Origin of the sequence: Rhodococcus sp. OK611 (assembly GCF_003050885.1) — a bacterium.
GTDB lineage: Bacteria > Actinomycetota > Actinomycetes > Mycobacteriales > Mycobacteriaceae > Rhodococcus_G > Rhodococcus_G oryzae.
This window is the reverse complement of the sequence record NZ_QAOZ01000008.1, coordinates 223,049-263,613: the sequence shown is the minus strand read 5'-3', so window position 1 is coordinate 263,613 and position 40,565 is coordinate 223,049. Positions and strand designations below refer to the sequence as shown.

General features: G+C 68.7%; 43 protein-coding genes and 1 pseudogene (1 of these 44 cut by a window edge). 24 read left to right on the top strand and 20 right to left on the bottom strand.

Annotated features, from left to right (window positions below; genetic code table 11):
• The 5 genes from C8K38_RS12635 to C8K38_RS12615 all read right to left on the bottom strand — a co-directional run.
• The coding region (locus tag C8K38_RS12635) for a (Fe-S)-binding protein (protein WP_143548453.1) at positions 1-1,295 on the bottom strand (1,295 nt) is incomplete at its 3' end.
• A gap of 168 nt (positions 1,296-1,463) precedes the next feature.
• Positions 1,464-1,823, bottom strand: a complete 360-nt coding sequence (locus C8K38_RS12630; protein WP_097211785.1) for a Rieske 2Fe-2S domain-containing protein — start codon at positions 1,821-1,823, stop codon at positions 1,464-1,466.
• Positions 1,824-1,938: 115 nt separating this feature from the next.
• Complete coding sequence (locus C8K38_RS12625) at positions 1,939-2,394, bottom strand: group II truncated hemoglobin (protein WP_097211784.1); 456 nt, start codon at positions 2,392-2,394, stop codon at positions 1,939-1,941.
• An 80-nt stretch (positions 2,395-2,474) separates the two neighbouring features.
• Positions 2,475-2,999, bottom strand: a complete 525-nt coding sequence (locus tag C8K38_RS12620; RefSeq protein WP_097211783.1) for a hypothetical protein — start codon at positions 2,997-2,999, stop codon at positions 2,475-2,477.
• A gap of 26 nt (positions 3,000-3,025) precedes the next feature.
• Positions 3,026-4,456, bottom strand: a complete 1,431-nt coding sequence (locus C8K38_RS12615) for an amidase (protein ID WP_097211824.1) — start codon at positions 4,454-4,456, stop codon at positions 3,026-3,028.
• Between the two features lie 47 nt (positions 4,457-4,503).
• Between C8K38_RS12615 and C8K38_RS12610 the strand changes: the two genes are divergently transcribed.
• Positions 4,504-5,136, top strand: coding sequence for a TetR/AcrR family transcriptional regulator (locus tag C8K38_RS12610; RefSeq protein WP_097211782.1), 633 nt, complete (start codon positions 4,504-4,506; stop codon positions 5,134-5,136).
• A 109-nt stretch (positions 5,137-5,245) separates the two neighbouring features.
• Here C8K38_RS12610 and C8K38_RS12605 read toward each other — a convergent pair whose 3' ends face one another.
• The 3 genes from C8K38_RS12605 to C8K38_RS12595 all read right to left on the bottom strand — a co-directional run bounded on the left by C8K38_RS12605 (position 5,246) and on the right by C8K38_RS12595 (position 8,611).
• Positions 5,246-6,193, bottom strand: a complete 948-nt coding sequence (locus C8K38_RS12605) for a tyrosine-protein phosphatase (RefSeq protein ID WP_097211781.1) — start codon at positions 6,191-6,193, stop codon at positions 5,246-5,248.
• Positions 6,194-6,278: 85 nt separating this feature from the next.
• The gene (locus C8K38_RS12600) at positions 6,279-7,433 is read right to left on the bottom strand and encodes a hypothetical protein (RefSeq protein ID WP_097211780.1); all 1,155 of its coding nucleotides are present in this window, start codon (positions 7,431-7,433) and stop codon (positions 6,279-6,281) included.
• Positions 7,430-8,611, bottom strand: a complete 1,182-nt coding sequence (locus tag C8K38_RS12595) for a phosphotransferase family protein (RefSeq protein WP_097211779.1) — start codon at positions 8,609-8,611, stop codon at positions 7,430-7,432. Before C8K38_RS12595 ends, C8K38_RS12600 begins: the two co-directional genes overlap by 4 nt.
• 125 nt (positions 8,612-8,736) lie before the next feature.
• Here C8K38_RS12595 and C8K38_RS12590 point away from each other — a divergent pair, with 125 nt between their 5' ends.
• Together C8K38_RS12590 and C8K38_RS12585 are read left to right on the top strand one after the other, a co-directional pair.
• Positions 8,737-9,357 (top strand): TetR/AcrR family transcriptional regulator, encoded by a 621-nt coding sequence (locus tag C8K38_RS12590; protein WP_097211778.1) that lies wholly within the window; start codon positions 8,737-8,739, stop codon positions 9,355-9,357.
• A gap of 367 nt (positions 9,358-9,724) precedes the next feature.
• The gene (locus C8K38_RS12585) at positions 9,725-10,534 is read left to right on the top strand and encodes an alpha/beta fold hydrolase (RefSeq protein WP_097211777.1); all 810 of its coding nucleotides are present in this window, start codon (positions 9,725-9,727) and stop codon (positions 10,532-10,534) included.
• A 61-nt stretch (positions 10,535-10,595) separates the two neighbouring features.
• On the opposite strand, the gene rsgA is transcribed toward C8K38_RS12585, so the two are convergent.
• Positions 10,596-11,618, bottom strand: coding sequence for a ribosome small subunit-dependent GTPase A (gene rsgA, locus C8K38_RS12580; RefSeq protein ID WP_097211776.1), 1,023 nt, complete (start codon positions 11,616-11,618; stop codon positions 10,596-10,598).
• A gap of 354 nt (positions 11,619-11,972) precedes the next feature.
• On the opposite strand from rsgA, the gene C8K38_RS12575 reads away from it, so the two are divergent.
• Both C8K38_RS12575 and C8K38_RS12570 read left to right on the top strand, forming a co-directional pair.
• A complete protein-coding gene (locus C8K38_RS12575; protein WP_097211775.1) occupies positions 11,973-13,688 on the top strand; it encodes a hypothetical protein in 1,716 nt (571 codons plus the stop codon).
• A gap of 107 nt (positions 13,689-13,795) precedes the next feature.
• Positions 13,796-14,431, top strand: a complete 636-nt coding sequence (locus tag C8K38_RS12570) for a TetR/AcrR family transcriptional regulator (protein ID WP_097211774.1) — start codon at positions 13,796-13,798, stop codon at positions 14,429-14,431.
• Between the two features lie 15 nt (positions 14,432-14,446).
• On the opposite strand, the gene C8K38_RS12565 is transcribed toward C8K38_RS12570, so the two are convergent.
• Together C8K38_RS12565 and C8K38_RS12560 are read right to left on the bottom strand one after the other, a co-directional pair.
• Positions 14,447-15,121, bottom strand: a complete 675-nt coding sequence (locus tag C8K38_RS12565; RefSeq protein ID WP_097211773.1) for a DUF305 domain-containing protein — start codon at positions 15,119-15,121, stop codon at positions 14,447-14,449.
• Positions 15,118-16,617, bottom strand: coding sequence for an LVIVD repeat-containing protein (locus C8K38_RS12560; RefSeq protein WP_245222156.1), 1,500 nt, complete (start codon positions 16,615-16,617; stop codon positions 15,118-15,120). The genes C8K38_RS12565 and C8K38_RS12560 overlap by 4 nt, the downstream gene beginning before the upstream one ends.
• 221 nt (positions 16,618-16,838) lie before the next feature.
• Between C8K38_RS12560 and C8K38_RS12555 the strand changes: the two genes are divergently transcribed.
• Positions 16,839-17,408, top strand: a complete 570-nt coding sequence (locus C8K38_RS12555; protein ID WP_097211823.1) for a TetR/AcrR family transcriptional regulator — start codon at positions 16,839-16,841, stop codon at positions 17,406-17,408.
• A 4-nt stretch (positions 17,409-17,412) separates the two neighbouring features.
• Here the strand turns inward: C8K38_RS12555 and C8K38_RS12550 are convergent, their stop codons facing one another.
• Positions 17,413-18,012: a helix-turn-helix domain-containing protein gene (locus C8K38_RS12550; protein WP_097211822.1), complete on the bottom strand. Its 600-nt coding sequence runs from the start codon at positions 18,010-18,012 to the stop codon at positions 17,413-17,415.
• Between the two features lie 136 nt (positions 18,013-18,148).
• On the opposite strand from C8K38_RS12550, the gene C8K38_RS12545 reads away from it, so the two are divergent.
• From C8K38_RS12545 to C8K38_RS12515, 7 genes are all read left to right on the top strand, one after another.
• Complete coding sequence (locus tag C8K38_RS12545) at positions 18,149-19,597, top strand: MFS transporter (RefSeq protein WP_257017473.1); 1,449 nt, start codon at positions 18,149-18,151, stop codon at positions 19,595-19,597.
• A 131-nt stretch (positions 19,598-19,728) separates the two neighbouring features.
• Positions 19,729-20,148 (top strand): YciI family protein, encoded by a 420-nt coding sequence (locus C8K38_RS12540; RefSeq protein WP_097211770.1) that lies wholly within the window; start codon positions 19,729-19,731, stop codon positions 20,146-20,148.
• An 18-nt stretch (positions 20,149-20,166) separates the two neighbouring features.
• On the top strand, positions 20,167-21,450 hold the full coding sequence (locus tag C8K38_RS12535; RefSeq protein ID WP_097211769.1) for an RNA polymerase sigma factor: 1,284 nt from the start codon (positions 20,167-20,169) through the stop codon (positions 21,448-21,450).
• A 180-nt stretch (positions 21,451-21,630) separates the two neighbouring features.
• The gene (locus C8K38_RS12530; RefSeq protein WP_097211768.1) at positions 21,631-22,404 is read left to right on the top strand and encodes an IclR family transcriptional regulator; all 774 of its coding nucleotides are present in this window, start codon (positions 21,631-21,633) and stop codon (positions 22,402-22,404) included.
• Positions 22,401-23,651: a CaiB/BaiF CoA transferase family protein gene (locus C8K38_RS12525; RefSeq protein ID WP_257017472.1), complete on the top strand. Its 1,251-nt coding sequence runs from the start codon at positions 22,401-22,403 to the stop codon at positions 23,649-23,651. The genes C8K38_RS12530 and C8K38_RS12525 overlap by 4 nt, the downstream gene beginning before the upstream one ends.
• Positions 23,648-24,517, top strand: coding sequence for a citryl-CoA lyase (locus C8K38_RS12520; RefSeq protein ID WP_097211767.1), 870 nt, complete (start codon positions 23,648-23,650; stop codon positions 24,515-24,517). The genes C8K38_RS12525 and C8K38_RS12520 overlap by 4 nt, the downstream gene beginning before the upstream one ends.
• 51 nt (positions 24,518-24,568) lie before the next feature.
• A complete protein-coding gene (locus C8K38_RS12515) occupies positions 24,569-25,081 on the top strand; it encodes a hypothetical protein (protein ID WP_245221123.1) in 513 nt (170 codons plus the stop codon).
• 43 nt (positions 25,082-25,124) lie between these two features.
• Here the strand turns inward: C8K38_RS12515 and C8K38_RS12510 are convergent, their stop codons facing one another.
• Positions 25,125-25,817: a TetR/AcrR family transcriptional regulator gene (locus C8K38_RS12510; RefSeq protein ID WP_097211820.1), complete on the bottom strand. Its 693-nt coding sequence runs from the start codon at positions 25,815-25,817 to the stop codon at positions 25,125-25,127.
• 116 nt (positions 25,818-25,933) lie between these two features.
• On the opposite strand from C8K38_RS12510, the gene C8K38_RS12505 reads away from it, so the two are divergent.
• Both C8K38_RS12505 and C8K38_RS12500 read left to right on the top strand, forming a co-directional pair.
• A complete protein-coding gene (locus C8K38_RS12505) occupies positions 25,934-26,653 on the top strand; it encodes a DUF4386 domain-containing protein (RefSeq protein WP_097211765.1) in 720 nt (239 codons plus the stop codon).
• Positions 26,654-26,843: 190 nt separating this feature from the next.
• Positions 26,844-27,755 (top strand): VOC family protein, encoded by a 912-nt coding sequence (locus C8K38_RS12500; protein ID WP_097211764.1) that lies wholly within the window; start codon positions 26,844-26,846, stop codon positions 27,753-27,755.
• A gap of 72 nt (positions 27,756-27,827) precedes the next feature.
• Here C8K38_RS12500 and C8K38_RS12495 read toward each other — a convergent pair whose 3' ends face one another.
• Together C8K38_RS12495 and C8K38_RS28085 are read right to left on the bottom strand one after the other, a co-directional pair.
• Positions 27,828-28,292 carry a MarR family winged helix-turn-helix transcriptional regulator gene (locus tag C8K38_RS12495; protein WP_097211763.1) on the bottom strand — a complete coding sequence of 155 codons (465 nt, stop codon included), beginning with the start codon at positions 28,290-28,292 and terminating at the stop codon, positions 27,828-27,830.
• A 217-nt stretch (positions 28,293-28,509) separates the two neighbouring features.
• Positions 28,510-29,315: pseudogene (locus tag C8K38_RS28085) on the bottom strand (helix-turn-helix domain-containing protein).
• A 146-nt stretch (positions 29,316-29,461) separates the two neighbouring features.
• Between C8K38_RS28085 and C8K38_RS12485 the strand changes: the two are divergent.
• Entirely contained in the window at positions 29,462-29,686 is a 225-nt protein-coding gene (locus C8K38_RS12485; protein ID WP_143548452.1) for a hypothetical protein, read from the top strand.
• Between the two features lie 146 nt (positions 29,687-29,832).
• Positions 29,833-30,465 carry an NAD(P)-dependent oxidoreductase gene (locus C8K38_RS12480; RefSeq protein ID WP_097211760.1) on the top strand — a complete coding sequence of 211 codons (633 nt, stop codon included), beginning with the start codon at positions 29,833-29,835 and terminating at the stop codon, positions 30,463-30,465.
• Positions 30,466-30,538: 73 nt separating this feature from the next.
• Here C8K38_RS12480 and C8K38_RS12475 read toward each other — a convergent pair whose 3' ends face one another.
• Positions 30,539-31,027 (bottom strand): MarR family winged helix-turn-helix transcriptional regulator, encoded by a 489-nt coding sequence (locus C8K38_RS12475; protein ID WP_097211759.1) that lies wholly within the window; start codon positions 31,025-31,027, stop codon positions 30,539-30,541.
• A 50-nt stretch (positions 31,028-31,077) separates the two neighbouring features.
• Between C8K38_RS12475 and C8K38_RS12470 the strand changes: the two genes are divergently transcribed.
• Genes C8K38_RS12470 through C8K38_RS12455 form a run of 4 tightly spaced genes read left to right on the top strand, consistent with a single transcriptional unit; the run spans position 31,078 to position 34,360 of the window.
• Complete coding sequence (locus tag C8K38_RS12470; protein WP_097211758.1) at positions 31,078-31,851, top strand: SDR family NAD(P)-dependent oxidoreductase; 774 nt, start codon at positions 31,078-31,080, stop codon at positions 31,849-31,851.
• Entirely contained in the window at positions 31,848-32,648 is an 801-nt protein-coding gene (locus C8K38_RS27645; RefSeq protein ID WP_245221124.1) for a hypothetical protein, read from the top strand. The genes C8K38_RS12470 and C8K38_RS27645 overlap by 4 nt, the downstream gene beginning before the upstream one ends.
• Entirely contained in the window at positions 32,645-33,454 is an 810-nt protein-coding gene (locus C8K38_RS12460; RefSeq protein ID WP_097211757.1) for an SGNH/GDSL hydrolase family protein, read from the top strand. The genes C8K38_RS27645 and C8K38_RS12460 overlap by 4 nt, the downstream gene beginning before the upstream one ends.
• 30 nt (positions 33,455-33,484) lie before the next feature.
• Positions 33,485-34,360, top strand: coding sequence for an alpha/beta fold hydrolase (locus tag C8K38_RS12455; RefSeq protein WP_097211818.1), 876 nt, complete (start codon positions 33,485-33,487; stop codon positions 34,358-34,360).
• A 6-nt stretch (positions 34,361-34,366) separates the two neighbouring features.
• On the opposite strand, the gene C8K38_RS12450 is transcribed toward C8K38_RS12455, so the two are convergent.
• Positions 34,367-35,224, bottom strand: coding sequence for a helix-turn-helix domain-containing protein (locus tag C8K38_RS12450; RefSeq protein ID WP_097211756.1), 858 nt, complete (start codon positions 35,222-35,224; stop codon positions 34,367-34,369).
• 145 nt (positions 35,225-35,369) lie between these two features.
• Here C8K38_RS12450 and C8K38_RS12445 point away from each other — a divergent pair, with 145 nt between their 5' ends.
• On the top strand, positions 35,370-35,963 hold the full coding sequence (locus C8K38_RS12445) for an NADPH-dependent FMN reductase (RefSeq protein ID WP_097211755.1): 594 nt from the start codon (positions 35,370-35,372) through the stop codon (positions 35,961-35,963).
• Between the two features lies 1 nt (position 35,964).
• Here C8K38_RS12445 and C8K38_RS12440 read toward each other — a convergent pair whose 3' ends face one another.
• Positions 35,965-36,711 (bottom strand): thioesterase family protein, encoded by a 747-nt coding sequence (locus tag C8K38_RS12440; protein WP_257017471.1) that lies wholly within the window; start codon positions 36,709-36,711, stop codon positions 35,965-35,967.
• An 84-nt stretch (positions 36,712-36,795) separates the two neighbouring features.
• Complete coding sequence (locus C8K38_RS12435) at positions 36,796-37,416, bottom strand: TetR/AcrR family transcriptional regulator (RefSeq protein WP_097211817.1); 621 nt, start codon at positions 37,414-37,416, stop codon at positions 36,796-36,798.
• Between the two features lie 163 nt (positions 37,417-37,579).
• On the opposite strand from C8K38_RS12435, the gene C8K38_RS12430 reads away from it, so the two are divergent.
• Positions 37,580-38,530, top strand: a complete 951-nt coding sequence (locus C8K38_RS12430) for a metal-dependent hydrolase (protein ID WP_097211753.1) — start codon at positions 37,580-37,582, stop codon at positions 38,528-38,530.
• Complete coding sequence (locus tag C8K38_RS12425) at positions 38,530-39,690, top strand: hypothetical protein (RefSeq protein WP_097211752.1); 1,161 nt, start codon at positions 38,530-38,532, stop codon at positions 39,688-39,690. Before C8K38_RS12430 ends, C8K38_RS12425 begins: the two co-directional genes overlap by 1 nt.
• A 77-nt stretch (positions 39,691-39,767) precedes the next feature.
• On the opposite strand, the gene C8K38_RS12420 is transcribed toward C8K38_RS12425, so the two are convergent.
• On the bottom strand, positions 39,768-40,565 hold the 3' portion of the coding sequence (locus tag C8K38_RS12420; RefSeq protein WP_097211751.1) for a serine hydrolase domain-containing protein. Its footprint extends 372 nt past the window's final position; the window shows 798 of its 1,170 coding nt (coding positions 373-1,170); the start codon falls outside the window, past its right edge; the stop codon is at positions 39,768-39,770.

Below are 40,565 nucleotides of genomic sequence, written 5' to 3'. Positions count from 1 at the left end.
TGGTAGCGGCGCATGTCGATGATGTGGTCGACGTGTTCGATGTCGACGGGGCACTGCTCGACGCAGGCGCCGCAGTTGGTGCACGACCACAGGGTCTCGAGGTCGATGACCGGAGCCAGTTCACCCTCGACGGTTTCGCCGATCAGCTTGCGGCCGGCCTCGGTGCGGGCGGCCGCCGGGATTGCGGCGAGCGCGGCCTCGTTGACGTTGCCGTCGGCGTCGACCAGGCCGATCTCGTCGCCGGCTGACCCGTTGCCCCCAGGGCCTTTACGGCCACCGGCCAACAGGTAGGGCGCCTTCGCGTAGCCGTGGTCTCGCAGCGACATGATCAGCAGCTTCGGCGACAGCGGCTTGCCGGTGTTCCAGGCGGGGCACTGGCTCTGGCAGCGGCCGCACTCGGTGCAGGTGGTGAAGTCGAGCCAGCCCTTCCAGGAGAAGTCCTCGATCTGGCCGGCGCCGAGGGTGTCGGTGTCGGGGTCGACGTTGTCCATGGTCAGGGCCTTGCCCTTGGACATCATCGGCTTCGCGGCACCGAGGGCGACGCCGCCGTCGTCCTCACGCTTGAAGTAGATGTTCGGGAACGCGGAGAAGCGGTGCCAGGCGACACCCCAGGTGATGTTGCGACCGACCACGTACAGCCAGACCATCGCTGACATCAACTTCACAAAAGCGAACGCGGACACCATGTTCGGACTGGCGGGCAGCAGTTCGGCGACATGCATCGTGAAGAAATCGGTCCACGGGTCCGCGTGACCGGTCATCGCGATGCGACCGGCCTTCACCATGATCATGCCTACGCCCTCGATCAGGACGACGGCCTCGACGAAATAGGCTGCGCGGAAGTTTGATCCGCCGAAACGGGATAGTCGCGCCGGGACGCGGGGATGGTTGAGCTGGCGAATCAGAATCAATGTCAGGACGCCGACAACAGTGATGATCCCGAGAAGCTCGTCGACGAAATGATAGATAGGCCAACTGCTTACGATTGGCCACCCGCTCGCCGGGTCGAACGTCTGGATGTACGCCTCCATCGCGACGAACATTCCCAGTAGGAAGCCGATCATCACGAGCCAATGCGCCCAGCCCACCGTCCGGAATTTCACCATTCGGGTGTGCGCGGCGAACTCGACGATCATCTGCTTGAAGCGCGGGAAGAAGGGGCGCCAACGATCCGGCGCCGGCTGGCCGAGTCGGACCGTCCGGACCATCGTCGACCCGCCGCCGAAGAACGATGCCCAACACGGCAGGCTCAAGAGGACGCCGATCACGCCCAGAGTCACGGTCACAGTGTTCATGTCGCGTCCCTCCCGGTCCGGTGTCGAAACTCGCCACCGGTCCCCACCCCCGGCAAGTTACCCATCGGTAACTTGTGATGCTTCCAATCGATTCTTACCACACAGTGCGAACCGAGACTCCAAACGCCTGGGTCCGCGAGGCCGCTGTCCGTGGGATGAACTTGCGGCTTACCGTGGGTTCGATGGGGCGGGGCCGTCCTCCGGGTCGTGCCATACGAACAACAGGTGGTCCCGCTCGAGGGTCGGCCAGGCGCGGGTGGGCGTCGGGTGGGGGGATCCGCCTGCGGCCTCGCCGTTGCCGTCCCAGCGCCAGCGGTGGATCGGGCAGTCGAGCGTGTCGCCCACGACGGAGCCGTAACTCAGGTCTCCGCCCATGTACGGGCAGCGGGCGTCGAGGATCCGGATCTCGCCCCGGCGGTCGGCGAACGCGACGAGCTTGGTGCCGAACGCCTCGATGGGGTGCGGCCTGCCGTCGCGGTAGTCCTCGGCCGGTCCGAGGCAGTGCCACCCGGTCTCGACAGCGGTCATGGTGCGTCCCTTCGTATTGCTCGGAGGCGCAACCGTGTCAATCCGCAGGCCGGGCGTCAACGGGTCGATCCGCTGGGCGGGAACGCGCGAGGATCGGCGTCGAGTCGACGTCGGCTCACCAGTCCCAGCGGGGCACTTCCTGGCAGGGATGCAGGTCGACGTCGCCGGTCGCATGCGAATTCTGTACGGCCACTTCGGTGCCGAAGCGGAGGTAGTCGAGCAATGCGGTGCGGAATTTCGTGTCGGAGGGCAGCCCGGCGTCGTCCGCGGCGGTGAGGAACAGGTCGACGAACCGTTGGCGCTGCTCCTCGCTGATCTGCTTGCCGCGGTGCGCCTCTAACAGCGCGGGGAATCCGCCCAACTGGTCGGTGTAGACGGTGGGACCGCCGAACACCTCGGCGAGGAAATCTGTCAGGTGGTCGATGTGGCTGGGGCTGCCCGCGCCGAACAGCGGGTGCAGGAGCGGGTCGGCGAGGACTCGCGGATACCAGGTCGCGACGAGGCGGTGCAGTCCTTCCCTGCCGCCGACGTGCTCGAATAGGGATTCGGTGGTGTTCCTGTCCGCTGTCATGGCACTCCTCGGTGAGGGACGAGACGCTTGATTACATGATTACAGAATTGCGAGTGATCCGCTTCGGATAGGTCGCCGCGTCACCAGCGAAACATCGGCAGCGGACTCCACGGCCTGGTGAGTGCCCGCCTGCCGCCCAACTCGAGCAATCGGCGATGGAAGCCGGCGTCCGGGAACTCCCGCAGCAGTTCGCGGTAGTGCCCGCGTGGCAGGCCGAAGTTGCGCAGGCCCAGTGAGACGTCGATCCAGTCGGCCCGGCGGAAGATCTCCACGGCGTCCCGCGCGGCCCCGGCAGCGGTCACCTTGTGATGCTGCTGAATCAGCGCGGTGACCAGATCCGTCTTGTCGGCGTGGCCGTGTTCGCGCAGCCACTCGACGGCGCGCGTCGTCGAGGGGTCCAGGTAGTCGAAGGTCCCGTCGCTCCAGATGCCCAGGTCGTGATGGACCGCCGCGACGCGGAACGCGACCGGATCGGGAAGTTCGCCGCCCGCGAGCGTCGTGCTGAGGCGCAGCACGCGCTCGACGTGATTGCGGTAGGCGGTGCGGTCCTCGCCCAGGGTCCGGTTCCAGGGCTCGAAGAGACTGTCGAGATCGATCGGATCCATGACTGGGGCCTCCTGGCGGCGGCGGACTATGAGACCGAGCTCCTGTCGAAACGGTAGCGGCTGTGCCACGGCATGGCCGCCTCCAGCATCGCCGCGGCCGTCAGCAGGTCCGCGTCGGCGCCCCACTTCGCCGAGATCATCACGCCGAGCGGGACCCCCTCGTCGGTCCAGCCCAGCGGCAGGCTGACGGACGGGAAGCCCGTCGCGTTCGCGACGATGGTGTTGCCGGTGAAGGCCACCATGTCCGCGAGCTCGGTGGCCGGATCGGCGTCGTTGCGCAGTTCGCCGACGGCGACGGGCGGCAGGGTGACGGTCGGCGTGATCACCAGGTCCACGTCCTCGTGGTCGAGGCTCCAGCGCCGCGACCACGCCTGCACCAGCCCGATCGCGGCCGCGAGGTCGCCCGACGACGTCTCCCTGGCCCGAATCCGCAGGTGCCGCACGATGGGCCGCAGCAGGTGCTCGTACTCCTGCGGGATGGGCTTGGTGCCGGCCAGGGACGAGAACATCGTGATGAACGCGTCCGAGAACGCCGTGTCGACGGCCTGCGGACGCTCGACCACGGTGTGCCCCAGCGACTCCAGGACGGCGCCCACCCGCGCGACGGCAGCCGACACCTCCGGGTCCACGGGACCCCGCGACACCGATCCCTGGGCCAGCGCGACGGTCAGCCTCCGCGACGATCCGTCGGCGCCGCGTACGACGGCGTCCTCGAAGGAGTCCGGGCGCGGAGGATGCAGGGTCCCGGCGCCGGGGCGGGTCGCGAGCACGTCCAGCAGCGCGGCGGTATCGCGCACCGTCCGGGCGATCGGGCCCTTGCTGGCGAAGCCGAAACCGTCGTGCCCGGCGTACCCCATGGTGAGCAGTCCCCGGCTCGGCTTCAGTCCGACCACGCCGCACGCGCTGGCCGGTGACCGCAGGGAGCCCGCGGTGTCGCTGCCCTGTGCGATCGGGACGAGGCCCGCGCCGACGGCGGCCGCGGCGCCGCCGCTGCTCCCGGCGGCGCTGCGGGCGGGATCGAACGGGCCGCGCGCGGGCGGGGCCACGTCCGGTTCGGTGTAACAGGCGGCGCCGAACTCCGGGACGGTGGTCTTGCCGATGTCGACGAGCCCGCCGTCGCGGATCGCCTCGACGATCTCGTCGTCGACCTCGGGGACGAAATCGCGGAAGATGGCCGAGCCGAACGTCGTTCGGATCCCGCGAGTGGTTTCGAGGTCCTTGATCGCGGTGGGGACGCCGAAGAGCCGGGGCAGGCCCTCCTCACCGGCGTCGAGCCGGGCCTGGGCGTGATCGGCGAGTTCGAGCGCGTGCTCGGTCGCCACCGTGGTGAAGGCGCCGACATCGTCCTGCGTGGTCGCCCGATCGAGGAAGTGGCGCGTCACCTCGGGAACGGAGAGCTGCCGACGGGCGATCGCCTCGGCGAGTTCGACGGCGGAGAGCTGGTGCAGATCTGTCACGGCGGCCACCTTGTCATTCCGTTACGCGTATCGTTATGGTGGAATGCATGGTAGCCGAATCCGGGGACACCGCAAGGGTGGGACGCCGAAAAGCTGTGAGCCACAGCGAGATCCTCGAGGCCGCGACCCAGATCGCCAACGACGGGGGGCTCGATGCCGTGTCCTTCCGCGTGCTCGCGGACCGGCTCGGGATCTCGCCGATGGCCGTGCACCGCACCACGGGTGGCATCGACGCGCTGCGCCGCGACCTGGTGTCCACCCTGGTGGGCGAGGCCGTCGCCGGCATCGAGTGGCCCGGGGAGTGGCGAGCGGTCGCGCGGACCTTCGCCGACACCCTGCACGACCTGCTCATGCGGCACCCGCTGGTCCTCGAGGCGCACCGGCAGGCCGCGCTGGAGGCGCCGGGCGCCGACGACACCGCGCATCGCGTGGTCCGCGCCTTCCGCGAGGCCGGGTTGGGAGACGAAAAGGCCACGTATGCCTACGCCACGCTGCACGACTTCGTGACCGGGCACGTCGCCATCCGGCTCAGCCGCGGGGACTTCGGCACCGTCCCCGCCGAGCGCCGGGCGGTCTCGGTCTACGCCGATCACCACGACTACGACCGCCGCTTCGCCGCCGGGGTGGCGCTGATCCTCGACGGTGTCGCCGTCGCAGCCGCCGCCGAGGCCCGCCCGTGACCGCGACGACGCCGAGCCTCGAGTTCCGCGATATCGCCGGGCTTCACGCCACGACCCCGGGTGCCCGTGCGGGCACCCGGGGTCGTCGGCAGGGAAGGGTCAGGCAGGGCTAGGCGACGAGCTTCGCCTTCAGCGCGGCGATGGTGTCCTGGCTCAGTCCGAGACCCTGGGTGAGGTAGTTGCTCACGCTGCCGTAGTCGGCGGTGATCTGGGCGAGACCGGCCTCCAGGTAGGTCGCGTCGACGCCGAGGGTCGGGGTCAGGTTGGTGGCGACCTGCGGGCCGAGGGCGGCCGTGATCTGGGCGAGGGTCTTCTCGTTGGTCGCCTGGAGGTAGGTGTTGCTCAGCAGGTAGTCGCTCATGGTGGTGGCGGCGGGGACGCCGGCGATCGAGTGCAGCAGCATGGTGGTCCAGCCGGTCCGGTCCTTGCCCGAGGTGCAGTGGAAGAGCTGGACGCCGTCGCCGGCGGCGATGTCCGAGAGCACCTGCGTGAAGCCGGCCCGGCGCTGAGGATCGGTGACGAAGCTGCGGTTGGCGTCCATCATGAACTGCCTGGCCTGTTCGGGCGATTGGATGGTCTGGGCAAGCTGGATCAGGTCAGCGAACTCGACCGGGATGTTCTTGTACGCGACGCCGTCCGGGAGCTTGTCCTGGCCGCCGATGAGCGGGTTGCTGATCTCGTTGGCGCCGCGCAGGTCGTAGACGTCGGCAAGGCCGAGGGTGGCGAGGGTCTGCTTGTCGGCGTCGCTGGTCGCGGTGAGTGCGTTGGCACGGTAGACGACGCCGCGCTTGAGGTGCTTGCCGTCCGCGGTGGCGTACCCGCCGCCGTCGTTGCCCGCGACGTCGCGGAAGTTGGAGACGGAGGCCAGCTTCGGCGTCGGGGCGAGGACGGGGTTGCTCGAACCGAGGTCGAGTGACCCGCCGAGCGACCCGGTGTCGATGGAGCTCAGATCGAAGGCGCCAGCTGTGGCGGGCGCGGTGAACAGGAGACCGCCTGCGACCAGTAAGGCGGCGGCCCTCGCGGTGCGGGTGGACAGTGTTCGGGATCGTGTGGACATGTGATGGAGCCTCTTCTGTCTGTGTGGAGCGAACCGACCGAAGGGATTCCGGTCGGCGGTCGAGCCCTGGCGAGGGCCGGGCCGATCAGGGCGCGACGTCACCGACCCCGGTGAACCCGTAACGCTGGTGGGGTCCGATGACGGCGACCTCGAACAGGCCCTCCCCGGTGCGGGAGACGCCGTCCTCGGTGACGGTGAACCGGGCGAGGTTGTCGACCGGGCACAGCATCTTCTTCCAGGGCTCGATGTCCGGGACCTTCTCCCGCAGTCCCTGGACCACCAACTCGCCCTGCCACATCCCGTGGCGCCAGTCCTGCTCGAGGCCGTAGCCGGTGCCGACGCCGATGTAGTTCGGCAGCACCGGTTCACACGCGACCGAGAGGACCCGGTCGGGCGCGCCCGGGCGTCGGAAGTGCAGGGTTGCGGCGGCGACCTCGCGGGTGCCCGGGGTGAAGGTCAGCTCGTGGTCGGGTCGGCCCAGCCACTCCGGTTCCCGGCTGTGGTCCGACCAGACCCGGGTCGCATCCTCGACGATGCGGCGACCCTGCTGGTCCTCCTGGATGACCGTGACGATGCTGTAGTCGCCGAACTGCATGATCGAGTAGATCCAGAAGAAGTTCTGGCTCCCCGCGAGCGCCGGATCCGCCTTGCGCCCAGGCGGTTCCGCCTCGCCGACCGGCCGGACGCCCCAGGAGCGGTCACGGTTGCCGCGCCAGGTGTCCGCGGTGACGGGCATGACCTCGCCGTCGACCGTGAGGGAGCCGGACCACGCGCCGGTCTGCACGAACCGCTGGGTGTCGAAGGTGACCCGTTCGAGCTGGCGGTGGAAGTGTCGGGCCTCGAGGTTGGCGGGCCCGTCGGACTCGAAGGTGAGATCGAAGCTCAGGTCGGGTGCCTCGGGGCTCGGGTCCAGCACCACCCGCAGGCGGTGCAGGCCCTCGAGGATCTCGATCCGCAGCGGCCCGACGGACAGGTCCATGCGATCGTCGCCCAGTGCGCGGGACGCCCGGAAGACGATGTGGTCGTCGCCGCGCCGCAGCACCGCAAACCCGTCGCACACACCGAGATTGGGGTACTGGCCGAGTCCGATGATGAGGAACAGCGGCTCGCTGTCGCCATCGACGCCGGCATGGCAGTTGAAGTAGTAGCGGTCGTAGAAGTTCCGATCGGAGGTGCCGACGTGCCGGATCGTCTCGGCGATCTGGTGCACCGGGTAGTCGTCGAGCGGGGACAGCGTCATTCGATGCCTCCGGATGCGATCGATGCCCAGTACGTGCCGTCGAGCATGGCCTCGAGCGTTGCTCGGTGCAGGATCATCTCGTCCGGGTTCGCCGGCAGCTCGGCCTGGCCGAATGCCACGGCGCGGCTCTGCACGCGGAACATGATCACGGCGTGGCGCAGCGCGGCGTAGAGCGTGTAGAAATCCAGGTCCGCAGGCCGATGACCGGTCAGCTGCAGGTAGGTGTCCGACACCTCGTCGCGGCGCAGGAAATCGGGCATCCCGGGGAGGCCGGCCATCGCGGCGAGATCCTCGAAGAACCTGTGCTGGAAGATCATCCAGCCGAGATCGAGCTCCCGTGGTCCGAGCGCGGCCATCTCCCAGTCGAGCACGGCCGCCGGCTCGAAGTCCCGGTACATCATGTTGCCGATCCGGGAGTCGCCCCAACAGAGCACCGCCGGACCGGCGTCGGCGGGCAGGTTCGCCTCGATCCAGTCGAAGCCCCGCTCGATCAGCGGGGACCGTGGGCCGTCGGCGATCACCCACTCGTAGTAGCGCTGCTGCTCCTCGACGTGCGCGCGCAGCGCTTCCGCGCCGGTCGGTTCGGCGCCGCCGGGGGCCAGATTCGGGCAGGCCCGGTGCGGCTCGGTCATGGCGTGCAGTTCGCCGAGCACCCGGACCGAGGCCTGCTGGAGCCGGGACCGGTCCGCGGCCGAGGCTTCGGACAGCCAGGATCCGAACGTGTAGGGCATGACGTCGGGCGGGACCTCCCCGTCGAGCCGCTCCATCACGAAGAACTCGCCGCCGAGCGCGTCGGGCGAGCTCTCGGACCAGTACACCCGGGGGATCGGCACCGAGGTGTGCGCGGCGACGGCGCGCATGACCTGGAACTGCTGGTCCAGGTCGTAGGACGGGAAGATCGGGGTCGCGCTGGCGCGCGGGGCGATGCGGGCGACCAGGCGGTGCTCGGTCCGGCGTCCGTCCTCGTTCCAGGTCGCGTCGAACAGCACGGTCTCGTTGGACATGCCGTTCGCGGCCGGGACGTCGACCGAGGTCACCTCGGGTTCCGTGCCGGGTTCCAGCACGGTCGCGAGCCAGCGTCCGAGGCTGTTGCGCATCACGGCGGGGTCGGTGCGGGATTCGCCGGGGCGGGCGAGCTCGGCGTAATCGGGATCTACGCCGACAGTGTCAGAAGTCATTCACCACTCCTCGTGGTTCGGGTGGCGCCGATGCGCACGTGGCGTTAGCCGATACACTTTGTATCGACTAAAGTCGTGACAGAATGTAACGGCCATCACACGAGGACGCAAGGGGTTTGCAGAAAATGCCGAAGGAACCCGAGGCCAAGCACCGGCTCGGACCGCAACGAAACCCGGCGATCGACGCGGCGGTGCTGGAGGCCACCAGGCAGCTGCTGGTGGAGAAGGGTTACGCGGGGACCTCGATCGACGCCATCGCCACCCTCGCGGGCGTCGGGCGGCCGGCGATCTACCGGCGCTGGCCGTCGAAGGCCCACATCGTCAACGAGGCGATCTATCCGGTGCTGGACGCGGAGGAGGGCGCCGACCTCACCGAGCTCGGCACCGAGGGCACGATCGCGGACCAGATTCGCGCGCTGGTTCAGGGCGCGGTCGCCCTCTTCGCATCCCCGGCCACCCGGGCCGCGGCCCCCGGACTGATGAGCGAGGTGCGGACAAACGGCGAGTTGCGTGAGGTCCTGGTGGTGCGACAGCTCGCCGGGGTGCGGGTGGTGCTGAAGCGTCGGCTCGAGGCGGCGAGGGAAAGGGGCGAGATCCGCGACGGGGTCGACGCGGACACCCTCCTCGACATCATGGCCGGCGCGGCCATCTTCGCGCTGTCCGTCCGCGACGTCGACGATCCCGGGCCGCTCGCCGAATCGCTGGCCGACATCGTCCTGCGCGGCATCCTTCCCCCCGGGCAGTAGGCGCGTCCGGGCGCACACCGGTTGACAGGGTCGCACCCGTTCTGGCGCCGCAACGAGTGTGCGTCCATGCCAGAAGATGTGCGCGGTAGGGGCGGCATCCGGGGCGGTCCGCCGGACGGAACCTCGGATTCTCCCGGCGGGATGGTGAAGAATGAACCTCGCGGGAAAGTGCGCCCTGGTCGCTGGTCCGGCTCGGCGGCGTCGACGTCCCGATCAGCAACGCCTGCGCGGCCACCGGCCTCACCGTATCGCCGTCGAGAAAGCTCGGCGACGAAGAATATCGCAACCTCCAACGGCGGTGCGACACCACGACTCTCGTGATCTCCCGACTCGTGCGAGCGCAGGTACCTTCGTCGAAGGGGGCACGATGAGATTCACCCGATTCGCCCGAGCCGTTCTGTTGGTGCTGGCCATGCTCGCGACCACGATCGTGGCGGGCGTGGTGCCGGCGTCCGCCGCGCCGCGTCCGACGATCGTGCTGGTGCATGGCGCCTTCGCCGACACCACCAGTTGGGATGGCGTCGCTGCCGACCTGCGGGGGCGCGGCTACACCGTCGTCGTGCCCGACAATCCGCTGCGCGGACCCGGCTACGACTCCGCCGCGATCGAGAAGACCCTGGCCGGGATCTCCGGCCCGGTCGTCCTCGTCGGGCATTCGTACGGTGGCGCCGTCATCACCAACGCCCAGAACCCGAACGTGAAGGCCCTGGTCTATATCGCGGCCTTTGCGCCGGCGCAGGGCGAGCCGGTGATGCTGGCCCTCGACCCGATCCGATTCCCCGGCAGCCAGCTGCTCCCGCCTGCGTTGCAGGTGAAGGTCGTCGACGACGCCCAGGCGATCGGTGGGAAGAACCTCGACGGCTACATCGCCGCCGACGCCTTCCATCGAGTCTTCGCGCCCGACGTCAGTGACGCGACGGCCGCAACCATGCTGGCGCACCAGCGCTCGATCGCGCTGTGGGCCAACCTCGAACCGTCCGGCCCGACCTCCTGGTCGGCCATACCGAGCTGGTACCTGGTCTCCGCGGGCGACACGGTCATCCCGCCCGCCTCGCAGCGCTTCATGGCCAACCGGATCGGCGCACACACCAGCGAGGTCCAGGCCTCGCACGTCGCGCTGGTCTCCCAACCACGGGTGGTGGCCGACACGATCGTCGCGGCCGCCGACGCCACCTAGGCGGGCGCGGGCCGTCGAACAGGCGTCCGCCACCCGCTCGACGGCCCATGGCCGCGCCGATCTACCGGTTGCGGTAACGCTCCTTGAGCCAGCGTGACTGCACCTTGACCTGGCGTGTCCGCTCGGCCTGCAGGCGTGCGTCGGTCCGCGCGGCCATCCACTCGTTCTCGCGTTGCAGCTTGCGGTAGCTGTCGAGCCGGCGCTGCGGCAGCTCCTCGCGCTCGACGGCGTCGCGTACCGCGCAACCCGGTTCGGCGTCGTGGTTGCAGTCGCCGAACCGGCACTGCTCGGCGAGGGCGTCGATCTCGCTGAACGCCCGGCCGATTCCGTCGGCCGCGTCCCACAGCCCGACGCCACGAAGCCCCGGGGTGTCGATGAGGGTGCCGCCGCCCGGCAGCGGCACCAGCTCACGGTGCGCGGTGACGTGGCGGCCCTTGTGATCGCCGTGCCGGACCTCGCCTGTCGCGAACAGGTCCTCGCCGAGGAGCGCGTTCGCCAGCGTCGACTTGCCCGCGCCGGACTGCCCGACGAGCGCGACGGTGCCGTCGACCGCCGCGATCAGAACATCGAGGCCGTCCCCGGTCCTGGCGCTGACCGCGAGCACCGTGGCGCCGGGCGCGATCGCCGCGACATCCGCGAGGGCGCGGGAGACATCCAGGGCCGCATCGGCTTTCGTCAACGCGACCACGGGCGTCGCCCCGCTCTCCCAGGCGAGGGCGAGGAAGCGTTCGATGCGGCCGAGGTCGACATCGGTGTCGAGCGCGGCCGCGATGACCACGGTGTCCACGTTGGCGGCGAGCACCTGACTCTCGGAGCGGATCGACGCCGAGGCGCGCACGATCGCGCTGTGTCGGGGCAGGACGTCCTCGACGACCGAGCCGCCGACAGTGACCCAGTCGCCGGTGCAGACCGACTGGGCGCCGGTGCGCGCACGGATTTGCCCGGATGCGGTGACGACGTCGCATTCGCCGCGGTCGACGCGGACGACGCGACCCGGTTCGTAGAGGTCGAGGTCGAGGGTGCTGAAGGCGTGGGAGACCGCCTCGTTCCAGCCGAAGCGGACGAGGTGATGGGGAGTGAACATGGGTGATCCTTCGACGAGGGCGCCGACCGGGTCACGTCACGTGGGGCCTCGGTCAGGCGGGAGGGCAGGGGAGCGAGACGGCGCACGCGGCGCCGAACGGCCATGCGGCCATGCGGTTCCCCTCCCTGAAGTCGACTGTCGGATCGGACCCACCGATGTTGCAGGAGGAGGAGGTCGTGCCGCAACCGAATTTCCGGCCACTCGAAGCCTCGCCGGCCAACCCTTGCTGCTTTCCTAGGTCTAGGGCACTATGTCCAATGCTGTACACCATGTCTATTAATGGTCTTGGAGTCGTCGGGAGAGGCCTGAGCGACGGAATCAGTGGATGTTCGCCGGCGGAAAGAGAGATTGATCGTGAAGCAGCAGGGTGGGTCCTGGAACAGGCGGGCGTTCCTCGCCCGGACGGGTGGGGTGGCAGCAGCCGCGGCAGCGGCGCTGGTCACGGCCCCGGCGAGCGCGCAAGCGGGCGTGCCCGGCGGTGGTGCGGCCGGTGTGGAGGGGTTCGAGGCGGGCAGTGTCCGGCACATCCTGCCGTCGGCGACCCATGAGCGGTTCGTGGTGAAGGTGTCGTTCCGCGGTCCGCAGCAGGCCGAGCCGGTGTTGTTGGTCGACGACCTCCGTGTCCCCGGGCGGATGACCGACACCATGGGCGAGTGCTTCGAATTCGATGCTCGCGGCTTGTCCGCCGACCACGAGTACACGCTGCGGATCGTGGACTCCGCCGGCGCCGCGGTGACCTCGACGTGGCCCTTGCGGACCTTTCCCGCGCCGGACAGTCGGGCGTCGAGCTTCCGTCTGGCGTGCATCACCTGCGCGGGTGGTCCGGAGGAGTTCCTCGGCCCGAACGCGGGTGGGTTCCCGCCGCTCGTCCCGCAGTTCCAGCCTCTTCGGGTCAAGCGTCGCCTGCTTGATCGCATGCGGTCCTTTGCTCCGGACGCCATGCACGCCAACGGTGACCACATCTACTGGGACACCCGCTCCATCCCGAGCAGCATCGCCCAGGGGCGTTCGCCACAGGCCGCGGTGATCGGCGGCGGGTACTTCGACCGCAATCAGCCGGTCAAGGGCACCGCGAACGAGCAGATCCTCAAGCGGGATTTCGGTCCGCAGATCGCCGACCTGTACGGGGTCGAGTGGCGCTCCACCCCCGTCTATTTCGTGCGCGACGACCACGACTACCTCGACAACGACGAGGCGACCGATGCAGCGCGGACCTTCCCGCCCGATCGGTTCGCCTTCGACACCGCCCGCGCGACGCAGGACTTCTACTACCCGGAACTCTTTGCGGGATACGACATGCCGTCCGAATACGCGAACGCCGACGGCCGGTCACCGGACTTCGGAGTGCTGCGCTACGGCGATCTGTTCGAGGGCTGGATCTACAATGCCAAGGGTCTGATGAACAACACTCGCGACCCGGCGCAGCCCGACTACAACAACAATCCGGGCCGCGACGGCCACCCCGAGGCCCGCCTGGTACCGAAGCCGATCGAGCAGTGGCTGATCAAACGCACGCGCAGCACCACGGCGTCCCACATCGCGCACATCCCCAGCTCGCCGATTCTCTGGGGCGCAGGGAAATTCGCCGAGTGGTACCCGGACCTGCTCGGCAAGGACGGCGAACTCTCGGCCGACCTGGACAAGCCGTTCTGGCCCAGCGGCTGGCACGACCAGCACGACCGCCTCGTCGTCGCCACCTCCGAGCGCCGGGACCGAATTCCGTTGTGGGTCAGCGGGGATCTGCACTGCTCGGCGCTGGGCACGATCTCCCGGACCCGTGACCACGATCTGTCCGCAAACCCCGTTGTGAGCCTGTGCGTGGGCACGCCCGGTAGCAGCACCCCGGGCTTTCCCTCGTCGTTCCGGGGAACACCGCCGATACCTTCGACCACCCTCACTGCGCAGGAGATCGTCCAACCGCTCGAGGAGAACGGGTTCACCCTGATCGATTTCACCCCGGAAGCGATCACCATCTCGATGTTCCGCTGGAATCACCGCACCCAGCCAGAGGAGGCGATCGACACTCTCGATCCCTTCCTCGTCCACCGCATCCCGCGGCGATCCCGGTAGAACCCGGGGTGAACCCGGTGGTCAGCAGGGTAGGGACGGCACCGACGCTCTGTACGGTAGTGGGTACTCTGTCCAGCTCCGACCTCAGGCAACCCAGGGAGTATCGCGTGGCAAGCGAAGATCGTCGGGTTCGTAGGAGTCGCGGACTCCTACGGGACGCGCTGGTGTCATTGACCCTGGAACGTGGGTACTCGGCCGTCACGGTCGAGGACATCACCGAGCGAGCAGACCTCGGCAGGGCCACCTTCTACACCCACTTCCCGGACAAGGACGCCCTGCTCGCACAGGTGGTCACCGGCCTGATCGATGATCTGCAGGAGCGCCTTCGCTCGCTGACCCCAGAATCGTCGGTGGGGTTCACCGGAAGGCCGGTACTCGAGATCTTTCGGCACGCAGCCGAGGAACGCGACATCTATCGAATGATCCTGCGGGGCGAGGGGGACGGCCGTGCATTGCGGCGGTTCGTCGACGACTGCAGCGCGGCAGCGGCGGAGATGTTCGGGGCCAGGGCCACGGCACTCGGCGTCACCCCGCGCATGGATCTCACGGTGCTGTCGCGGGCATGGGTAGGGGAAGTGGTCGGCGTGCTGCAGTGGTGGCTCGACCTCGACCCACCACCCCTCACGCCCGAGGAGGTCACCGAGATGCTCCTGAACCTGTCCCTGCGGGGTCGGTACTGGGCGGCCGGGTTCGACGATGGAGACGTGGTCGGCTCCGGCTCGGACCCCGACGCCGTCCAGTAGCGGCGGTCGGCTCGCCTATCCGAGGGGTTGGGCACCCCGCTGATCGAGCAGGGCCGTCATCAGCCCGGTCTCCGAGCCCTGTTCCAGAATCATGCTGCGCGCGGTTTGCTTGACCGGGCCTTCGTCGAGCAGATGGTCTGCGGCCTGGGCCATGGCGATCCCGCCGAGGTGGTGGCGTTGCATCAGTTGCAGGAACAGCGTTTCGGCGTCGCGGCCGCGGGCGGTGGCGAGGGCATCGAGCTCGGCGGTGGTGGCCATGCCGGGCATGAGCGCCGCCGGTTGGTCCGCCGGCGGGTCCGCGGGCGGGACTGTGGCGCGATGCGTATGGGCGCCGCCGGTTTCGTGGTCGGCGCCCATCCAGGCCATCGGCGCGGGGTTGGCGGCGGTGACGCCCGCGAGTCGGAGCCAGCCCATCAGAGTGCCGACCTCGATGCGCTGGGCGTCACCGATCTGCTGGGCGAGGCGCGCGACGCCCGGATCGATCCCGGGGTCCAGCCGCTGGACCATCATCAGCGCCTGCTGGTGATGCCCCGCCATATCCTGGATGAAGCCGATCTCGGTGTCGTTCAACACCGTTGTGGAGACCTGTGGTTCGTCGATGACGAGTGGGCGGAGCGCCGCGCCCAGAGCGAGGAAGAGTAGCGCCGCCGCCCCGAGCGCGGCGACCCGAATGCAGGTTGCCTTCGTCATGATCCGAGCGTGGACTTCTGGTTTGCGGGCGGGTCATAGACGTCGTTGTCGAGTTGCAGGGCCATGAATCCGTTGTCGGAGCAGGTGACCCAGAGCTGGGTGCCGCGCCACTGCGGCGGCGAGAAGCACCAGTCGGTGGTCAGGTCGCCGCCCGCGATCATCCCGGTGCGCGAGGTGAGCGCCTCGTCCATGTTGAACTTGCCCTGCTCCTTGGCCTGCATCGCGGCCGAGATGCTGAGCGCCGGGATTCCCAGGACCGACGCCAGCGCGTGCGGAGAGTTCCAGCGTTCGAGGTTGCGGCCCTTCATCGCGGGCGGGTTGTAGTAGGCGATCTCCCGCACGTCGAAGGGGTCACTGACATCGAACACCCGGATTCCCGAGGAGCTCCAGCCGCAGGCGAGGGCGGTCGGGTTGGTCGGCCGGTCCGCCGCGCAGTAGTGCGACTCATAGCCGAATGCCGAACCGCCGGAAGCGGACCCGATGGCCGAGTCCTGGTTCTCCGGGAGGTTGATCTCGAGCTTGATCGTATTGACGATCCGGGGGTTGGCGTCGTCGGAGACGTCGATCAGCTTCACCCCGCCGGAACCGCCCTCGTTTGGGGTGAACAGGTAGGGCGTGCCGTCGTAGGTGACCGGGACGCTGTGCTGCGTCGCCATGCCATCGGTCCAGGTCAGCTGAGCGAGCTGGGGGACCTGGGGATTGGGATCGCGGCGTTGCACCGCGCTGGTGTCGAGAACCGTGATGCCACCGCCGTTGTCCGACAGGTACATCCGGTTGCCGTCGGGGGTCATGCCGAACCCGTGGGCGGACTGGCCGATCAGGCCCTGCCAGATGACGTGTGGGTTGGCCGGGTCGGTGAGGTCGACGGCGCTGACCACACTCGGGGCGATTCCCGAAGACCAGTAGGTGTTGCCGTCGGGGGAGAAGCCGCCTTCGTGGGAGGTGATGGGCAGCGGCATCTGCAGGTTGGTGCCCGGGCCGGGGTTCAGCAGGCGCGGGTGGGCGCAATCGGAGATGTCGTACACCGAGAGCAGGCCGTTGCCGGTGAGCGCGGGGACGCCGGTGCCGACCAGGAGCTTGCGCTTCTCGTTGACCTTCAGGCTCTCCCAGGTGCCCGCGAGCATGGCGGGTTCGGTCAGGTTCGCGGTGGGGACGGGGTGGGCCGGGTCGGACACGTCCAGGACCTGTACGCCGGGAGAGGGGCCGAGCAGGTCGCCGGGGAAGATCGTGCCCAGGTAGGCGCAGTGGTCGTAGGAGGCCGAGACGATGCCTGCCCCACGCCCCGCGAATCCACCGAGTGCGGAGGCGTTGCAGCGGTATCCCTGAGTGCTGCGGCCGTTGTCGCGCTCGGCGGCGGGGACGTCGCCCTGCAGTCCGGTTTCCGGCAGTGAACCCGGGCCGCAGTCCGCGAGCGCTGCCGTGTTGGTGGCGACGGCGTGCTCCTCGAGCACCTTGCCGGGCGCGTCCGACTGGGGTGCGGCGGCGCCGCTGACCATGGGCAGCAACAGTGCCGCGGCAGCGGCGAGAGTGGCAGCTCGGCCGGCACGCACCACATTCCTGGAGTTCACGCTTTGTTTCCCCTCTAACCGGACACCGTTGTCCGGATGGTTCTGTAGTGTGCGTCACACCGGTCGTCGAGTCAAGCTTCGAATCACCGTTCAGTGCACTGCTCGCGGCGGCCGATGTCCGAAATGTTCACCTCCGTAGGGTGGTCGGCGTGAACACATCGCACCGAGTCAATCGAGGCCCCAAGGCCGCGGCGGGAAACCGTGCGGCGCTGGTCGATGCGGCGCGACGGGTGTTCGCCGAGAACGGCGTCGACGCGCCGCTGAGCCTGATCGCGCGCGCCGCCGGGGTCGGCCAGGGCAGCCTCTACCGCCATTTCCCGAACCGGGAGAGCATCATCCTGGCGGTGTTCGAGGACAACATCGCCGAGATCGAGGAACTGGCAGCCCGGCCGGAATCGACGCTCGACGAGGTCCTCGAGTTCATCGTCGAGCAGATCACCGCCTCAACGGCATTCGTCGCGATGCTCATCCCTGCCGGACTGGAGGACCCCCGGCTCGTCGAGGTCAGTGTGCGGTTCACCGACCTGCTGGTCGGGAAGGTCGAGGGTGCTCGCCGGGCCGGCGCCATCGCGCCTGAGGTGGAGGCGGCAGACGTGGTGTTGGCGCTGGCGATGTTCGCGCCCATCCTGCTCCAGAGCGACGAGGACTCCCGCCGTGACACGGCCGACCGGGCGTGGCGGTTGTTGCGGCGCGGGCTGGGGGCCAAACCGATCCGGTAGATCCTCAGCAATCCTGATGATCTTGGGCCGCATGTTCTTTCGGCCGTGCGCGCACGTGGGCCCGCTCGCCCTGCGGCCCGAACAGGTGGAGGATCTCGACCGCCTGATAGCCAGCCGGGCCGAACCAGTGCGGCTCGCTGGTGTCGAACTCGGCGACCTCCCCGGGACGCAACAGCACCTCGCGCTCGCCGAGGATCAGGCGCAGGTCACCCGCGAGGACATACAGCCACTCGTACCCGGCATGGGTGACCAGCTTTGGTGTGCACGGCCCGATCACCTGCTTGAAGACCTGAACCCGGCCCGGGTAGTTGGTCAGCGAGATGACGACGCTGCCGTTGCGGCGTCGCCGCGGTGTGAGGTGGACGCGCGGATCGCCGGTGGCCGGAGCCCCGACGAGCTGGTCGAGCGCCACCCGATGCACCCGGCCAAGGGGAACAAGAAGATCCAGGGTCGGGCGTCGCTTGCCCGACTCGAGCCGTGACAGCGCACTGACGGAGATGCCGGTCGCGGCGGAGAGCGTCTCGAGGGTCATGCCGCGATCGCGGCGGAGCGAGCGCAGTCGCGGTCCGACGTCGGCGAGCATCTGCTCCAGCTCGGTGTCCATGCCGCCCATCTTTGCAGTCCTCGCAAATTTCCTACCGGGTTCGAGGGATCGACTGCGACGATCCCCCCGACGAATGGGGATCGGCGCAGCGGGGGATCCGCGCGCGGTCCGGACGAACCGACCGGAGGAACTGATCGTGCGACCTCAGCCTGGAATCAGCACCACGAACCTGCCACCGCATCCGCGGCAGGACCCCTCGACGGGACCGGTCGACCCCGGGGGCAGCAGCGGCAGGAGGGGCTGGGTGGTGCTCGCCATCTGTTGCCTGAGCCTGTTCGTGGTCGGGCTGGACACGACGATGGTCAACGTGGCCCTGCCTGCGATCGGACAGGACCTGAACGTCGGCACATCCGGCCTCGAGTGGACGGTCAACGCCTACACACTGGTCCTGGCGAGCCTGCTGATCTCCTCCGGGGCGGTGGCCGATCGGGTAGGGCGACGACGGGTCTTCCAGCTCGGGCTGCTCGTATTCGGCGTCGCGTCCGCCGCGTGTGCCTTGGCGCCGTCCATCGGTCTCCTGATCGGGGCACGGGTCGTGCAGGGCGTCGGCGGGTCGATGCTCAGCCCGGTCGCGTTGGCGATCGTGGTCAATGTGATCACCGATCCCAGGGAGCGGGCCAGGGCGATCGGTGTGTGGGCGGCGGTCTTCGGCGTCAGCATGGCCGCGGGTCCCGTGACCGGTGGCGCGCTGGTCGAGAGCCTCGGCTGGCGATCGGTGTTCTGGATCAACGTGCCGGTGGTCGTGGCCGTCCTGCTGTTGACCGCGTTCTTCGTCCCGGAGTCGAGGGGCCAGCGGCCAAGAAGGCTCGACGTGCCCGGTCAGCTGCTGCTCATCGTCATGGTCGGCGGCACGGTGGCGATGCTCATCGAGGGCCCGCGAATCGGATGGGTCTCCCCCGTCGCGCTGATCGGATACGCGGTGGTCGCCGCCGCCACCGCAGGTTTCGTGTGGACCGAGTCCCGGCGGCGCGAACCCCTCATGGATCTCGGACTGTTCCGGCGAAAGCCGTTCACCGCAGCCGTTGTCGGCGCCGTCGTGGTGTTCGTGGCGTTGAACGCGACCTTGCTGCTCGGCACGCTCTACCTGCAGGATGCGCGGGGGATGAGCGCCTTCGCCGCGGGCGCCGTCACTCTGCCGATGGCCCTTGGCGCCACGGCCTGCGCGCCGCTGTCCGGGATCCTCGTCGGACGCGTAGGCGCTCGGCGCCCGCTGCTGATCGCCGGTACCTTCACCACCCTCGGTGGCCTCTGCCTGGTGTCCCTGGACCAAGACACCAGCATCCTGGTGTTGCTGTTGGCCTATCTGCTGCTCGGCATCGGGTTCGGATTCTCGAACGCCCCCATCACCAACACCGCGGTCAACGGCCTGCCCGCCGACCGTTCGGGGGTTGCGGGTGGGCTCACCTCGACTGCACGCCAATTCGGCGCCGCCCTCGGCGTTGCCCTCGCGGGCGGCGTCATCGCCACCGCCGCCCCCGCGGATCTCGCTCATGCCTCCCGGCCCGGCTGGATCCTCGTGGCCTGCTGCGGACTGCTGGTGCTCCTCGTCGCCCGGGTGTCGCCGACGGCAGGGAAGTCGAGCTGACCGACCCTGCGCCGGCCCGAACTCGGATCGCCGCGAAAAAAAGTTCGTGGCGGTGTCGATCCACGTCCTTCCCCGTTCGACCTATGGATGAGAGGGTCCGAGAGGGACCCGGACCACCGAGGGAGACAACGATGAAGTACATGCTGATCATGCGAGCCACCGACGAGGCCTTCGCGGGAATGATGAACACCGACTTCAACGAGATGCTCGAGACCGTCGGCAAGTACAACGACGAGATGATCAGGGCCGGGGTGCTGCTCGCCGCGGAGGGGCTCGACGATGCCGCCGAGGGTGTGGTCGTCGACCACTCCTCGGAGCAGCCCGTGGTCAGCGATGGTCCGTACGGCGAGACCAAGGAGCTGTTCGGCGGCTTCTACCTCCTCAACGTGGCGTCGAAGGAGGAGGCCATCGAGTGGGCGAAGCGGTCGCCGATCACCGGCCCCGGCTTCAAGACCGAGATCCGCAGGGTCCCTACGATCGACGAGTTCCCGCAGGACAACGAGTGGATCAAGAAGGAGCGGGCGTGGCGCGAGGCCACCGGCCAGCTCTGAGCGGATCGGCGGGCGAGGGTGGATCACACCGGGCGTGAGGCCGTCGCCGCCGTCTGGCGGATCGAGTCCGCGCGGATCGTCGGCGCGCTCGCGCGGTACACCGGCGACTTCGCGCTGGCCGAGGATCTCGCCCAGGAGGCGCTGGCCGAGGCGCTCGTGACCTGGCCGCGCGACGGCGAACCCCGCAACCCCGCAGGGTGGCTGCTCACCGTCGGCCGTCGCCGCGCGATCGACGCATTCCGCAGGCGCTCCGCCCTCGACGTCAGGTACGCCGCCCTTGCCAAGGACCTGGGCGAGGGCGGCGCCGTCTCGGGGAGCGCACCGGTCGACCCGACCCGGGACGCCGAGGACGTGCTGTGGGATCCGGACCAGATCGACGACGACGTGCTCGCGCTGATGTTCATCTCCTGCCACCCCGTGCTGTCGCGGGAGGCGAGGGTGGCGCTCACCCTGCGGGTGGTCGGCGGCCTGACCAGCGACGAGATCGCCAGCGCGTTCCTCGTCCCCACCGCGACCGTTCAGGCCCGGATCACCAGGGCGAAGAAGACCCTCGGGGCGGCTCGGGTGCCGTTCGAGGTGCCGTCGGCGCAGGAGCGCGCCGAGCGGCTCGGCTCGGTGCTCAGCGTGGTCTACCTGATCTTCACCGAGGGGTCCTCGGCCACCTTCGGTGGCGACCTGATCCGTTTCGACCTCGCGAGCGAGGCGCAGCGGCTCGCGCGGGTGTTGGCCAGGCTGGTGCCGAACGAGCCGGAGGCCCAGGGCCTGCTGGCGCTGCTCGAGCTGACCGCGGCACGCTTTCCCGCCCGCACCGGGTCAGACGGCGAGCCGGTGCTGCTCGAAGACCAGGACCGCCGCCGCTGGGACCGCGCCGCGATCCGTCGGGGACGCGCCGCCCTGGCGAGGGCGGAGCGGGTCGGCAGGGGACTGGGCGCCTACGGTCTGCAGGCGGCGATCGCCGAATGTCATTCCGTCGCAGCATCGGTCGACGCGACGGACTGGGAGCGCATCGTGCTCATCTACGAGGCGCTGGGCAGGCTCTCTCCGTCGCCGGTGGTCGAGCTCAACCGCGCGGTGGCTGTCTCGATGGCCCAGGGCCCCGCCGCGGCGCTGCCGATCGTTGACGAGTTGGCAGCGGCCGGGGCGCTGTCGACCTCGCACCTGCTGCCGACCGTTCGAGGCGAGCTGCTCACCAGACTGGGACGCGCCGAGGAGGCACGCACCGAGCTCCAGCTCGCAGTTCGGTTGTGCGGCAATGCGCGCGAGCGGGCGGTGCTCGAACGCAAGCTCGCCGGCCTCGGCTGACGGCTCGGCCTCCACGTGTCCGGGTTGGCCGGATTGTCGTGATTTACTCGTAAGAGCGAGAGCTACAGCCTCCCGGAGCGAGCGCACCCGTCACCGAGTGACCGATCGCGACCCGCGGTGACGACAATTTAGAACCGCACAATGGTTCTGTGAAACCGGCTAGCGGTCTACTGTGAGGTGATGGCCGAAGCGGGACTGGCGGCGGACAAAGTGGACGGCGGGGTGCGCAGCATCGCCCGGGCGGTCGACGTGCTCCGGTTGTTCGACCTCGATCATCCGCGCCGCACGCTGCGCGAGATCGTGGCGCTGACCGGCCTGCCGAAGACCACCGCGGTGCGGGTCTTGGCCACCCTGGACGGACTCGGTCTGATCGTCGATCTAGGCGACTCCAGCTGCAGCCTGGGCGCGGGTTTCCTGCGCTGGGTCGATCTCGCGGGGTCGCTGTGGGAAGTCGGTGCGGACGCGCGGCGCGTCATGACCCGTCTCGTCGACATGTGCGGTGAAACGGTCAACGTATACATCCGCCGGGACCTCAGCCGGGTCTCGATCGCGCAGGTCGAGGGAACCGCAACCGTGCGCAGCGTGGTGAAGACCGGCGTCCCGTACCCCCTCGAGTCAGGGGCTGCCGCGAAGGTCCTCCTCGGCGGAGCGTCCGAGTCGGTCCTGCGTCACCTCGTCGGGCGCCCGGACCGCGATCTCGACTCGCTTCGCCGCGAAGTGCTCGGCATCAGACAGGCCGGATACGCGGTGACCCACGGCGAGCGTGAACTGGGCGCCTCGGCCGTCGCGGCGCCCATCCTGTCTGCCGACGGACGCGTGCTGGCGGCGCTGTCCATCGGTGGTCCCACCTCCCGATTCACCGCCGATCGGGTGGGGCGCTATGTCGACGCGGTCACCGAGTCCGCGGCGGAGATCAGCAGCATCGGTCTGGGAAGTGTGGAGGCGTTCCTGTGAACGAAGAGCACGAACACGACATCGACGGCGGGGGCTCGGACGCGAGCGTCGGACTGCTCGCGGGCATCCGCGTCCTGGACATGACGAACGTCCTCGCAGGCCCGTTCGCCGGTTATCAACTCGCGCTCATGGGCGCCGACGTCATCAAGATCGAGACACCAGGGACCGGTGATCTCGCCCGCCAGCTCGGCGACAGCGCCGAGCTGAGCAGCGAGCGTCTCGGGACCTCCTTCCTGGCGCAGAACTCCGGAAAGCGTTCTGTCACGGTCAACCTCAAGACCGCAGGCGGCAAGGAGGTGTTCGAGAGGCTGGTGACGCGAGCGGACGTCCTGATCGAGAACTTCCGACCCGGTGTGCTCGAACGACTCGGATTCGGTTGGGGCCGGTTACGTTCCATCAATCCCCGTCTTGTGTACTGCGCCGTCTCCGGATTCGGCGCCGACGGACCCATGCGGACCAGGCCCGCCTACGACCAGGTCGTCCAGGGGCTGTCCGGGATCATGTCGGTCACCGGCACTCGCGACACCGCGCCACTGCGGGTCGGGTACCCGGTGTGCGACAGCTTCGGTGGGCTCGCCGCGGCCTTCGCCGTGTCCTCGGCGCTGGTGCGTCAACAGCGCACCGGGCAGGGCGCCTACCTCGACACCTCGATGCTCGACGCCGCCCTCACCTCGATGGGATGGGTGGTCTCCGATCACCTCATCGCAGGCCGCGAACCGACTCCGATGGGTAACGAGAACATCACCTCGGCGCCGTCCGGCACCTTCCGCACCGCCGACGGAGCCCTCAACATCGCCGCGAACAAGCAGGAACAGTTCGAGATCCTGTGCCGAATCCTCGACCGTCTCGAGCTTGTCGACGATCCGCGCTTCGCCACCCGCGAGGACCGCAAGCTCAACAGGGACGTGCTGCGCGAGGAGCTCGAGACATCGCTCAAGGCCAAGTCGGCCGCGGAATGGGACGAGATCTTCCTGGGCGCCGGAGTCCCCGCAGCCCCGGTGGTGTCGGTACCCCAGGCCCTGTGTTCGGAGCAGGTCGCCCGTCGCGGCCTGGTTGCGACCGTCGAGTCGCCTGCTGCCTGCGGCGGCACCCTGCAGGTCCTCGGGCTTCCCACACATGTCGACGGACATCCGGTGTCACCCTCCTCTCCGGCGCCGAGGCTGGGCGAGCACACCGACGAGATCCTTGCCGAGATCGGCTACGGTCGGTCCGAGATCGTCCGTCTCCGTGAGGATCACGCGATATGAGCGCCGCGCGCGATGACGCGCTGTCCCGCACCGGCACCCGTGATGTCGTCGACTGGTGGTCCACCGCGATCAGCGACATCGAGCCGGGCGTCATCCGTCTGCGTGGGTACCCCATCGAGCAGCTCATCGACGGGATCGGATTCGTCGAGATGATCTGGCTCATGGTGCGCGGCGACCTACCGACGCGTGCGCAGGCGTCGCTGCTGGAGAAGGCGCTGGTGTCCGCGGTCGACCATGGTCCGCAGGCGCCGTCGATCGCTGCGGCCCGCATGGCCGCGACCTGCGGGGTCGGCCTGCACGGCGCCATCTCCACGGGAGTGGGCCTGCTCGGCGACGACCACGGCGGCGCCGGGCAGCAATGCGTGGAGGTCCTCGGTGGTATCCGCCGAGCCACCCTCGAAGGTGCGGGCCTGGGGCAGGCGGTGCGGCGTTCCCTCGACGAGTTCGCGTCCGACCGCCGCTACGTGCCCGGTTTCGGGCACCGCTTCCACCCACGAGACCCCAGGCGTGACCCCCTGCTCGCCGCGGTGCGGCGTCATGTCGAGCTCGGCACGGTCTCCGGGGAGCATCTCGTCGTCGCCGAGGAGATCGAACGGCAACTCGCGCAACGTCATGACCGCCCGGTGCCGATGAACATCGACGGCGCCACCGCGGTCATCTACGCGGAGCTCGGGTTCGCGCCGGAGCTGGCCCGCGGCCTGTTCATCCTGTCCCGATCGGTCGGGATCCTCGCGCACTCCTGGGAAGAGCGCGAGGGCGGTCGCCGCATCAAGGGGCCGCTGCCGCCGCCGCTGCTCGCCGCCTATGTCGGGCCTGGTGAACGGGCGGTGCCCCTCGGCGAGAATGCCGAGCACCCCGCTGGCTAGCCTGGGTGGGTGGCCGGAAACTCAAGCTTTCGAATCACTCGCCTGAGAACGTTGATCGAGCATCCACGAACCGGCGCCGGCGAACGAGCCGCGGCGCAGCGGATGCTCGACCGGATCCTGACGAAGTTCGTCAAGGACGGCGCCGGCGACCGCACGCACGGTGCGCGGCACGATCGAGTCGGCCGGCATGCGGGTCTCTCGCACATCGCGGACGCGATCCGCGACGACATCGCCTTTGCGCGAGTGGTCTTCGCGACAGCTACTGCGCCGGGGCAGCTGGCCGTGCACGATCCGATCCGCGATGCCCCTCCCGGGATCTCCTACCTCGTCGAGACGCCGCACGATGCCGGCGTCGTCATCACGATCGACGACGTCCCCCGGGAGTGGGGGTGGGTGTCCGAGGACGGCATCGAGACCGTCAGCCCGGCGTTGCGGGCGCTCGCCGACGAGTTGGCCGAGATCATGAAGGGCTACAACCGCGGTGGTGCGGACGCCGAGCAGCGGTTCTTCGCAAGTGTTCGCGTCGACGGCGAGACGCTGGTGTGGGGGTCACCGGGCTGCTGACGTTGCCACGGCGTGGGGGGACCGACTGATTCCGACGGCGCGCCTAGGCGGGTGTCTGGCCGGAGCCCCAGCCCTGTCGGTGTAGCCGCTCGACACCGTCGAGCAGGAGGTCGATGGTGAACTCGAACTCGAACTGGTCGTCGCAGCCCGTGCCCACCACCGAATGCTCGTCGTGCGGGTGGCTGGCGGCGACCGCCGCGATATGGGGGTAGGCCTCGGCCAGCTGCGCGGCGGCGGCCGCGGGGACTTCTTGATCGGCGGGTTCGTCGAAGAGCTCCTGGGTGAACCCGAAGATGCGGCTCCCCAGTGCGTGCATCACGTGATGGGTGAGGTCGACGGACAGGCCGCCGGCGGTGAAGGTCGCGATGGTGGAGTCCATGTAGGCCAGCACCGCCGGGGTCGGGGCGGTCCTCGATTCCATGACGCGTCGCGCCCACGGGTGCCGGAGCAGCATCGCGCGCGCGGACAGGATGCGGGATCGGATCGCGTTCCGCCACGGCAGGTTTGGGTCCGGGACATCGATCTCGGTCACGACGGTGTCCACCATCGCGTCGAGGAGCTCGTCCTTGTTGGACACGTGCTTGTAGAGCGCCATCGGGACCACTCCCAGCTCCTGCGAGAGCCGGCGCATGTTCACCGCCTCGATCCCGTCCGAGTCGGCCAGGGCAATGGCGGTGGCCAGCACGCGATCTCGGTTCAGGGGCGTGCGGCGGGTCTCCGCCTTGCTGCGGGCCATCGGCTCCGTCCTCTCCTGCGTGCCACCCGCCATCGGTTGACAGGTGTACTTCGTACACCTTAGCGTTCTGGCCGATGGTGTACTACGTACACCTCTGGACTCAAGGGAGTGGCGCAATGACCTCAGCAAGAAGGACCGCAATGGCCGCCGGTGTGTTGTTCCTGGTCACCGAGGTCTCGGCGATCGCGGGGCTAGCCCTCTATCAGCCGGCGCTCTCGGATCCCGGCTATGTCGGCGGCGCCGGTGCCGACGGCCGGGTGCTGCTGGGCGCCCTCTGTGAACTCATCCTGATCGCAGCCATCATCGGCACGGCCGTCACGCTGTATCCGGTCATCCGCAGGCAGGGCGAGGGAATGGCCCTCGGTCACGTCGCCGGCCGGATCCTCGAGGCCGCGATCATCACAATCGGCATCGTCAGTGTGCTGGCGCTGGTGACCCTGCGGCGGGACGGCGCGGCCGCGGGCGCGGGCGAGGGCGCGCTCGTCGCGGTTGGGCAGGCGCTGGTCGCAATCCATGACTGGACGTTCCTGCTCGGCCCGAGCGTGGTGCTGGGCATGAACACCCTGTTGCTGGCCTACCTGGTGTACCGGTCCGAGCTCGCGCCCCGGCCCATCGCCGTGCTCGGGCTCGTCGGTGGCCCGCTCGTCACCGCCTCCGCGATTGCCGTGCTGTTCGGGCTCTACGGCCCTGCGGCCCATGCGATCTCCGCGCTGCCGGTGTTCGCGTGGGAGGTCAGCTTTGCCGTCTATCTGATCACCAAGGGCTTCAAGTCTGTTCCCGTCCGCGACCGCGCCGTTGGCTCGGGCGGCATGCGTCTCGAGCCGTTGGCAGTGTGAGTTCCGTGCCGTTGGCGATGGACCGATGGTCCGGCGGCCGGCTGCAAATAGTTAACTATTGGCATTGCCAATCATTGGCTGGCATGTGTACCGTCGCTTTCGGCATACCAAACGTCGGGCATGAGGCGACTGCTCAGTCGGGCAGGTAGGACTGACGCGGTCGCGGCCCTCGAGTGAAGGAGTCGGGCGCATGATTCAAGAGCTGTCCTACATCGGCATCGGTTCGCCCCGGTCCGAGGAATGGCGGACCTACGGGACGGAGCTCCTCGGAGGGATGCTTGCTCCGGACGGGGCAGACGGCGCCGTTCGTCTCGCAGTTGACGACATCAACTACCGGATTGCGATCCACCCTGGCGAGGAGGATGAGTTCCGTTACGCAGGATGGGGAATGGCGAATGAGACAGATCTGCACGCATTCGTAAACCACCTCGAATCGCATGGGGTGGTGGTCCATACCGGTGATCCCGAACTCTTGGCAGAGCGAGAGGTTGCCGAGCTGGCATGGTTCGAAGACCCCTGGGGGATTCGGCATGAGCTGACGTGGGGAAAGGTGGCAACGCCCCTGTCGTTCTCGACTGGCCGGACGATGCGCGGGGGATTCGTCACGGGCGATCAGGGGCTCGGGCATGTTGTGTTTCAGGTTCCGGACATCGAGAAGGCCAATGAGTTTTATGTCGATGTTCTCGGTTTCCGGCTTTCGGATCGGATCACGACCAAGTATTTCAGCGTGCGCTTCTATCACATCAACGGTCGCCATCACTCGCTCGCGTTGTCGGAGTTCCCTGGTCACGTTGGGTTCAATCATCTGATGCTCGAAGTCGAGCATATGGATGACCTTGGCCGTCTGATCGACCTACTCGACACTTACGACACCGACGTGATGCAGTCCCTTGGCAGGCACACCAACGACCTCATGACCTCTGTCTACATCGGGAGCCCATCGGGATTGCAGATCGAGTATGGATTTGGGGGGTTGACGGTCGACGACTTGAGTTGGGTTGCTAGGACTTACGGCAGGCCCAGCTATTGGGGGCACAAGCTCTCTGATGTCGCGAAGTCTCGCCTGCCGGGAATCGTCAAGCCCATCCCTGCTGGTGTCTAGCGGCAATGACGTTCGGCATGCCCGATGTCCACGCCGAGCGTCCAACGTCGCCAAACTCTGCGGTGCACGGAGCTATCGTGCGGCGCTGACCTCGGCGGCCGCGTCATAGATTCGAGCGGAGAGCTTGTCGAGGAACGTTCGATCCCGGGCGGTCAGGGAAGCGAATATGGTTGCTTCCACCTCGTCCAGTGCGTTGTCCGCCTCAATCAGCTTGGTGCGGCCGGCTTTGGTGATTGTCACGATCTGGCGGCGCCGGTCAGCGGGATCGCGCTCCCGAACGATGAACTGGCTCTGTTGCAGGCCGTCGAGATAGGACACGATGTCGCCCGGGTCGATTACGACGCGAAGTGCGAGTTCCTTTTGGTGTGAAGGGCCGAGTTCGTGCAGCGTGCTGAGGATAGCGTGCTGGTTCGGCAGCAACCCAGTGCCTGCCAATGTGTCGGCATAGCATTGGCGAACCCGTAAAGCCGCTCTAACCAGCACGTACCCTGGCCGACTCGAAAGCTGGGGTGTGCTGGAGTGGTCAGACGAACTCATGCAGGCATTATAGGGATGTCAAGTATTGGCGTAGCCAATAATTGGTTGACCTGTTGATGGGCGGGGTGGCATGGGGGCGGTAGGCGATGGAGCGTGCGTCGGCCGCCGGCCGTCGAGTGTTGCAGGCCAGGTTCCGGCAGTCGATGAGCCAACCTGAAGCACCCCATGCGGTTACGCGGGAACGAGCTGATATTCCGTTGCTTCCCGTGACGGTGCACTACTCGGTGGATGTGGTGTCACGGGCGCCTGTGTAGATGGAGAGCCGTAGCCCGTCGTCGGGTAGGTGCAGCGTCTCGAAGTCGAAGGTGACTGATCCGAGATCTGGATGGTCGAATGACTTGGTTGTGTGCCGTCGTGGGCCGACGGCATGGTCCCTCCAGAGCCGATGGAATGTCGGGTCGGCTGACTCGAGATCTTTCACCAGTTCGCGCAAGTGGGGGTCGGACGGGCAGTGAGCGTTCATGGTCCGTAATTGCGCGACGCTGGAGCGTGCGGTGGATTCCCAATCGCGGAACAGCGTGCGGGCTGCCGGGTGAGTGAAATGTAGCGGACGGTGTTGCGTCGGTTCGGTTGCCACAGGACGATTCCGTGGAACAGAGACAGGCCTTCGGGGTTCGCGGCGATCATGTCGCTGACCCGGTTGAGGACGTATGCCGGCGAAGGCCGCAACGCTGTCAGGATCGCATCGATGGCGGGACGCACTGAGGGGGCGGGCGCCGGGGGTGTGGTTGCTCGTGGTTCGGCGGCGTGCGCTGCCAAGCGGTGCAGGTGGCATTTGTCGTCGGTGCTCAGCCGTAGTGCCCGGGCGAGACTCTCCAGCACGGCGTGCCCGGGTCGACGTTCCCGGCCCTGCTCGAGGCGCGTGTAGTAATCGAAACTGACGCCCGCGATCGTTGCCAACTCCTCACGTCGCAGCCCAGGAGTGCGGCGCAGGCCTGGCCCCACAGACAGTCCGACGTCGGCCGGCAGAACGAGTGATCGCCGCGATCGGAGGAAGGCGCCGAGAGGCCCAGATGTGCTCACGCACCGAATTCTGCCAAGTCCAGCGACAGATGAAGGTCGCTGTCCCTGGCCGTGTCACTGCTAGGAAGGCCACGGTCTTCAACATCATCGCGTGAGGTTCAAGACTCGGGTGCGTAGGAACGCCATCGATGAACTTGGAGGTTTTGTTGACGACCACGAATAGCGCACCGCGCCGATGGAAGGTGTGGCTGCTGACGGTGTGTGGCATCTACCCGATTCTGGCCGTGCTCGGGACTGTCCTGACGCCCCTCATGGATGGTGCGCCGATGCCGGTGCGGTTGGCCGTGAGCGTGTCGTTTGCGGTCGCTTCCATGGTGTGGGTCATCAACCCGTTCACCGCCCGATATCTGAGTGGGTGGCTGTGCCGTTGACGCCACGCGGTGCCTTGAACCGGTATCCGGAAATGGCGGAATGCGAGCGCAGGGCTGCCCGCCGCACGCTGTCTCTGTTCTCATGCGTGATTGATCGGTCTATGATTCAGTAATGTGAATCATTTACTGCTGCGATCGGAGTTGCGATGGACCTGTTGATGGCCGGGGTGACCGGCGGCACGGGGAAGCTGGCGTTGGACCGGGCGCTGGACGCCGGGCATCAAGTGGTGGCGGTCGCCCGTAGGCCGGAGGCGGTGGCGGCCCGGCCGGGGCTGCGGGTGATCGGGGGCGACGTGCTGCAGGGCGGGCGGTGGCAATCGGAGGTCGGCGACTGCCGGGCCGTCCTGTCCTGCCTGGGCAGCACGGATCGCAGGCATCCGACCACCGTCTACTCGCAGGGAACCGCGAACCTGTTGGCGGCGCTGGACGGCGGGCCGGAGCGGCGGCTCGTCTGTCTGTCCTCGGCGGGCCTGGAGATCGCACCCGACACCCCGTGGGCCCAGCGGATGGTGACCCGGCTGGTGATCCAGCCGCGGTTCCGGCACGGCTACGCCGACATGGCCCGGATGGAGGAGTTCGTCTCGGCGCAGGACGTGCGGTGGACCATCGTCCGGCCGCCGATGCTGACCGACGCAGCCTCGACGGGTGAGGCCCGCGCGGCGGTGAATCGGCACCTGGACAAGCCGCGGTCGATCAGCCGCGCCGCCCTGGCCGACTATGCGGTGCGGATCCTGGAAGACCCCACGACCTGGAAGGGCACGGTCGAGGTCTCGGCCTGACCGAAACGTCGGCCCTGCGCCGCGCGACGCTTTCCGTTGCGCGGCGCAGGCGGGTGGGGCCGGCGCGGGCCGCTCAGGACTGGGCGCGATAGCCGGGGTGCACGTCCGGCTCGATGCCGTGACTGGTGGCCACCTTCGCCAGCAACTCGCCGAGGGTGCGTCGCTCCTCGGCCGACAGCGCCGCGACCAGGTCAGCCTCGTGTGCCTCGCCGATCTCGCGCATCTGCGCCATCACCGCGCGGCCGCCCACCGACAGGTGCAGTTCGTAGTTGCGACGATCCCGGGCGCTGCGTTGACGCTCCACCAGCCCCTTGGCCTGCAGTCCGTCCACCAGCGCCACCACCCGACTCGGCACCACGCCGAGCTTGGTCGCCAGCGCCTGTTGGCTCATTCCCGGATCGGTCGCGATCAGCCGCAGCAGGCCGACGTCGCTGGGCTGCAACTCCAGTGCGGACAGTCGCTCCGCGAATCGGGCGGTGGCGTACATGCCGAGCTGGGACAACAGGAAGCTCACCCGCTGCGCGGGCGGTCGGAACGGCTGCGCCGCGGGGTCGGTGGCCATGCCCGCACCATACCATTGACACGTAATCATTCTGTGCTATGAATGATTGCATGACTGGAATTAATGAGCTCAACCAAGCCGACCTCACCGGTCGGGTGGCGTTGGTGACCGGCGCGTCCGGATCGATCGGGGCCGCGGTCGGTCGCGCCCTCGCCGACCGCGGCGCGGCGGTGGCCGTGCACGGTCGTACCGAGGATCGGCTGACCGCACTGGTCCAGCAGATCCGCGGGTCCGGCGGCACGGCCACCGCTCACCTCGGCGACGTGCGCGACCCCGACCACCTGGCGGAGCTGACCGAACGGGTGTCCGCGGACCTCGGGCCGATCGACATCGCGGTCCCGCTGGCGGGCGGCGCGGGCGCGCCGGAACCGTCGGCGGAGATGGGCGCGCAGCGCTGGCGGGAGATCGTCGATCTCGACCTGACCTCGACGTTCCTCACCCTGCGGGCCGTGCTGCCAGGGATGGTCGAGCGCGGCGACGGGCGGATCGTCACGGTCGCCTCCAGCGCCGGACGCCGGGCCTCGCAGGCCAACGCCGCCTACGCCGCGGCCAAGGCGGGCGTGGTCATGCTGACCGAGCACCTGGCAAAGGAGCACGCAGGCAACGGCATTCGGGTCAACTGCGTGGCGCCGTCCATCGTGGAGACCGCCACGCTGCGGCACCGAATGCCCGCCGCCCAGCTGGCCGCCGTGGCCGGACACGTGCCGCTGCGCCGCATCGGTCAACCCGCCGACATCGCCGAGACCGTCGCGTTTCTCGTCTCGGACGCGGCGGGCTGGATCACCGGGAACACCATCGACATCACCGGAGGGATGACGCTGTGAACGAGAACGCGAGTGATACGAGGAGCGCCGTCGGCCCGCGACCGAGCGGACCGTCGGGCGGCGTGCAGACGCTCGACCGGGCGCCGGGACCGGTGGCCGGGAGGCGGCAGCAGGACGGACCGCCGCTACCACCGGTGGCGATCGCCGCCGTCGCCCTGTTCATGGCCTCGCTGGTGCTACCGATCGTCCTGGGCGGCGGGGCCGTCTACCCGTCACCGTTCGCCCCGGCGGAGGAGATCGTCGCCTACTTCCGGGACCACTCGGACCAGGTGCTGGTCGCCAGCCTGCTGCAGTTCGCCGCCTCGCTGCCGCTGGCCGTCTTCGCCGCGGTCGTGTCGGTTCGGCTGGGCCGGCTCGGCGTGCAGGCACCCGGTCCCCGGATCGGTTTCGGGGGTGGCGTCCTGGCCGCGGCTGCGCTGGCGATGTCGGCCGGCTTCAGCTGGGCATTGACCCGGCCTGAGATCCTGGCGCACGACGAACTGATCCGGCTGCTGCACGATCTTGCCTTCGTCACCGGCGGGGCCGGGTTCGTGGTGCCGCTTGGCCTGCTCGTGGCCGGCATCGCCGTGCCCGGGCTGCTGGCCCGGTTGCTGCCCCGCTGGCACGCCTGGGCGGGCCTGGTGATCGCGGCGGTGGCGATGGTCGCGACGCTGTCCGTGGCGTTGCCGGGCCTGTCGATCCTGCTGCCGATAGCCCGGTTCCCGGCCTTCGTCTGGATCGTGTCGGCGGCCTTCCTGCTACCGCGCCGGCGGGCCAGGCGCGGCGAAACCACTGCGAATCAAGGGAGTTCACGATGAGCAATCCGATGTTGCCCAAGCTGGTGCGATTTCAGCGGCCGGACCGGGCGCTGCCATGGGCGCGGCCGGACCGGGCCACCGAGGCTGCGGTGTTCGGCACCGACCTCGCGGGATACGAGGCCGCACTGGCCGACCTGGATCGGCAGCGGGACGAGGCCGCGGACCGGCTGGCCGCGGACGCGGGGGTGGCGGATCGGTTGCGCCGCCTGCCGTTCACCGCGGGGGAGCGCATCGTGGCGATCGGCGAGAGCACCACCGCCGACCGGTTGTCCTGGTTCGAGGTGCTGCGCACGCTGATCGACCGGCACCGGCCGGACCTCGGATTGGAGCTGATCAACCTCGCGGTGTCGGGGGCGTCCACCACGGGGACGCTGGCCGGACTGGCCGGGATCCGCAGGCAGCCGGCCGATCGGGTGTTCATCCTGTTGGGCGGCAACGACATCCAGCGGTGTGGTGTCGACGGGCCGCGGCTGGTCAGCGAGGCTGAGACCGAGCGGAACCTGAGGCTGCTCCGTGAGCGAGCGTCCGGCGATGCGGCGCACTGGATCTGGCTGACCCCGCCGCCGGTGGACGAGGCGGCCGTCGCCGCGTTCCCGTTCTTCGGCGGCGCCGGACTGCACTGGTCCAACGACGACGTCCGACGCACCGCCGGTGCGGTTCGCCGGATCGCGGGGGACCGGGATCTGGTGATCGACACGAGCCCGGCCGTCACGGGACCCGAATCGTTGCTCGAGGACGGGGTCCATCCGCAGGCCGCGACCCAGGCGGCCGTGGCCGGCCTGGTCTTGGACGCATTGACCCGGTGACGAGGTAGCGGATGGGCCAGGATGGTCCGCATGCGTGAGATCACCCTCGACCTCGACGAGGTCCGGCTGCGGGCCCTGACCTGGGGGCCCGCAACCGGCCGGCTGGCGGTGCTGCTGCACGGCTTCCCGGATACCGCGCACACCTGGCGGCACCTGGGACCCGCACTGGCCGAAGAGGGTTGGCGGGTGGTCGCGCCGTTCACCCGCGGCTACGCCCCCTCGGCGGTGCCGGGGGACGGCAGCGGCCACATCGCGGCCCTGATGGACGACGCCGTCGCCATCCACGCCCGGCTCGGCGGCGGGTCCGACGCTGCGCTGATCGGACACGACTGGGGTGCGGTCACCGCCAATGCGCTGGCCGCCCACGCCGACAACCCCTTTGTCGCCGTGGCGGCGCTGTCGGTCCCGCCGTTCGCGGCACTGCGGACGCCTGCCGCGCTGCGGGTGCTCCCACGGCAGCTGCGCAACAGCTGGTACATCCTGTTCAACCAGCTCCCGCTCCTGCCGGAACGCGTCGCGGAACCGTTGGTCCGTCGGTTGTGGGCCGACTGGTCACCCGGGTACGACGCGAGCGAGGACCTGCCGGCGGTGCTGGCGGCGATCCCCGAGAGGGCACACCGCCGGGCCGTCTTCGCCTACTACCGGAACGCGGCCCGGCCGTTTCCGCGCTTGCCCGCGCGCTACCGGCGGTGGGCCGGGGCCGAGATGCGGCTGCCGGTGATCCCGATGCTGTATCTCCACGGCGAAGACGACGGCTGCCTCGATCCGCGGCTCGCCGCCCTGGTGGGGCCGAACCTCCCGCCGGGTAGCGAGGCCCACCTGATCGCGGGCGCGGGCCACTTCCTCCAGCTCGAGCAGCCGGCGGCGGTCAATGCCCGGATCCTGGAGTTCCTCGCCCGGCGGTGAGTCCCGTCAGCTCGAGACCGCGCGCAGCCCGCCGGGGCGGCGGCCCACCAGGGAATCGAGGGCGGAGGCGGTGGCGGTGTCGGCGGGGAGATGGACGATCAGGCGCAGGGCGTCGTCCGCGGGCAGATCGAGGGTCTCGTAGGCGAGTCGGAGCTCGCCGAGAACGGGATGGCGCAGCCGGGTGATGCCGGTGGCGGTGGGCAGATTGGGCACGGTCGCGACCCGGTCGGTGAATGCCGCGCCCGCGACGACGGCCAGTTCGTCAGCGAGGGCCGCGATGTGCGGGTCGGCGCGGAAGGGTCCCTGTTTGAGGGAGGCGACCAGGTCGTCGGCCACGTGGTCCCAGTCGGGATAGACGGCGGGGGCGTGGGGGTCGGTGAAGACGAACAGGGCAAGGTTGGAACGGGTCTCGTCGGCGAGCAGCCCCGTCGGTGCCATCAGCCGCCGGTAGCCCTCGGTGCAAGCGAGGATCTCGGACAGCCGGTTGACGACCACCGCGGGCGCCGGTTCCAGATGGTCCAGGAGCGCACGCACGCTCGGGCGGATCTCGCGTAGTGGATGGGTGCCGCCCATGCAGCTGAACCCGCCGTCGGCCGTCTTGGTCAAGCGGTACAGGTGGACGCGTTCGCTCGGAGTCAGGTGCAGCGCGTCGGCGAGGGCGGAGAGAACCTGCGGCGAGGGGCGGCGGTCCCGGCCCTGCTCGAGCCGGGTGATGTATTCGACGCTCACCCCGGCCATGGTGGCCAGTTCGGCGCGGCGCAGGCCCGGGGTGCGCCGCCGTGGACCGGCGGGCAGGCCGACCGCGGCGGGAGTCACCGCATTACGGCGGGTGCGCAGGAACAGCCCCAACTCGTTGTCGCTCACCCCTCGAACGGTACAAGCGTTCGCGGCGCGGAGGGTGGCCCTGCCACTACCACCCTTCCCGCGGCCTTCCTGCCGGCCGGGCCGGACACCAGGGTGAGATGTGCGGCGGCCGTGCGGTCGTCGCACATTCCGAGAGGAGAACAGCGTGTCCGACAATCTCAAACTCGCGGTGATCATCGGCAGCGTCCGGGAGGGGCGCTTCGGCCCGGTGGTGGCGTCCTGGTTCGCCGACCAGGCCCGCCTGCACGGCGAGTTCGACGTGGACGTCATCGACCTGGCCGAGGCACACCTGCCGCTGCAGCTGCCCGCGGTCCCGCCGGCCATGGACCCGCACCCGGCCCGCCCCGACGGCATGGCCGAGCTGACCGAGCGGCTGGACGCGGCCGACGCGTTCGTCATCGTCACCCCGGACTACAACCGATCGTTCCCGGCCGCGCTGAAGGCGGCCATCGACTGGCACTTCACCCAGTGGAGCGGCAAGACAGTCGGTTTCGTCGGCTACAGCGGTGCCAGCGGCGGTCTGCTCGCCATCGAGGGATTGCGTCAGGTGTTCAACGAGCTCGACGCGCACACGGTGCGCGAGTACGTTTCCTTCCCCCGCTACTACCTGCTCTTCGACGAGGACGGCGCCCTGCGTGAACCGGACGAGCCCGCGGCCGCCGCCAGGGGCATGCTCGACCGGCTGCAGTGGTGGGCGCGCGCCCTCGCCGCGGCCCGAGCGGTCCCGGCGCTCGCGTGAACTACCGGGCGAAGTCGATCTGCCTGCGGCCGTTGGACAGCGCGGTGACGACGCAGGTGCCGAGCGGTCCGGTGCGGTCGTAGAGGGTGGCGGTGCCGATCGAGACGCCCGCGGAGGTGACCGTGTTCTCGGCGCGGAGGCCGAGTTCGTACCCGACCGGGAGTCTCGACAGGGTGAGGGTCATGTCGGTGTTGATGTAGCCGGCGCCGTGGGATCCCCAGTGGCAGACGTGGTTCGTGGTGTCACCGAGCACCGCGGCACGCTGGAACGGTGAGATCGGTTCGCCGTCGACGAGTGGGGGAAGGCTGTGCCATGAGGTCTTGCGGTCGGCGTTCTGGTTCGCCGCGAAGTCGTGTGTCCACTCCCGGTCGCCGCTCTTGAACAGCGGCGGCGCCCCGTCCGGGGACACGCACCCCTCCGACGGCACCGGCAGGTCCGTCTCCGGGCTCCACATGCGGCCCGCGGGTTCAGGACCGGTGGTCAGGAACACCGCCGAGGCACGTGTCCGCACCTCTCCGTCCTGCACGATGGAGGCGTCGGCGACGGTGATCCGTGTGCCCTGGCGGACCACCTCGCTGCGCACCTCGATCGGGGCGTTGAGGACCGGCCTAAACAGGTCCACGGTCATCCGGGCGGGGACGAACCCAGCGGGACAGTGCGTTTCGAGACTCCGGGCGAGCAGGCCGCACACCGCGTGACCACCCACCTGGGTCGGCGTCCAGTGACTCACCGCGAACTCTTCCGCCACGAACAGATCTCCACGTCTGGTGAAGAAACCGACCATCGCTGCCAAACCCCCCTGTTGGATACGCCTTGCGTATATGTATGCCGTCTAACTGCCTGCGGGCGAACGTGTCTGGGCGCTGATGGCCGTTCCCAGCCAGCGGCGCAGGTAGCCCCGCAGCTCGTCCTCGCTGCGCGGCGGGTCGCTGGGCGAGATGAAGAACGACTGCATCGTCCGCAGGGCGTACTCGACGAGCTCGCGGAGCGAGTCCTCGTCGTAGCCGTGGCCCTCCCAATCGACGTCGAATCGCCGGATCATCGTCATGCCGAAGGCGCGCGCCTCGTCCGACGTGAGCCCATAGGCGCCGATGTTCGAATGGGAACCCGAGAGCATGATGCCCAGATGAGGGATGCGATGCACCTCGTCCAGCGTGTAGATCACGCCCTCGGTCATCGCCTCGGCGGGGTTATTGAGACCATGCACATGCTCTGTCAGCCGATCGAGGAATCCGTCGACGGATGAAATGGCCGCGGCCCGCATGAGGGCCTCAGCGCTGGGGAAGTAGCGGTACACCGTCTGGCGGATCACCCCGAGCGACTCCGCGACATCGGCGATGCTGATCGCCGACCCGGTGCGCGAGATCACCTCGACCGCGGCGTCGACGATGCGGCGCGCGGCCTCCTCATCGTCGACCGGCGGCCGGCCACCCCATCCACGTCTGCGCGCCACCGAGCGGACGGTACCAGCACCGCCTCCGGCCGCCTCACGAACAGCGGTGGATTCGACGAATGTGATCATACAAAGGTTCGTGTATTTGTATGATCACTGCGAATGTGACCCCCACCTGCCCTGACAGGGTTCGCCGGCGCAAAACGGAAACGAGGAATCTCGCATGACAGATCTGAAACCCCGGAAGATGGACTTCGGGTTCGAGGACGAGGACGTCCCATTCCTGTGGAACCCGGACAACCCGGCGTGGTCGAGCATGTCCAACGCGGTCTCGTTCCTGGCCATCGGCTTCGAGAAGATGATCGTCAAGCTGATCCTGCAGGCGAAGCCGCTGATCGCCGATCCGGAGGTCGCGGCGGAAGCAGTCGCGTTCATGCGTCAGGAGGGCCACCACTCCACCGCGCACCGCCAGCACGTGAACGCGCTGATCCGGCGCTACCCCGGCCTGCAGAACACCCTCGACGCCGTGACCGGCGAGTTCGACCTCCTCACCGAGCGGACCTCGATCAACTACAGGCTGGCGTACACCGCCGACCTGGAGGCAACGTTCACTCCGGTGTTCAAGCTGATGCTCGACAACGAGGCCACCCTGTTCCGGCCCGGCGACGACCGGGTCGCGTCCCTGTTCATCTGGCATTTCGTCGAGGAGGTCGAGCACCGCAGTTCGGCGCTGATCATCTACAACTCCGTCGTCGGCAACGAGCTCTACCGGATGCGGATGGCCGCGTCGATCTTCGCGCACGTGATGAAGGCGATCCGGATTGCGTGCGCCGGCTTCAACCAGCACGTTCCGCTGTCCGAGCGGAAGGTCGACTCGATGTCGATGTTCGCTCGGCACCGGGCCAAGCAGAAGGTGCTCACCGCTTTCGCGCCGTACCTGACCAAGGGGCCGATGCCTCGTGCGTTCGACGGCCTGCCGATCGGTGAGCAGCTCACCGCTCTGTCCGGCGCCGTTCGCAGCCAGATGCCCGGGCACAAGCCCGCACACGAGAAACTGCCCGTCCTCGCCGACGAGTGGTTCACCCGCTACGACGCCGGCTACGACTGCACCCGCTGGTACACCGCGGACTCGCAGAAGCCCGAGGCCGAGCCGGTCTCCGCGGGGGCGAACTGATGTCGGACCACTGTTCTCCCACCTTCTCGGATCTCGCTAGCCGCCTTGGCTTCTCGTGCGAGGATGCCGGTGGACTGGTCGAGGTCCGCAACCCGTTCGCGCTCGAGAACTGGACCCTGCCGGTCCTCGAGTTCACCATCGTCCTCGGGGCGGTGCTCGCGCTCGTCTACGCGGTTCTGCGGCTGCGTCGGCACGGTGATCCCACCAACCTGGTGCTGTGGTTCGGTGCCACCGCGTTCCTGTTCGTGATCGAGCCGCCGATCTACTTCCCGGCCACGTTCGGCACCGAGGACTACCTGGGCACGATGTTCGCGCACAACGTGTTCACCGTGGACTTCCTGTGGGGTCGCCTGCCGCTGTACATCGTCGCGATCTACCCGTTGATGGCCACCATCGCGTTCGAGATCGTCCGGATGCTCGGCGTGTTCCGGAAGTACGGCGTGCTCCTCGGCGCGGTGAGCGTCGGCTTCGTGCACCACGCGTTCTACGAGATCTTCGACCAGCTCGGACCGCAGCTGCGCTGGTGGGAATGGACGCTCGACAACAAGGTCAACCTGCCCTTCTTCGATTCGGTTCCGCTGCCGAGCGTCGTGGTGTTCGCGGCGCTGTGGCCGATGTCGTTGGCGCTGTGCGTCCAGTTCTTCGTCGGCAGGCACGTCGATGCGGGCCGGCACTTCTCCGGCCTGCAGTTGGTGTGGCGCACCGTGGTGATCGGCCTCGCCGCCTCGGTCGGGGTGTTCGTGCTCCCGCTTCCGGCGACAGTCTTCGGCATGGGGAGCGACACGGTCCGCGGGTTCCTCTACGCCGCGGAGTTGGCCGTGCTCTCAGTCGTCGCGGTCGTGGTCCTGGTGCGGCAGTGGTCGCACCTGCGGCAGGTACCGTCGGATGCTCCCGGGTACCGGAATGGCTTCGCCCAGTGGTACGCGATCGTGTATCTCGCTGTGATGGCGGTGTTGTGGATGTCCGCGCTACCCGACTTCTTCGGCGCCGTCGACGGGTTCACCACGAACGGCGATCCGGTCGGGAACCTCTGGTACACCATCGCGTGCTTCGCCGTCGCGATCCTGTGCGTTGCCGCCACCTTCACCGTCCCGCGCGGGCAGTCGAAGGACGGCGGTGAGCCCGTGTCGGGCGAGAGCGCGGTGACGCAGCCTGCATAGGTCGGTGTGATGCGCAGACACGACCCGAGGCCCGTCGCGTGTGACGGGCCTCGAACCGTGTCCTGGGCCGTTCTCGGTCAGTCCGCGCACATCGCGGCGTCGACGACCTGCTGCGCCGCGTCGACGGAGTCCGCGCTCATCGGGATGTGATTGACGGTGAGCGTGACCGCGCGGCCGTTGGTGTCGACGCCGCCGGAGGTGCCGAACCCGGGGATGCCCCCGCCGTGCCCCCAGATCTCCTTCCCGCAGGAGCTGTTCACGCGGACGAGCCCGAGGCCGTATGCGTCCTTCGGGCCGCGGTCGAACGGCACGGTCTGCTTCATCTCGGCGAGCCGGTCCTGCGATACGAGATCGCCACGAAGCAGTGCCGTGAAGAACGTGTTGAGATCGGCGCCGGTCGCGACCATGGCGCCCGCGGTATCCGCCCACGACACGTCGCCCTCGGTGACGTCGACCTGCTGCTCGCCGATCCGGTGATATCCGTGCGCGTGCGGTCCGCGGATCTGTGTCTCCCCGGAATCAGGGAAGTAGGTGTCCTTCAGCCCGAGCGGATCGATGATGCGTGTGGCGATCTCCTGCGCGGCGGGGCGGCCCGTCACCTTCTCGATGAGCATCCCGAGCAGGATGTAGTTGGTGTTCGAGTAGACGGCCTCGTCCTTGGCGGCCGGGCCGGGCGACAGGGACATCGCGATCTTCACGAGCTCGGCAGGCATGTAGTGCCCCATGGGCTCCTCGCCCGTCGCGACCTGCAGCTGCCCGGGCCTGACGTCCTCCGGCTTCGCGCCTCCGGGTGCGAGGTAGTCCGTCAGTCCGCTGGTGTGTTGCAGGAGATCGCGGACGGTGACCCGGCTGCCGTCGTTCCCGTTGCCCGCCAC

Excerpts from the sequence above, each read along its gene's own strand:
- C8K38_RS12630 (WP_097211785.1), bottom strand. The coding sequence starts at position 1,823 with ATGACCGCTGTCGAGACCGGGTGGCACTGCCTCGGACCGGCCGAGGAC.
- C8K38_RS12625 (WP_097211784.1), bottom strand. The coding sequence starts at position 2,394 with ATGACAGCGGACAGGAACACCACCGAATCCCTATTCGAGCACGTCGGC.
- C8K38_RS12620 (WP_097211783.1), bottom strand. The coding sequence starts at position 2,999 with ATGGATCCGATCGATCTCGACAGTCTCTTCGAGCCCTGGAACCGGACC.
- C8K38_RS12610 (WP_097211782.1), top strand. The coding sequence starts at position 4,504 with ATGGTAGCCGAATCCGGGGACACCGCAAGGGTGGGACGCCGAAAAGCT.
- C8K38_RS12605 (WP_097211781.1), bottom strand. The coding sequence starts at position 6,193 with ATGTCCACACGATCCCGAACACTGTCCACCCGCACCGCGAGGGCCGCC.
- C8K38_RS12600 (WP_097211780.1), bottom strand. The coding sequence starts at position 7,433 with ATGACGCTGTCCCCGCTCGACGACTACCCGGTGCACCAGATCGCCGAG.
- C8K38_RS12595 (WP_097211779.1), bottom strand. The coding sequence starts at position 8,611 with ATGACTTCTGACACTGTCGGCGTAGATCCCGATTACGCCGAGCTCGCC.
- C8K38_RS12590 (WP_097211778.1), top strand. The coding sequence starts at position 8,737 with ATGCCGAAGGAACCCGAGGCCAAGCACCGGCTCGGACCGCAACGAAAC.
- C8K38_RS12585 (WP_097211777.1), top strand. The coding sequence starts at position 9,725 with ATGAGATTCACCCGATTCGCCCGAGCCGTTCTGTTGGTGCTGGCCATG.
- rsgA (WP_097211776.1), bottom strand. The coding sequence starts at position 11,618 with ATGTTCACTCCCCATCACCTCGTCCGCTTCGGCTGGAACGAGGCGGTC.
- C8K38_RS12565 (WP_097211773.1), bottom strand. The coding sequence starts at position 15,121 with ATGACGAAGGCAACCTGCATTCGGGTCGCCGCGCTCGGGGCGGCGGCG.
- C8K38_RS12560 (WP_245222156.1), bottom strand. The coding sequence starts at position 16,617 with ATGGTCAGCGGCGCCGCCGCACCCCAGTCGGACGCGCCCGGCAAGGTG.
- C8K38_RS12550 (WP_097211822.1), bottom strand. The coding sequence starts at position 18,012 with ATGGACACCGAGCTGGAGCAGATGCTCGCCGACGTCGGACCGCGACTG.
- C8K38_RS12540 (WP_097211770.1), top strand. The coding sequence starts at position 19,729 with ATGAAGTACATGCTGATCATGCGAGCCACCGACGAGGCCTTCGCGGGA.
- C8K38_RS12530 (WP_097211768.1), top strand. The coding sequence starts at position 21,631 with ATGGCCGAAGCGGGACTGGCGGCGGACAAAGTGGACGGCGGGGTGCGC.
- C8K38_RS12520 (WP_097211767.1), top strand. The coding sequence starts at position 23,648 with ATGAGCGCCGCGCGCGATGACGCGCTGTCCCGCACCGGCACCCGTGAT.
- C8K38_RS12510 (WP_097211820.1), bottom strand. The coding sequence starts at position 25,817 with ATGGCCCGCAGCAAGGCGGAGACCCGCCGCACGCCCCTGAACCGAGAT.
- C8K38_RS12505 (WP_097211765.1), top strand. The coding sequence starts at position 25,934 with ATGACCTCAGCAAGAAGGACCGCAATGGCCGCCGGTGTGTTGTTCCTG.
- C8K38_RS12500 (WP_097211764.1), top strand. The coding sequence starts at position 26,844 with ATGATTCAAGAGCTGTCCTACATCGGCATCGGTTCGCCCCGGTCCGAG.
- C8K38_RS12495 (WP_097211763.1), bottom strand. The coding sequence starts at position 28,292 with ATGAGTTCGTCTGACCACTCCAGCACACCCCAGCTTTCGAGTCGGCCA.
- C8K38_RS12480 (WP_097211760.1), top strand. The coding sequence starts at position 29,833 with ATGGACCTGTTGATGGCCGGGGTGACCGGCGGCACGGGGAAGCTGGCG.
- C8K38_RS12475 (WP_097211759.1), bottom strand. The coding sequence starts at position 31,027 with ATGGCCACCGACCCCGCGGCGCAGCCGTTCCGACCGCCCGCGCAGCGG.
- C8K38_RS12470 (WP_097211758.1), top strand. The coding sequence starts at position 31,078 with ATGACTGGAATTAATGAGCTCAACCAAGCCGACCTCACCGGTCGGGTG.
- C8K38_RS12460 (WP_097211757.1), top strand. The coding sequence starts at position 32,645 with ATGAGCAATCCGATGTTGCCCAAGCTGGTGCGATTTCAGCGGCCGGAC.
- C8K38_RS12455 (WP_097211818.1), top strand. The coding sequence starts at position 33,485 with ATGCGTGAGATCACCCTCGACCTCGACGAGGTCCGGCTGCGGGCCCTG.
- C8K38_RS12430 (WP_097211753.1), top strand. The coding sequence starts at position 37,580 with ATGACAGATCTGAAACCCCGGAAGATGGACTTCGGGTTCGAGGACGAG.
- C8K38_RS12425 (WP_097211752.1), top strand. The coding sequence starts at position 38,530 with ATGTCGGACCACTGTTCTCCCACCTTCTCGGATCTCGCTAGCCGCCTT.